The organism is Mesorhizobium sp. M0894, from assembly GCF_040319725.1.
In the GTDB taxonomy this organism is placed as follows: domain Bacteria; phylum Pseudomonadota; class Alphaproteobacteria; order Rhizobiales; family Rhizobiaceae; genus Mesorhizobium.
In genome coordinates, this window is sequence record NZ_JAMYOG010000017.1 from 1 (window position 1) to 57,073 (window position 57,073).

A 57,073-nucleotide genomic window follows, 5' to 3' on the forward strand; every position below is an offset into this window, starting at 1 on the left:
CCCCCCAGCTTTTTTTTCACCACCACCCCCCCCACACCCCACCACAGCCATTGTCGGGGGGCCGGGTTGTTGTTAATAACACACTTTTTACCCCCCTATTCACCCCCCCGCGCCTTCCCCCCCCCGGTTCTTCGTCGTTACCGTCCTTCGCCGTTTGCCGTCTTGGCGCGCGGGAGAAAATTTGCCCCATCGCAGAATTGACGTTTACGCAAACGTCAATATTTGTTATCTCGACCGCAATGTTGGTCCGTCTGCCATCCTCATATGCTGAGGCTGATTTCGGGGCCAAGACCGCATGGTGGAGGAAACGCATGCCGATCTACAGAGCGCCGATCCGGGACACGCTGTTCGTGCTGAACGAGGTGCTGGGCTATCAGCGCTATTCCAATCTTCCCGGATTTTCCGACGCGACGCCGGATGTGCTCGAGGCTATCCTTGCCGAGGGCGCGAAGCTCGCCGAAAACGTCATGCAGCCGCTCAACCGTGTCGGCGACGTGGAAGGTTGTGTGCGCCATGTCGACGGGTCGGTGACGACGCCAAAAGGCTTCAAGGAAGCCTTCGACCAGTATCGCGAAGGTGGCTGGATGGGGCTCGCCGCACCTGTCGAGTTTGGCGGGCAAGGCTTGCCCTATGCAGTGCATACTGCGGTTGCCGAATATATGGTGTCGGCCAATATGTCGCTGATGATGTATGCCGGACTGACGCAAGGTGCGATCGCTGCGATCATCACCCATGGCACCAAAGAGCAGAAGGCGACATGGTTGCCGAAGCTGGTCGAGGGCGCCTGGACCGGCACCATGAACCTGACCGAGCCGCACTGCGGAACCGATCTCGGCTTGCTGCGCACCAAGGCCGTTCCAAATGGCGACGGCACCTACAGGATCTCCGGCCAGAAGATATTCATCTCGGCCGGCGAGCATGACATGTCGGGAAACATCGTCCACCTCGTGCTGGCCCGTATCGAGGGCGCGCCGGATGGCGTGAAGGGCATCTCGCTGTTCATCGTGCCGAAGCTCAAGCTCGATGCATCACGCAATCCGGGCGAGAAGAACACCGTCTCCTGTGGCTCGATCGAGGAGAAGATGGGTATCCATGGCAATTCGACCTGCGTCATGAATTATGACGACGCTGAAGGCACACTGCTCGGCGAGGCCAATGGCGGGCTGAAAGCCATGTTCACCATGATGAATGAGGCGCGGCTTGGCGTCGGCCTGCAGGGGCTCTCACTGTCGGAGGTTGCCTATCAGAATGCGGTTTCCTACGCCAAGGATCGTCTGCAGGGCCGCTCGCTGTCAGGGCTGAAGGCGCCGGACAGAAAGGCCGATCCGATCATCGTCCATCCGGACATCCGCCGCAGCCTGATGACCATGAAGGCTTTCAACGAGGCCGGCCGCGCGCTGGCGCTGTGGACGGCGATCAAGTCCGACATCGCTCACCGCTCCGGTGACGACAAGGATCGCCAGGCAGCCGATGACTATACCGGCCTGATGACGCCGGTGGTCAAGGGCGTGCTCACCGACAAGGGTTTCGATCATGCGGTAATGGCGCAGCAGGTGTTCGGAGGCCACGGCTATATAGAAGAGCACGGCATGAGCCAGTTCGTCCGCGATGCCCGCATCGCCATGATCTATGAGGGTGCCAACGGCATCCAGGCACTCGACCTCGTCGGCCGCAAGCTGGCCTTGAATGGCGGTCGCGCGGTGCAGGCGTTCTTTAGGGAAGTCGGCGAGTTCTGCGAGGAGAACCGCACCGACGAGAAGATGGCGCCCTTCACCAAGGCGCTGAAGAAGAGCCTCAACGATCTGCAGGCGGCGACGATGTGGCTGATGCAGAACGGCATGGCCAGGCCCGACAATGCCGGTGCCGCCTCGACCGACTACATGCATCTCTTCGGCCTGGTGGCGCTGGGGTATATGTGGGCGCAGATGGCCAGGGTGGCCGCAGCGAAATTGGCGAATGGCGCCGACGGCGCTTCGTCTTTCTACGACAACAAGCTGGTGACGGCGCGCTTCTTCGTGGAGCGGATCATGCCGGAGACGGCGGCGCACCTTGCCCGCATCTCCAGCGGCGCCGACACATTGATGGCGCTGCCGGCCGAAGCGTTCTAGGCTCCCCTCTTCCTCGCGAGGAGGGTGGCCGCGAAGCGGCCGGGAGAGGGCGCCACGGCAGCGCGCCAGCCTCAATTCTGGCGGCGTGCTTGGAAGGAGGATCAGAGAATAAACATGACCAGTCCCGCCGAAATCCTTGGCCTTCCAAAACCCGCCTGGGCGGCGGACGAGGTCGGCATGCTTTATGACATGGCGCACCGCTTCATGTCGGAAGAGATCGCGCCGCGTTACGACGAGTTCGAGAAGAACGAGATGGTCGACCGCGAAAGCTGGCTGAAGGCGGGTGCGGCCGGCCTGCTCTGCGCCTCGATGCCGGAGGAATATGGCGGCTCGGGCGGCAGCTTCGCGCATGAGAGCGCCATCATCGAGGCGATCGCCCATGTCGGCGTCGACGGGTTCGGCATTGGCCTGCACAATTCGATCGTCGCCCCCTACATCCTCCATTACGGCTCGGACGAGCAGAAGAAGAAATGGCTGCCGAGGCTGGCGACCGGCGAACTGATCGGCGCCATCGCCATGACCGAGCCGGGTGCGGGCTCCGACCTGCAGGGCGTCAAGACGCGCGCCGAAAAGGACGGCAACCAGTACAAGCTCAACGGCTCGAAGACCTTTATCACCAACGGCCAGCTCGCTAACTTCATCATCGTCGTCACCAAGACCGATCCGCAGAAAGGTGCCAAGGGCATCTCGCTGATCGTCGTCGAGACCGACGAGGTGGAGGGCTTCGAGCGCGGCCGCAACCTCGACAAGATCGGCCTCAAGGCCAACGACACGTCGGAACTGTTCTTCAACGACGTGCGTGTGCCGACCTCGAACCTGCTTGGCAACGAGGAAGGCCAGGGCTTCGTCCAGCTGATGCAGCAATTGCCGCAGGAGCGGCTGCAGATCGGCACCACTGCTATCGCCATGGTCGAGCGGGCGCTGGCTCTTACCATCGACTACGTCAAGGAGCGCAAGGCCTTCGGCAAGGCCATCATCGAATTCCAGAACACCCAGTTCAAGCTGGCCGAATTGAAGACCGAGGCGACCATTGGGCGCGTCTTCTATAATGACTGCGTTGCCCGCCACATTAACGGCGGCCTCGACCCGGTGACGGCCTCGATGGCCAAATACTGGCTGTCAGACCTGCAGGGAAAAGTCGTCGACGAATGCCTTCAATTGCATGGCGGCTATGGCTACATGAATGAATATCCGATTGCGCGCATGTTCCGCGACGCCCGCGTCCAGCGCATCTACGGCGGAACCAACGAGATCATGAAATTGCTGATCGGGCGCTCTCTCTGAGCGACTTTCAGCAAACCCAAGGAGCAGGAAAATGGCCGAAGCTTACGTCTATGATGCCGTGCGCACGCCGCGCGGCAGGGGCAAGAAGGATGGCTCGCTGCACGAAGTGCCGGCGGTGCGGCTCGGCGCCAAGGTGCTCGAGGCGATGCGCGACCGCAACGGGCTGGACACCGGCACCGTCGACGACATCATCTTCGGCTGTGTCGATCCGGTTGGCGAGGCGGGTGCAGTCATTCCACGTGCCGCTGCTTTCGAGGCCGGCTACGACACCAAGGCGCCTGGCATGCAGATATCGCGCTTCTGCGCCTCGGGCCTCGACGCCATCAATTTCGGCGCCGCCAAGATCGCGCAAGGCGCCGACGAGATCGTGATTGCCGGTGGCGTCGAATCGATGTCGCGGGTCGGCATGGGCGCCTCCGGCGGCGCCTGGTTCATGGATCCTTCGGTCGGCCTGCCCGGCTGGTTCGTGCCGCAAGGCATATCGGCCGACCTGATCGCCACCAAATACGGGTTTTCGCGCGACGACGTCGATGCCTACGCGGTCGAAAGCCAGAAGCGTGCCGCCAAGGCGTGGGGCGAGGGCCGCTTCAAGAATTCGGTGATCTCGGTCAAGGACCAGAACGGCCTGACCATTCTCGATCACGACGAGCACATGCGGCCTTCGACCGACATGCAGTCGCTGGCCGCGCTCAACCCGTCCTTCGTCATGCCCGGCGAAATGGGCGGCTTCGACGCCCTCGCGGTGCAGAAGCATCCCGAGGTGGAAGAGGTCAACCACGTCCACCATGCCGGAAATTCGTCCGGCATCGTCGATGGCGCGGCGGCCGTGCTGCTCGGCTCGAAAAAGGCGGGAAAGACGCTCGACCTCAAGCCGCGCGCGCGTATCCGCGCCTTTGCCAACATCGGCTCCGAACCGGTGCTGATGCTGACCGGTCCGGTCGACGTCACCGAAAAGCTGTTGAGGCGGGCGAAGATGAAGCTGTCGGACATCGACCTGTTCGAGCTTAACGAGGCCTTCGCTTCGGTGGTGCTGCGCTACATGCAGGCTTTCGACATTCCTCATGACCGGATCAACGTCAATGGCGGCGCCATCGCCATGGGCCATCCGCTGGGCGCCACCGGTGCGATGATCTTCGGTACGGTGCTGGACGAATTGGAACGCCGCGACCTGAACACCGCGCTGGTGACGCTTTGCATCGGCGCCGGTATGGGCACCGCAACGATCATCGAACGCGTCTGACGGAGAGAGATGATGAGCTATACCAATTTCACCCTCGACACCGACGCCGACGGCATTGCTTTGGTCACCTGGGACATGCCGGACCGTTCGATGAACGTCTTCACCCAAGAGGTGATGCTCGAGCTGAACGTCATCGTCGACAAGGTGGCGACCGATGCAGCGATCAAGGCGGCGGTCATTACCTCCGGCAAGGATACGTTCTCGAGCGGCGCCGACATCACCATGCTGCAGAAGATGCTGGCGACCTTCGCCGCCGACAAGGCAAAGGACCCAGAGAAGGCGACCAAGGCGCTGTTCGACAATGCGGGCTATATGAACGGCCTGTTCCGTAAGCTGGAAACCTCGGGTAAGCCGTGGGTTTCGGCGATCAACGGCACCTGCATGGGCGGCGCGTTCGAATTGTCGCTCGCCTGCCATGGCCGTGTCGCGGCCGATTCCGACAAAGTGAGGATGGCACTTCCCGAAGTGAAGATCGGCATTTTCCCCGGCGCCGGCGGAACCCAGCGCGTGCCGCGGCTGACCGACCAGCAGCAGGCGCTGCAAATGCTGACCTCCGGCCAGACGCTGTCGCCGCAGAAGGCCAAGTCGATGGGCCTGATCCATGAGATTGCCGAGCCGGACAAGCTGGTCGAAACCGCCAAGGCGATGATCAGGAACGGCTTGAAACCGGTGGCGCCCTGGGACGAAAAAGGCTTCAAGCTGCCCGGCGCTCCGATCTATTCGGTGGCCGGTGCCAATCTGTGGCCGCCGGCCATCGCCATCCTGCGCCGCGAGACCTATGGCAACTATCCCGCCGCTGCCGCCATCCTGAAATGCGTTTACGAGGGCTTGCTGGTGCCGTTCGACACCGCCTTGCGGATCGAGCAGCGCTACTTCACCGAGATCATGCAGACCAGGGAAGCGGCAGCGATGATCCGCTCGTTGTTCGTGTCGCTCCAGGAACTGAACAAGGGCGCGCGCCGCCCGGCCGGTGTGCCGGAAACGAGGTTTAAGAAGATCGGCGTGCTCGGCGCCGGCTTCATGGGCGCCGGCATTGCCTATGTGACGGCCAAGGCGGGCATTCCGGTGGTGCTGCTCGACCGTGACATGGAGTCTGCCGCCAAGGGCAAGGCGCATTCCGACAACCTTATCTCGGATCAGGTGAAGAAGGGCCGTGCCAAGCCACAGGACAAGGACCAGTTGCTGACGCTGATCACGCCGACGGCCGATTACGCCGATCTCGCCGGCTGCGATCTTGTCGTCGAGGCGGTATTCGAGGATTCGGCCGTAAAGAAGGGCGCCACCGAACAGGCCGAGGCTGTGCTCAAGCCTTCGGCGACCTTCGCCTCGAATACGTCCACCATACCGATTACATCGCTGGCCAGGAATTCGGCGCGGCCAAAGAATTTCATCGGCATCCACTTCTTCTCGCCGGTCGACAAGATGATGCTGGTCGAGATCATCCTCGGCAAGAAGACCGGCGACAAAGCGCTGGCCACCGCGATCGACTTTGTCCGCGCCATCAAGAAAACCCCGATTGTCGTCAACGATACGCGCGGTTTCTATGTCAATCGCTGCGTACTGCGCTACATGTCGGAAGCCTACAAGATGCTGATCGAAGGTGTTCCGGCGCCGATGATCGAGAATGCGGCGAAAGCCGCCGGCATGCCGGTCGGTCCTCTGGCGTTGACCGACGAGACCGCGATCGACCTTGCCCAGAAGATCATGAAGCAGACGATGCGCGATCTCGGCGACAAGGCGGTCGACCCGAAGCAGATGGCGCTGATCAGCACGATGGTCGACACACACGGTCGCTTGGGTCGCAAGAACAGCAAGGGCTTCTACGACTATCCGGCAAAACCTGCCAAGAAGAAGCTGTGGCCAGGCCTCAGGGACCTCTACCCGCAACTGGCGCCGGAGAGGGTCGATTATGAGGAGCTGAAGCAGCGGCTGCTGGTCACCATCGCGCTTGAGGCGGCACGGGTGATGGAGGAGGGCATCGTTACCGATCCACGCGAGGCCGATGTCGGCTCGATCCTGGCCTTCGGCTTCGCGCCCTACACAGGCGGTGCACTGTCCTACATCGACGGCATCGGCGCGAAGAAATTCGTCAAGATCGCCAAGCGCCTGCAGAAGAAATACGGCGCCGAGTTCAGGGCGCCGAAGCTGCTGCTCGACATGGCCGAGAAGGGCGAGACCTTCTATGAGCGTTTCGATCCCTATGACAGGAACGAGGCCAAGGAGGCAGCGTGACGCCGTCTTCGGCGGTGGACAAGATGGCGGCCAAGAGGTAGAACAGGGAAGGTATTTTTTCCTGTTTCGAAGGAGAGCAAGGTGCTCTCGCATGACCGCGTTTGGGCCGCCATCGACGCTCTCGCCGAGCGTTATTCGCTTTCGGCCTCCGGGCTGGCCAGGCGCGCTGGCCTCGACTCGACGGCCTTCAACAAATCGAAGCGGCTGTCCTCGGATGGGCGGCCGCGCTGGCCGTCGACCGAATCGCTGGCCAAGATCATCGAGGCGACCGGCGCCTCGCTGGATGAATTTGCGGGGCTGGTCGAAGGCCGGGGTAATTCCGGCGCACTGCCCGTGCAGAAATCGTCGGTGCCGCTGCTCGGCTTCGCCCAGGCGGGCGCCGGTGGCTTCTTCGACGACGCCGGGTTTCCGGCGGGGCAGGGATGGGACCTGATCGAGCTGCCGGCACGGGCAACCGAAACCTCCTATGCGTTGAAGGTCCAGGGCGATTCCATGCTGCCGCTTTACCGCAATGGCGATGTCCTGATCGTCGAGCCGGGGGCTATCATACGAAAGGGCGATCGCGTCGTCGTCAAGACCAATGCCGGCGAGGTGATGGCCAAGGTGCTCGACCGCCAGACACCGAAGTCGATCGCGCTGGTCTCCCTCAATCCCGATCATCCGGACCGCGACATCCCCATGCGTGATGTCGAATGGGTGGCGCGGATTGTCTGGGCAAGCCAGTAGGCGCGGGGCCGGTGCGTCTGCCTCACCTTGCCTTGGCCGTTCTGGCGATTCCGGCGATGGCCACGGCAATTGTCGCTGGCGGCCGTGCCGTCCAGAACCAAAGCGGCGGCCCTGGCGAGCAAATTCAGGTCAGCGCTGAACCCCAGCCCGCCGCGCCGGCTACGTCGGCCATCTCGAAACCAGAGGCGGCCAAGCAGGCTACGCATTCAAGGGCAATCGATCCGGAAATCGTGGTGCCGCCGCAGCTCGGTTCCGACGAGCTTGAACGGATTGAGCCGCGCGCACCGTTGAGCGATCTGGCATTGGCCGGACTGCCCAGGCCGCCAAAAACGAAAATGCCTGACGACTGGAAAGGCACGAAACTGTTCCAGCCGGTCGCGCCGGCCGCCGGGGTCATCGAGGCAAAGGGCTATTCGATTGCGGTTTCCGGCATCGACATCGTCAAGCAGGACGAGACTTGCACCGACGGCGGCAAGTCTTGGAGTTGCGGCATCCGGGCGCGAACTGCCTTCCGCGCTTTTCTGCGCGGTCGTGCGGTGGTCTGTGCCGTGCCGCCCGAAGGCGGCCGTGACCTGATCGCCGCCGAGTGCCGGATCGGCAATCAGGATATCGGCCAATGGTTGGTCGAAAACGGCTGGGCGCGCGCCGCCAAGGGCGGCGCTTACATAGAAGCCGGCGAGAAGGCGCGTGCAGCGAAAAAGGGCGTCTTCGGGCCGGCGCCGAGCGTCTCAGGCCTGCCGCCGCTCCCGGCTGCGTCGCGATCCGCGCCTGTGGCGCCGGGCTCGATCCTGGAGGAGCAGGACGGCGTCCTCAAGCCGCCAGCTGACCAGCAAGCGCCCGTCGAATGAGCTCACGCGTTTCGGCAATGCCGTAGAGTGCGGCGAAGGAACCGAAGCGCGGCCCGCGTTCCTGACCTATCAGCACCTGATAAATCATCTGGAAGAAGGCGACGGAGACGCCGGGTCCACCCTCAGGGCTCTGCTTGGAACGATCCTGGTAGCGCTCGATCTTGCGCGCGACATTGAGGGCGGCGTTCTGGATCGCCTCGCCGGCGGCGTCAGCGGGCAGCGCGGCGAGCGCTTCCGAAAGTTTGGTCAGCGCCTCGCGCTCGACCGCGTCGGCGGCACGGTACACCTTAGCCGGCTTCACGAAATCGTCGAAATAGCGGATCGCATATTCGGTCAGCCGGTCGAGTTCGGGGTGAGTTGCCGGCGTCACACCCGGTGCGTGGCGCGAAATGAAGCCCCACAGCACGTCCCTGTTCTGCGCATTCGAGGCGCTGACCAGGTTGAGCAGCAGCGCGAACGACACCGGCAGGTCGATGATAGGCGGATTGCCGTCATGCATGTGCCAGACCGGATTGCCCAGCCGTTCTTTCCAATCCTGCTTCTGATAAGCAGAGAGGAACGTGTAATATTCGTCTACCGCCTTCGGGATGACGTCGAAATAAAGCTTCTTCGCGGTTCGCGGGCGCTGGAACATATAAAGGCTAAGGCTCTCGGTCGGCGCATAAGTCAGCCACTCGTCGATGGTTAGCCCATTGCCCTTCGACTTCGAGATCTTCTGGCCGTGCTCGTCGAGGAACAGCTCATAATTGAAGCCCTCCGGCGCTGGAGCATCGAGCGCACGGCAAATCTGCCCGGCGAGCTTGACGGAATCGATCAGATCCTTGCCGGACATCTCGTAATCGACGCCGAGTGCTGCCCAGCGCATCGCCCAGTCTGGCTTCCATTGCAGCTTGGCATGACCGCCGGTCACCGGCGTCTCGAAGCGCTCGCCGGTGTCCGGGTCGCGCCACACGATGGTGCCGGCGTCGAGCTTGCGCTCATCGATCGCGACTTGCATGACGATGCCGGTCTTGGGATGGATCGGCAGGAAGGGCGAATAGCTCTGCGCCCGCTCTTCACGCAGCGACGGCAGCATAATTGCCATCACCTTATCGAAGCGCTCGAGCATCTTGAGCAGCGTCGCGTCGAAGCGGCCGGAAGTATAATAGTCGGTCGAGGAAGCGAATTCGTAATCGAAGCCGAAACGGTCGAGGAAGGCGCGCAACCGTGCGTTATTGGCGGCGCCGAAGGACGGATACTCATTGGAGAAAGGGTCCGGTATCCTGGTCAGCGGCTTGCCGAGATACGCGCGCAGCATGTCCTTGTTAGGCACATTGTCCGGCACCTTGCGCAATCCGTCCATGTCATCGGAGAAGCACAGCAGCCGCGTCTTGACCTTGTCTTCGGTCAGCACGCGGAAGGCGTGGCACACCATAGATGTGCGCGCCACCTCGCCGAAAGTGCCGATATGCGGCAGCCCCGACGGGCCGTAGCCGGTCTCGAACAGCACCGTTTCCGGGTAGCCGCTGCTCGCGTAGCGGGCGACGATCTTTTTCGCTTCCTCGAACGGCCACGCCTTGCTTTCGGCGGCCGCGGTGAGGACTTCCGGGCTGAGATCGATCGGCTGTTGTCCGGCCATGATGCTATTTCCTGCAGCTTTGCCGGCATCCGTGCCGGCAGCCGCATGCTCTAGACTATGATCCCGAAAAGTGGAACCCGGTTTCCGGGCAGGACCGTGATCAGGCAAGAAGATATGAGCCCCGTCCCATTTAATCGGTATGGATCAGGCTTCAGGGCCTGACCGGAGCGTCAACGATCGCGGCTCTTTTTCCTTGCGGCGCCGGTCCCTCGTTCCTAACTTCGGGACCCGTCTCAAGGAGTTGTAAATGCCATTGTCGCCACACGAAGCCATGATCTACCTGATGGTCATCACCTCGGCGTCAGACCGCGACATGACCGATGTCGAACTGGCGCGGATCGGCGACGTCGTTCGATCCTGGCCGGTGTTTGAGGATTTCAATCAGGAGCGGCTGGTCGAGGTCGCCCAGGCCTGCCAGAAAATGCTGCAAGAAAAGGACGGGCTGGAGGGCGTCCTGGCGCGCGTCGCCGAGGCGCTGCCCGACCGCCTGCGTGACACCGCCTATGCCGCTGCCTTCGAGGTCGCGGCCGTCGATCTCGAAATGCGACTGGAGGAGGTGCGCGTGCTGCAGCTCGTCCGCCGGGAACTCGACCTCGATGCGCTGACGGTCGCCGCCATCGCGCGAGCCGCCAAGGCCCGCCTTCGCACGCTGACCTGAGCCAGCAGCCAAGCTCAGAAAAAGCTGACCGGAAAATAGCGCAGATAGAACTCGGCGAACGTGCCTTTCACCGAAATTTCCTGCAGCGCATAGTCGAAAGCGGCGGCCAGGGCCGGATCGTCGGCCCTGGTGGCGATCGCCATGCCCGAGCCGAGATATTCGGGCGCCAGATAGGGGCCGCCGGCAAAGCGGCAGCAGCCCGCCGCATCCGAACCGCCGAGCCAGAACGCAAAACGCATGCCATCGCCGAAGGCGGCGTCGATCTTGCCGGCTTTCAGCTCGCCATAAAGCTCCTCCGGCTTTGCGAAGGGGACGATTTGGACGTCGCCGAAATAATCGCGCAGCATCCGCTCATGCCCGGAGCCGGCGATCACGCCGACACGCTTGCTGCGCAGCTTGTCGAACATTGGTTCCGTCAGCGCCTGTGTCTTCGGCACGACGAAGCGTGCCGGAAATTGCAGGTAGGAGCGTGAAAACGCGTATTTCGACCGCGATTCCGGCGTGGCGGCGATTCCGGCAATGATCGCTTCGCCTTCGCCTTTCCGCAGCGCGCCTTCGAGCTCGGCCCAGGGCAGCGCCTGGATCTGGCATTTTTCGGCAATGCCGAGCTCGGCGCAGATGGCGCGCGCCAGGTCCACATGGAAGCCGGACAGTCGGCCTGCCCCGTCGAGAAAGTTGAAGGGCGGGAAATCGGTGGTGGTCAGGAATCGCAGCCGCGGCAGCATCGAAAGGTCCGGCTTTGGCAGCCGCACCTTGGCGTCCCAAAACACCGGCACCTGCGGCTCCGCAGCGCGCGCAGCACCCGCAAGCGATTGCACTCCGATCAGCATCGAGATCAATGAAATGGATATGCACCGAAACGCCACGCGACGACTCCGTCCAGTCTTGCCCCGGCTTTCGTACGAAATAACACAGGTTCTTGTACGAAAATAACTCAGGCACAACGGTTTTTGGTTTCATCATGGCAATTTAGGGATATTGTTTAGTGAGTTTGCAAGTGACTGTATGATGCCGGCTCAAGAGGAGCGGTGGGGCGTACAGAGGGAGCAGCTTTGCAGTCCGGGGTTGATGGCGTAGTGCGGGTTGATCACTGCCATTGGTCTCAAGCGCGGAAGGCAACATGGGGTAGATGTTGCGATGGGTCATTTCGATCGTACCCTGGAGTTGATAGATCAGTTGCAGCACGCCGGCACAGCGGCCGCCGTCTGCGAAAAGCTGCTGGGGGTAACAAGCGGGTTCGGGCTGACGGCGCTGATGGCCGGGACGGTTCCGCAACCTGGAACGCCGAAAAATCAGCAAAAGAACCATGTGCTGCTTTGCGACTGGCCGGCTGAATGGCTTGAGCGCTACGTCGCACGCAACTACGTCGATCACGATCCCGTCGTCAGCCACATGAAGCAGCTTCAGGCGCCGTTCCAGTGGCGGGAAGCGTCTCAGGGCATCCGCATCGGCAAGAGCGGCGGCGAGGTGATGGGCGACGCCGGTGAATTCAAGCTGCGCGACGGGTTGGCCTTCCCGCTGATCACGCTCGATGGCCAGATCGTCATGGTGTCGCTGGGCGGCGAGGCTGTCGAATTGTCGGGCGCCGAGTTCGGGTTGGTCTCGTTGGTCTCGACTTATGCGATTGGCCGCGCCATGCAGCTCCACACCATGGCGGGCAAAACCATCGACCATGTCGAATTGACGCCGCGTGAGCGCGAATGCCTGCAATGGGCCGCCGTTGGCAAGTCCGAATGGGAGATTTCCCAAATTCTCGGCATTTCGGAACACACGTCAGAGAAACACCTTCTTAACGCCAAAAGCAAACTCGGTGCCGTCAACCGGGTCCAAGCCGTCGCGGAAGCGATAAGGCGCGGCTATATTAACTAGGTCGGCCGCGCCGGCCTAGAAATTCTTGCCTACGTGATCGCGCAATTTTCTCGGGGGAGCACGGCCGTATTTTCCTATTGAACCTAGGAGACGGCAAATGCTTTTTTCCCTCACCACCCAGGAATTGATGGAACGCCCAGGCCTTTGGGAGGCAGTTCATCGGTTGCGTTACAAGATTTTCGTCGAGGAGATGGGATGGACCGATCTGCAGCGCCCCGATGGCCTCGAGATCGATCAATTCGACCACGACGAGGCAGTGCACCAGATCGTCATCCGCAATGGCGAGCTCGCCGGTTACCAGCGTATGTTGCCGACGACCCGGGCACATCTTCTAACCGATGTGCTGGCGGACCTTTATGAGGGAACCCCACCGTCGGGGCCGAATGTCTATGAACTGACCCGCTATGCGGTTGCGCCGGGATTCCGCGACGGCCGGCGCGGCGTGTCGACGGTGGGCACCGAACTGATCGCCGGCTTCGTCGAGTGGGGTCTGAAGCGCAACGTCAACCAAGTGATCATCGAATTCGAGCCGATGTGGGTGCTTCGCGCGCTGCAACTGCATTTCCTGGCAACGCCGCTCGGCTATCAGCGGACCTATGGCAACCAGCAGGTCGTTGCCACACTGCTCACCTTCAACGAGCACACGCTCGACGTGGTGCGATCGCGCCGCAATCACTTTGCGCCGGTGCTGGCCAGAGGGTACCCGGACATGCTCGGACAGAGACGCGCCTCGTAAGATTGGAGAGGGCCATGAACGTTCACTCAAAAACAGAATTCCGCAATCACACGCTGATCGTCACCGTATCGTCGGGTGACGGCCGCCCGGTGCTGGACAGGCGGGCCTACGAAAGCCTGGCCAGGACATTCCATGAAGCCGCTGTCGATGACGACGTCCGCGTCGTGGTCCTGCGCGGCCTGGCCGGGTGCTTTTGCCTCGGTGCTGATTTCTCCGAATTTCTCGATGCCACCAAACATCGGCGATTGATCGCCGCCGTCACCGATATGTTCCGCACGCTGGCGACGTTCCCGAAACCGGTGCTTGCCTGTGTCGACGGCGACGCCGTCGGCGTCGGCTGCACCATCCTGTTCCACTGCGACATGGTGATCGCCTCGAGCAAGAGCACGTTCCGGGTGCCGTTCGTCGATTTCGGCCTGGTGCCGGACGCGGCGACCAGCATCCTGGCGCCGCAGAAGCTCGGCTATGCCGGTGCGTTCCGCTTCTTCTGCCTCGGCGACACGCTCGCCGCCGAAGATGCCAGGCAGCTCGGCCTTGTCGGCGAGATCGTGACGGACGTCAGTGTCGAGGAAGCCACGTTGGCCAGAGCCAGGCAGCTCGCCAAGAAGCCAGTCGCGGCACTGCTGCAGACGCGCGACCTGCTTAGGGGGGACACCGGCGCGCTCTGCGACCGCATCGATCAGGAGATCTCGCTTTTCCAGCAGGCGCTGCAGGACGACACCACGCTGAAGCGGCTGCAGCGGATTGCCCGGATGGCGGCATGAGAGCCGTGAATCGATGAGGTGAGCTTATTTTTCGAGGAAAGTCGGCCCTTCGCCGATGATCTTCTTGTCCTCCTTGCCGATGACGTCGAGGTCACGGCCGTCATAGGGAAGTGACAGGAGAATGCGCTGCATGACCGCCAGCCGTGCGCGCCGTTTGTCGTTCGCCCGCACAATGATCCAGGGCGCGAACTCCTTGTGCGTGCGTTCGACCATCAGGTCGCGCGCCTTGGTGTAGTCGTCCCATTTGGTGATGCCGGCGATGTCGATCGGCGAAAACTTCCAGCTCTTCAGCGGGCTCCAGCGACGGTCATGGAATCGCTCAAGCTGCGTTTCCCTGCCGATGTTCAGCCAGAATTTGAAGAAATAGATGCCCTCGTTGCGGATCATCCGCTCGAAATGCGGAACCTCGTCCAGAAATTGCTCGTGCTGCGCGGGCGTGCAGAATCCCATCACCGGTTCAACGCCGGCGCGGTTGTACCAGGAGCGGTCAAAGGTGACGAATTCGCCCGACGTCGGGAAGTGGTCGACGTAGCGCTGGAAGTACCATTGTCCAAGCTCAGTGGGTGTTGGCTTGGTCAGCGCCACGTTGCGCGCCGTCCGAGGGTTCAGATACTGGCGCAAAACGAAGATCGTGCCGCCCTTGCCGGCGGCGTCGCGTCCCTCGAACAGCGACATCACCCGCTTGCCCGTCGACTGTAGCCACGCCTGCGCCTTGACCAGCTCGATCTGCAGCTGCTCGAGCCTCTCGTCATACCCCTCGCTCTTCATCTTCTTGTCGTAGGGATAGCCGCCGGCGGTCAGCTTGCGGTCCTCGACCCAGTCCGGAAGAGTGGGGGCCTCGATGTCGAACTCCCGCTCCTTGCCGTCGATCATGATCTTCAACGGCCCCGACGAACCTGTAGCGGGGCCTTCCTTGGCGTTTTTCATCGAGACGAACCTTTCCAGCTTCCGGACTCATGCTATTGGGAGCCTCCATGCCGGTCCAGCAGGAAGTTCTTGAGGTGGCCGCAGACGGAGCGCAGGCGACGGAGCGCAAATGGCCGACATCGGCACAGAGCGGAAAGGCAGGGCGCAAGCCGTCGCCATGCGGCTGTGGAACAGCCGCTGGCTGCTGGCGGCCGGCTTCGTTGCAGTTCTGATGGTATATGGTTTTGCCGGCATAGCCGGCTATGTGGTGCTGCTGGCAGGCGCCGTGCTGGTTGCCGCTGCGATGCTGCCGGCCGGCGTCGCGCATCAATCGACCGAAAATGCCGCGGCCATCGAGGCGAGCGGCCTGCAACGGCTTTCCGGCGAATATCTCGCGGCGGCGGTTGCCGATCCGCTGATCATTTTCGATCGCTCTGCCGCCATCGTCCATGCCAACGCCGCCGCCTTTGCAGCCTTTGGTGGGATTGCCCCCGGCGTATCGCTGTCGCTGAAATTCCGCGCGCCGGAAATGCAGGCCTTGCTGGATAATATCTTGTCGGGCAACGTCGCTTCGGACAGCGTCGACTACATCGAGAAGCTGCCGGTCGAACGAGCTTATCGGGTGAGCGCGTCTTCTGTCGGCCACGCCACGGATCTCTACGTGCTGGTGTTCAAGGACCAGAGCGAGGCGCGCCGGATCGACAGAATGCGCGCCGACTTCATTGCCAATGCCAGCCACGAGTTGCGCACGCCTCTCGCCTCGATCGCTGGCTTCATCGAGACGCTGCGCGGGCCGGCCCGCAACGACCCCGCGGCACGCGAGCAGTTCCTGCAGATCATGCAGAACCAGACCAGCCGCATGGCGCGCCTCATCGACGACCTTCTGTCGCTGTCACGCCTGGAGATGAAGCCCTATCTCAAGCCGGGAACCGAGGTCGATCTGCGCCAGGCCATCGACAGCGTCATCGATTCGCTTGGGCCGCTGGCCAAGGAAAGCGGCGTCGTCATCGAGCGGGATTTCGCGCAAGGGCCGCTCGACGTGCCCGGCGATCGCGACGAGCTTTTCCAGGTTTTTGAAAACCTGCTAGAAAACGCCTGCAAATACGGTCAGTCCGGTGGACGCGTCGTGGTGTCGATCACGCGCGGCGACAGCGATCCCGAGCCGGGCATCGACGTCACCATCAGGGATTTCGGCCCCGGCATCCCCGAAGAACATATCCCGCGCATCACCGAGCGCTTCTACCGCGTCGATGTCGAGAACAGCCGGACCCAAAAGGGCACCGGCCTTGGCCTGTCCATCGTCAAGCATATCCTAACCCGCCACAACGCCAGACTCTCCATCAGGTCGGAGGTCGGCAAGGGCGCGGCGTTCACGGTCCATTTGCCGGCTCGCTGACGCCGTACTATCTACCACATGATGGGCCGTTTCTTTTTTCTGTCATCCGGCTAGCGTATCAGCGGGGATTCGAGCGAACGACTCAACCAGAAGATCCGGGAAGGCATTCGTCCATGCAGTCCGTGCACATCGTCAGCGCCTATGACGAGGAGCTGAAATATCTGTCGAAGCGCATCGCGGCGATGGGCGGGCATGCCGAGCGCATGGTCGAGCAGGCAGTAGCGGCGCTGGTCAATGCGAATCCGGGGCTCGCCCAGAAAGTCATTCGAGACGACCTGGTTCTGGATGAGGGGCAGCGTGAGATCGACGACAAGGCGATCATCATCATCGCCAAGCGCCAGCCGATGGCGACGGATCTGCGCGAGATCGTCGGCGCGATCCGCATCTCGGCGGACCTCGAACGGGTGGGCGACCTCGGCAAGAACATCGCCAAGCGGGTGGTTGCCGTCGCCGACGGGCGCCAGCCGAACAGCCTGTTCCGCGGCCTCGAGGCTTTGGCCAATCTGGCACTGACCCAGCTCAAGGAAGTGCTCGACGTCTACGCGTCGCGGTCGGTGGAGAAAATCGGTTTCGTGCGCGACCGCGACGACCAGATCGATGCCATGTACACCTCGCTGTTTCGCGAGTTGTTGACCTACATGATGGAAGACCCACGCAACATCACGCCCTGCACGCATCTCCTGTTTTGCGCCAAGAACATCGAGCGCATCGGCGACCACGCCACCAACATCGCCGAGACGATCTACTATATCGTCACCGGCGATCAGATGCCGGCCGATCGCCCGAAGGGCGACAAGACGGATAAGATAATTCTTCCCGCAACGCTGCCTGCGAAGTGAGTTCTCGAAACAAAACGTGGTGGCCGCTAGAGTTGCCACTTGGTGGAGTGGCTCTCAAATCCGAAAAGCAGCTCCCCTGCTGCTCGACACTAATGCGAATTTCGGATTCGCCACCTGAGAGCAAATTGCGCTAAGCTTTCGACGCGCCGACTTCTCAGTTCCGCGATGAAAGCCTGCCTTCAGGAGGCTGGGATGGAATATGTCCGCGAGTTTGCTCCCGCGCCGCCGATGTCGGGCATAATCGCTTGCGGCGTCTATACGGCTGGGCGGCGCATCGCCGACATACCGATCGAGGAAGCCGGCGAATGGGCCGGGAAGCCGGGCCATGTCGTCTGGATCGGACTGCTGGAGCCCGACCGCAATTTATTGCTGCGCGTCCAGGCGCAATTCCATCTGCACGAGTTGGCGATCGAGGACGCCGAGCATCCGCACCAACGGCCGAAGATCGAGCAATATGGTGATGCCCTGTTCATCGTTGCCCGCACGGCGCAGCTGATCGACAGCCGTGTCACCTTCGGCGAGACGCATCTGTTCGTCGGCGCTGGCTACATTGTCAGCGTCAGGCATGGCCCGTCGACCTCCTACGCCGCCGTTCGCCAGCACTGGGAAAGCTGTCCGCATTCCCTCGCCAAGGGCGAGGATTTCGTCCTCTACGCCATTCTCGATTTCATCGTCGACAACTACATGCCGGTGCTCGAGCAGATCGAAAACGAGGTCGAGGCGATCGAGGACAAGGTTCTGCTGAAGCCGATGACCGGCTCCGACATCGAGCGGCTTTACATGCTGCGCCGCGATCTCTTGCGCCTGCGTAATGCGGCCCTGCCGCTGGTGGAGGTCTGCCGGCGGCTGACCAGCGCCGATCTGCCGCAAATCCATACAGCCATGCACCCGCTGTTTCGCGACGTCACCGACCACATCCGCACGGTCCAGGAAAAGATCGACAGCCTGCGTGAGGTTCTCGCCTTCGCCTTCGAGGCGAGCCTTCTGGTCGGCCAGAGTCAGGAGACGGCGATCTCCAAGAAGCTTGCCTCATGGGCCGCCATCTTGGCCGTGCCGACAGCATTCGCCGGCATCTACGGCATGAATTTCAGCGACATGCCGGAACTGAGGATGGAATATGGCTACCCGGCCGTACTGGCGGCAATCGCCCTGATCTGCACGTTTCTTTACTGGCGGTTTCGCAAGAATGGGTGGCTTTGAAGAGAGGTGAATAGTGAATAGGGCTAAATGGGAGCCTTGCTTCTTACGCCAGGCTCAAGCCGCCACCATTCACCTGCTCCGCCGCCGCTCCGACGCCGGCTGGAACGCCACCCGGGCGTGGTACTTGCAGTAGGGTCCGGTTTCGGCGGCGTCGTTGCCGCAGAAATGGAAGTCTTCCGAAAGCGGATCGCCATTCGGCCACTTGCAGGTGCGCTCGTTCAGCTCGACGAGTTGCAGATGCCGGGAGATCGGCACGACGACGTTTTCGACCGGGCGGATATAGTGGCGCGACACCGGTTCGGCATCGAACTGCGCCTTGAGCGCGGTCGCACCGATCGACATCGACGTGGTGGCATGGCGCGTGGCGCTTGCTGCCCGCGACACCGATTTCTGGATCGTCGATCCCTGTACCGTCTTCTTCTGGCGTGCCGGTGATGCGGTTGTGCGTCCGCGGCCGGACAGTTTCAGCCGGTGCACTTTGCCGATGACCGCATTGCGGCTGACCCCACCAAGCTGTGCGGCGATCTGGCTGGCGCTGAGACCCTCCGACCACAATTTTCTGAGAAGTTCGACTCGCTCGTCAGTCCAGTTCATGAGACCGCGCTCCTGCTGAAAAGTGCGGCAATCGGAATCCATTCCCGACCCGGCTTCTGCCGGGCAGACACCACATATATCGGGTGATTAGGTCCGCCGCACGAAATCTAGTTATTTCTCTACTACAATTACCTTATGCGCTGACTCGGTGACAAGAGTCCCAAGGCCAACACGAATCGGTTTTTTCGGTTTTCCCCAACTTGCCCGGTCGCTTATGAGCCGGCATTGTGCTGGGGGGCTTGCCGCACGTCCTTGCGCGACCTTTTCGTTGACTTCACGGCCGAAAAACACGATAAGCCACAAGGGCCGCCGCTTTGGCGGCTTTTTGATTTTCCGGTTCCGGAGACGCATATAATGAGCGGTTCGGCGCTTTTCGAGACCTTTGTTCGCGCACCCCTGGCTTTCGACCACGGTGAAGGCACCTGGCTGGTCACCGACAAGGGCGAGCGATATCTCGATTTCGCAGGCGGCATCGCCGTGAATTCATTGGGCTACAGCCATCCGCATCTGGTCGCGGCCCTCACTGAACAGGCCGCCAAGCTCTGGCACGTCTCCAATCTGTACGAGATTCCGGGACAGAGCCGGCTCGGCGAGCGGCTGGCCGACGCCAGCTTCGCCGACAAGGTGTTCTTCACCAATTCCGGCGCAGAGGCGCTTGAATGCGCCATCAAGACGGCGCGGCGCTATCACTTCGTCAAGGGCCATCCCGAGCGCTTCCGCACCATCAGCTTCGAAGGCGCCTTCCATGGCCGCACCCTGGCGACCATCGCCGCCGGCGGCCAGTACAAATATCTGGAAGGTTTCGGCCCCAAGGTCGACGGCTTCGACCAAGTCGGCTTCGACGACATCGACGCCGCCGAAAAGGCGATCACGCCTGAAACCGCGGCGATCCTGATCGAGCCGGTGCAAGGTGAGGGCGGCATCAGGCAAGTACCGTCGCAATCGCTGAAGCGGCTCAGGCAGCTCTGCGATCAGCACGGACTGCTCTTGATTTTCGACGAGGTCCAATGCGGCGTCGGCCGCACCGGAAAGCTGTTCGCGCATGAGTGGGCGGGTGTCACACCCGACCTCATGGCGGTGGCCAAGGGCATCGGCGGCGGCTTCCCGATGGGCGCCTGCCTCGCCACCGACGAGGCAGCGGCCGGCATGACCGCCGGCGTGCACGGCACCACCTTCGGCGGCAATCCGCTGGCCATGGCGGTCGGCAACGCCGTGCTCGACGTGGTGCTGGAAGACGGCTTTCTCGATGACGTCCGGCGCAAGGCGCTGCTCTTGAAACAGGGGCTGGCCGGTGTCGCCGACGAATTTCCGGACGTTATCGAAAGCATCAGGGGCACCGGCCTGATGCTCGGCCTTAAATGCGCGATGCCCAACACCAAGGTTACGGTGGCACTGCGCGACCAGCATCTCTTGACGGTTCCGGCCGGCGACAACGTTATCCGTCTGTTGCCGCCTCTCACCGTCACCGATGCCGAGATCCACGAGGGGCTCGAGCGCATTCGTGCCGGCGCCAAGAGCCTGGCTGATGCCATCGTCGCTGCCGCCGCGAAGTAATCCTGGAATTCCTGATGTCCCTTCGCCACTTCACCGATCTTTCCGCCGTTTCCGAAGGCGATCTGCGCTTCATGCTCGACGACGCAGCTGTGCGAAAGGCGAGGCTCAAGGCCGGCGAACGCACCAAGCCGCTCGAAGGCAAGGTGCTGGCGATGATCTTCGACAAGCCCTCGACGCGCACGCGCGTGTCGTTCGACGTCGGCATGCGGCAGTTGGGTGGCGAGACGATCATGCTGACTGGCACCGAGATGCAACTTGGCCGTTCCGAGACTATTGCAGACACGGCCAAGGTGCTGTCGCGCTATGTCGATGCCATCATGATCCGCACCACCTCGCATGACCGGCTGCTGGAACTGACGGAAAACGCTACGGTGCCCGTCATCAACGGGCTGACCGACGAAACCCATCCCTGCCAGTTGATGGCCGACATCATGACCTTCGAAGAGCACCGCGGTCCGGTGGCCGGCAAGACGATCGCCTGGACCGGCGACGGCAATAATGTCCTGCATTCTTTACTGGAGGCCTCTGCGCGGTTCCGCTTCAAGCTGAACGTCGCCGTGCCCGAAGGCAGCGAACCGGCTCAGAGGCATGTCGACTGGTCGAAGGCCAATGGCGGCAAGCTGAAATTCACTCGTTCGCCCGAGGAGGCCGTTCACGAGGCCGACTGCATCGTCACCGACTGCTGGGTCTCGATGGGTCAGGAGCACCGTGCGCGCGGCCACAATGTCTTCTTGCCCTATCAGGTCAACGCGGCCCTGATGGCGAAAGCCAAGCCGGACGCGCTGTTCATGCACTGTCTGCCGGCGCATCGCGGTGAGGAGGTTACCGACGAGGTCATCGATGGGCCGCATTCGGTGGTGTTCGACGAGGCCGAGAACCGGCTCCACGCCCAGAAGGCGGTTTTGGCCTGGTGCCTGGGCGCTTGATCCGGGCCGCCTTGATCCGGGAGTTCGTGGTGCCTATCTCAGGCGCATCACGCAAATCGAGCGCGTCTCGTCGCATGCGCCCCGGAGGGCGGCATCGCCGCGCCCCGGAGCTTTGTCATGTTGGAAACTCGTCAATTGGCTGAACATCAACCCAAGCTCGGCGAGTTCGGCTACGCCGGCGACGACCATGTCGTGCCGTTTGAGGTCGGCCCGCTCGACGTGCGCGGCCGTACCGTCCAGCTCGGGCCGATGCTCGACGCTATTCTCAGCCGCCACGAGTATCCCGAGCCGGTGGCACGACTACTGGCCGAAGCCTGTGTGCTGACCGTCCTGCTCGGAACTTCGTTGAAGTTCGAGGGCAAGTTCATTCTGCAGACCCGCACCGACGGGCCGGTCGATATGCTGGTCGCGGATTTCTCCACGCCGCACGCGCTGCGCGCCTATGCCCGCTTCGATGCCGACCGGCTGGAGGCTTTGACGGCTGCCGGCGAGACGTCGCCGCAGACGCTGCTCGGCAGCGGCGTCCTGGCGCTGACAATCGACCAGGGCGCCCACACGCAACGCTACCAGGGCATCGTCCAGCTCGACGGCGTCACGCTGGAAGAAGCCGCACGCACCTATTTCCGCCAATCGGAGCAGATTCCGACCGACCTACGGCTTTCGGTGGCCAAGCTTCTGACGCCCGGCGTCGGCGGTGCCCGCGAGCAATGGCGCGCCGGTGGCCTGCTGGCACAATTCCTGCCGCAGTCGCCGGAACGCATGCGCGTACCCGACCTTCCCGGGGGCGACGGCGATCCGCGTGAGGAAATCCACGACCCGACCGACAATTCCTGGCAGGAACTGCTGGCGCTGCTTGGTACTATTGAACCGACCGAGCTGATCGATCCGACTATCGGCGCCGAGCGGCTGCTTTACCGGCTGTTCCACGAGCATGGTGTCCGCGTCTTCGGCGGCGTGCCGGTCGCCGACCAGTGCTCATGCTCGAGGGAGAAGATCCGCGGCATCCTCGAGGGTTTTTCCGCCGAGGAGATCAGAGACAGCACCGAGGATGGTAGCATTCACGTCGCCTGCGAATTCTGCTCGAAGCAATATGACTTCGACCCGGCGGAATTTGCAGCGGCTCAATAACGAGCGTCAGTGCGGCTGCCTTCGCAGAACTTGGGTTCCTCGCCCCGCAAGGCGGGAAGAGGAATCAAAGTGAACGTCAATTGACGGTGCGCCGCGTGCCTGGCAAATCGAGTGAGAAGGCGGGGATGGCGACGTCGAAGGTCTCGCCCCGCTTGTTGCGCATTGTGTAGTGCCCGACCATGATGCCGGACGGGGTCGAGAGCGGGCATCCAGACGTATACTGATAGCTGTCGCCGGGGTTGAGTCCGGGTTGCTCGCCGACGACCCCGGGGCCGCGCACTTCCTCGACCTTGCCGGTGCCATCGGTAATGTGCCAGTAGCGCGACAGAAGCTGCACGAACTCGTCCGACCGATTGTCGATGGTCACCTGGTAGCCCCAGACATAGCGGTTTTGCGGCGGGTCGGAATGATCCTCCAGATAGAACGGCCTGACCTGCACTTCGATGTTGCGGGTGACGGCGCTGTACATGAACTGCTCCAAAGCAATGTAGACGGAACTTTCGACGCTCAGCGCAGTTTGATCAACGATGCGCGTCATCTCCTTGCCCGACTCAAGCGCAGGTGCCGAAAAACAATGTCATTTAAGTGACACATGACAATGATGGTGTGCAGGCTTGTGCCGGGCGACTCGGTGTTCTGTCGAATTGTTGAAAACGGCCGTCATGCGGCCAGCATTTCTGGAGTGACCAGATCTCGATGGAACCGACATTCGCAGCCGCCCTCTTTTCCATAGCTCTCCTTCTTTCAAATCTCGCCAGCATCCTGTTAGCTTCGCTGAAGCTGAAGCGAGCAGCCAGGATCGCATCGCCGGCCGCCACCGTGCCACCGGTATCGATCGTCGTCCCGGCGCGCGGCGTCGAGCCGTTTACCGAGGAGACGCTGGAGCGCGCCTTCTCACTCGACTGGCCGCGCTACGAACTCATCTTCTGCGTCGCCCATGCCGACGACCCCGTGGTCAAGTCGATCACCACTGCAATGGCGCGTTTTCCGGCTATACGCGCCCGGCTGCTCGTCGGCGACGACCGCATCAGCGGCAATCCGAAACTCAACAATTGCGTGAAGGGTTGGGAAGCGGCGCTTTATCGCTGGGTCATCCTTGCCGATTCCAACGTGCTTATGCCGAGCGATTATGTCCAGCAGCTGATGGCGGCATGGCGGCCCGACACCGGCCTCGTCTGCTCGACGCCGATCGGCTCGCGGCCTGAAGGGTTTTGGGGGGAGGTCGAATGCGCCTTTCTCAACACACTGCAGGCACGCTGGCAGTACGCTGGAGAGGCGCTCGGCCTTGGCTTCGCCCAGGGCAAGAGCATGTTGTGGAACAAGCCGATGCTTGACGCCAATGGCGGCATCCGCGCACTGGCCGCCGAGATCGCCGAGGACGCCGCCGCGACCAAGCTGGTCAACCGGCTCGGACTTCGCGTCAATCTTGTCGCTTCGCCCTTCGAACAGCCGCTCGGCCGGCGCACGCTTGGCGAGATCTGGTCTCGGCAGGCGCGTTGGGCGCGGCTGCGCCGCGTCACCTTCGCGCTGTTCTTCGCCCCCGAGATCCTGATCGGCGCGGCGCCGCCGCTGCTGCTTGCGCTGATCGCGGCGGCTGACGCCGGCGTCAGCCTGCCGGCAACCGCCATCGCCGTGCTGGTCGCGGCCTACCTGCCGGAATGTGCCTTGGCCTGGGTCAAAGGATGGCACCTGTCGCTGCGCACCATCCTGGCGATGATGGTTCGCGACTGCATGCTGCCGGCGATATGGGCGCGCGGCTGGCTGAGCGGCGCCGTCGACTGGCGCGGCAACGTTATGACCATCCAGACCAAGGCCGTCGCGGAGCTGGAAGAGACCCCGTCCGGCGCCTGATCGGCGCCCCCCGCTCACCTCTGTTCGGTCAGCCCTATCCGGCGGCTCTCAGCGCTTGCTCGATATCTTCGAGCAGATCGTCGGTATCTTCCAGGCCGACGGAAAGCCTGAGCGTGCCCGGCCCGATGCCGAGCTCGGCGCGGGCCTCATCGGTCAAGTTCTTGTGCGTGGTCGTCGCCGGATGAGTGATCAGGCTCTTGGCGTCGCCGAGATTGTTGGAAATCAGCACGATGTCGAGCGCGTTCTGGAAAGCAAAGGCCGCCTGCTTGCCGCCCTTCACATCCAGGCAGATCAGCGTTGAGCCGCCTGACATCTGTTTCTTGACCACGGCCGCTTGCGGGTGGTCGGCGCGGCCGGGATAGATGACACGGGCGATTTGAGGGCGCTCGGCGAGGAAATCCGCGATGCGGCCGGCACTTTCCGTCTGCTGGCGTACGCGTAGCGGCAGCGTCTCCAGGCCTTTCAGCAGGGTCCAGGCATTGAAGGGCGAGAGGCTGGGGCCGGTGTGGCGGAAATAGTCATGCAGGTTCTCGTCGATCCATTTTTTGTCCGACAAGATAACGCCTCCAAGGCAGCGCCCTTGGCCGTCAATATGCTTCGTGGCCGAATAGACGACGATGTGGGCGCCGAGCTGCAAGGGTTTTTGCTGCAAGGGCGTGGCGAAGACATTGTCGACGATCAGCCTGGCGCCAATCGAGTTGGCAAGTGCCGCGACGGCGGCGATGTCGACCACTTCCAGCGTTGGGTTGGTCGGGCTTTCCAGGAAGAACAGTTTGGTGTTCGGCTTGACCGCCTGTTCCCAATTGGCGATGTCAGTGCCATCGACCAGCGTTGCCTCGATGCCGTATTTCGGCGCCAGCGTCTCGACCACCCAGCGGCAGGAGCCGAACAGTGCGCGCGCCGCCACGACATGGTCGCCCGCCTTGGCGCTGCACAGCAGCGCTGCCGTCACCGCCGCCATGCCGGACGCCGTAGCGCGCGCGTCCTCGGCGCCTTCCAGCGCGCACATACGCTTTTCGAACATGTCGACCGTCGGATTGGCATAGCGCGAATAGATGAAGCCCGGCTCCTCCCCCTTGAAGCGGGCTTCCGCCGCTTGCGCCGTCTCGTAGACATAGCCTTGGGTGAGATACATCGCCTCGGAGGTCTCGCCGAAGCCGGAACGCAGCGTCCCGGCGTGCACGAGTGCGGTCTGAGGCTTCCAGTCGCGCTTCTTGGTCATCATTCTATCCAAACACCAAAATTGGTCCAAACAACAAAAAACCGGTCGCGAAAGTCGCAACCGGTCCATATGGCCTTGCGGCCCGACGGTCCTTTAGCGACTTGTTTAACGTGGCTGCAAGCCGACCGGCCAAATCACCACGGGATAACGAGCTTTAGACCCGCGCCGCGCTTGCGTCAATTGCCGGCATGATTAAGAGGGTTGTACCAAGCAGGTGCCAAAGGCGTCCACGGTCGGACCTGCGACAGAACAAGACCTCGCCCGGCGTTCGAACGGAGCCAGACCCTTGCGGCAGACAGGCATTCTTCCCGATCAGGATATTTCCGCGCTGTTCCAGACGGGCGCGCTGAAATCGCCGCGCATGTTAGATGCCGATCAGATCCAGCCGGCCAGCCTTGACCTCAGGCTCGGCGACAAGGCCTGGCGGGTGCGTGCTTCCTTCTTGCCCGGTCCGGACCACAGGGTTGTCGACAAGCTCGACCGGCTGAAGCTGCACGAGATCAACCTCGCCGAAGGTGCCGTGCTGGAAACTGGCTGCGTCTACATCGTGCCGCTGCTCGAAAGCCTGGCGCTGCCCGCTCATATTTCGGCTTCGGCCAACCCGAAAAGCTCGACCGGACGGCTCGATATCTTCACTCGGGTAATGACCGACCGCGGCCACGAGTTCGACAAGATCGCCGCCGGTTATGAAGGCCCGCTCTATCTGGAGGTCAGCCCGCGCACCTTCCCGATCGTTGTACGCACCGGCTCGCGGCTGTCGCAGATCAGGTTCCGCACCGGCAATGCGCTTTTGTCGGAAAGCGAACTGCACGACCTGCATCGCGCCGAGATGCTGGTCGCCACCGAGCCGCCCAACATCTCAGGCGGCGGCATCGCGTTGTCGATCGACCTCGACGGTGACAAGGACGGGCTGGTCGGCTATCGCGGCAAGCACCACACCGGCCTGGTCGACGTCGACAAGCGCGCCGCGCAGGATGTCGTCGATTTCTGGGAGCCGCTCTACAAGAGCGGTGCCGGCGAGCTGGTGCTCGATCCGGACGAATTCTATATCCTGGTGTCACGCGAGGCGGTGCATGTGCCGCCGCTCTACGCCGCCGAAATGACGCCCTTCGATCCGTTGGTCGGCGAGTTTCGCGTCCATTATGCCGGTTTCTTCGACCCCGGTTTCGGCCATTCGGCGTCGGGCGGCACCGGCAGCCGGGCGGTGCTCGAGGTGCGTAGCCACGAAGTGCCGTTCATTCTCGACCATGGCCAGATCGTCGGGCGGCTGGTCTACGAGCACATGCTGAAACGGCCGCAGGCACTCTACGGCACCGATCTCGGCTCCAACTATCAGGCGCAGGGCCTAAAACTGTCCAAGCATTTCCGCGCGGCGCGCTGAGCTTCCCCTTACTTGCGGCTATGCCGGCTCAAAGCGCCTTCACGGCGACCTTCACCGGCTGCTCGATTTCGAGCGGGTTGCGCAGCGGCAGGCCGAAATCCTGCGCCTCGATTTCGAACACGTCGCCAGCCTCCGTCCTGATGCCGTCGGCGAAGGACAGCGTCGCCGTGCCGAACATGTGCACATGCACGTCGCCCGGCTGGCGGAAGGCCGAGTATTTGAAGTGGTGATGCTCGAGATTGCCAATGGTGTGCGACATGTTCGCCTCGCCCGACAGGAACGGCTTTTCCCAAAGCAGCTTGCCGTGGCGCAGGATGCGTGAAGCGCCGCGGATATCGGATGGCAAATCGCCGATCAGGATCTCCGGCCCGAACGAGGCGTTGCGCAGTTTCGAATGGGCGAGGAAGAGATAATTCACGCGCTCGGTGACGTGGTCGGAAAACTCGTTCGACAGCGTGAAGCCGACGCGGAACGGGGCGCCGTCGTCGCCGATCACATAGATTCCGGCGATTTCCGGCTCCTCGCCGGCATCCTGGGCGAAGGCGGGCGACATGAGCGCCGCGCCGGGCGCCACTGCCATGGTACCGTTGCCCTTGTAGAACCATTCGGGCTGCACGCCGATCTGGCCCTTCGCCGGCTTGCCGCCCTCCAGCCCCATGCGGAACATCTTCATGGAATCGGTCAGCTGTTCCTCGCCGCCATCGCTGAGCTTCTTGTGCATGGAATCGCGGGTCGCGGCGGAGCCGAGATGCGTCAGCCCGGTGCCGGTGAGATGGAGATGCGCCGGATCGGGATGGTTGATCGGCGACAGCAGTCGTCCCTTCTTGTAGGCTGCGTCGAGATCGACGGTTTCGCCGAAGCCCTTGCGCTCGATCAGGGCGACAAGCCCGGTGCCGGTGCGCGCGGCTTCCATCGCCAGCGAATAGACGCTGCGAGCCCCGTTGATGACGCGGGTCTTGCCGCCGTTGCGGGCAACGACGCGGATCGTCTCGGCGTCGTCGAGGATCTGTGAGATCAGCATGGTAACCCTCTCTGAATTGCGGCCTGCCTTCTTGGCAAACCCTGCCCGGCGCGGCTCGGACCCTGTCCACGCCGCGGTTGAAATTCTTCGTCCGGATTGCGCTCGCGGGTCAGGTCCCTCGGGGGACTTCTTCGCGCCGCCCGGCAGCGCCGCGATGTGACCCGTATGCCTCCTGGTTGCCTCTCAAGCCTTGTTCTTGTTGTAGACGTCGAAGACGACGGCGCCGAGCAGCACCAGGCCTTTGACCACCTGCTGCCAATCGACATTGACGCCCATGATCGACATGCCGTTGTTCATGACGCCCATGATGAAACCGCCGACCACCGCGCCGATGACCTGGCCGACGCCGCCCATCGCCGAAGCGCCACCAATGAACACCGCGGCGATGACGTCGAGTTCGCTGCCGAGGCCCGCCGCCGGCACCGCCTGCCCCAGGCGCGCCGCGATAATCAGGCCGCCGAGTGCCGACAGCACGCCCATGTTGATGAACACCATCAACGTCAGCCGTTCGGTCTTGATGCCCGATAGCTGCGCTGCCTTGGCATTGCCGCCCATCGCATAGATGCGGCGGCCGATCGTCATGCGTTTGGTAACGAAGACGAACAACGCGATCAGCACGCCCATCACCATGAGAACGATGGGCAGGCCCCTATAGGTGGCGAATTGGTAGACCAGAAACAGCGCCAGCCCGCTGATCACCAGGGTCTTGACGACGAACAGCGAGAAAGGCTCGGCTTCGTAGCCATGCCGCTCGCGGGTGCGCCGCGCCCTGAGCCCGAAATAGGCATAGGCGAGCACGGCGGCGAGGCCGATCACGATAGTCGTCAGGTGCAGCGTCAGGCCGCTGCCGACAATGGTTTTGCCGGCGGCGTTCACGGTCGGTGGTATCAGCGTCAATGGGCCGATCAGGTCCGGAATGAAGCCGGAACTCAGCGCCTTGAAGCCGACTGGAAGCGGCCCCACGGAAGACCCGCCACCCAGCAGCGCCTGACAGATGCCGCGGAAGATCAGCATGCCCGCCAACGTGACGATAAAGCTCGGTATTCGGTGATAGGCAATCCAGTAGCCTTGTGCCGCGCCGATCGCGCCACCCACGATCAGGCAGATGATCGACACCACCAGCGGATTGCTCAATGGGCCAAGCGGCCAGATAACCATCATCATCGCCGCCAGTGCGCCGATGAAGCCGGCGACTGAGCCGACGCTGAGATCGATATGGCCCGAAACGATCACCAGAAGCATGCCCAGCGCCATCACGATGATGAAGCTGTTCTGCTGCACGAGATTGCTGAGGTTCACCGGCTTGAACAGCGTTCCGGACGTGGTGAACTGGAAGAACACCATGATTGCGATCAACGCCAGCACCAACCCGTATTCGCGCAGATTGGTGACCAGCGCCGAGACGGCAATGCGAGGTGCGTGTTGTATATCCTGGGCGACGCCGGTTTGCGGCCCGGGAGCGCTTTCGGTGCTCATGATGCTTTCCCTTCTCCACGGACGATGGCGCGCATGATCTTTTCCTGGCTGGCGTCGCTCGCCGCCATTTCGCCGACGATGCGTCCTTCGTTCATGACGTAGATGCGGTCGGTGATGCCGAGCAGTTCGGGCATTTCCGACGAGATGACGATGATTGCCTTACCCTCGGAGGCGAGACGCGCGATGATCGTATAGATTTCATATTTGGCGCCGACATCGATACCGCGTGTCGGCTCGTCAAGGATCAGCACTTCCGGATTGGCGAACAGCCATTTCGACAGCACCACCTTCTGCTGATTGCCGCCAGAAAGGTTGCCGGTCATCTGGTAGACGCTTGAGGCGCGGATATTGGTCCTGCCGCGATAATCGTTGGCGACGGAAAGCTCGCGCAAATCGTCGATCACGCCATGGCGCGAGACGCCGGGCAGGTTGGCCAGCGTGATGTTATGCTTAATATGGTCGATCAAGTTGAGACCGTAGGTCTTGCGGTCCTCCGTAACATAGGCGATGCCGTGTTCCACCGCCTTGCTCACCGAAGAGACATCGATCGGCTTGCCGTTAAGGAACACCTCGCCGGTGATGCGACGGCCATAGGACCGGCCGAACAGGCTCATGGCAAACTCGGTCCGGCCGGCGCCCATCAGCCCGGCAATGCCGACCACCTCGCCCTTGCGGGCGTTGAGGTTGATGCCCTTGATGACCTGCCGCTCGGCATGGATGGGATGGTAGACCGACCAGTTTTTCACTTCGAGAACGGTCTCGCCGATCTTCGGCTCTCGCGGCGGGTAGCGGTCGTCGAGCGAACGGCCGACCATCGAGGTGATGATGCGGTCCTCCGAGATATCCTTCTTGGCCAGCGTCTCGATGGTCCGCCCGTCACGGATGATGGTGACCTTGTCGGCGACCCGGTTCACCTCGTTGAGCTTGTGCGAGATCAGGATCGAAGTGATGCCCTGCCGCTTGAATTCGAGCAGCAGATCGAGCAGCGCCTGGCTGTCCTTTTCGGACAGGCTCGCCGTCGGCTCGTCCAGAATGAGCAGCTTCACTTCCTTGCTGAGCGCCTTGGCGATCTCGACCAGCTGCTGCTTGCCGACGCCGATATTGGTGATCAGCGTGTTGGGGTCTTCCTTGAGGCCGACCTTCTTGAGCAGGGCGCTGGTGCGCGTCTCGTTGGCATTCCAGTCGATGACGCCGTATCTGGCCTGCTCGTTGCCGAGAAATATGTTTTCGGCGATAGACAGCATCGGCACCAGCGCAAGCTCCTGGTGGATGATGACGATGCCCTTGCGCTCGCTGTCATGGATGCCTTTGAAATGGCACTCATCGCCGCGATAGATGATCTGGCCGTCATAGGTGCCGGACGGATACACACCCGACAGCACCTTCATCAGCGTCGACTTGCCGGCGCCGTTCTCGCCGACCACGGCATGGATCTCGCCTTCCTCGACCATGAGCTTGACGTTCGACAGCGCCTTGACGCCGGGAAACGTCTTGGTGATGTCGCGCATCTCCAAAATCGTCGATGCCATTGAGAATACCACTCCTGCGAGGTCCGCAAACAATACCGGGCTGGCTCGCCAACGAAAAGGGGCCCTGCCTGCGCAGGACCCCAGGCTTTGTAACCGCGATTACTTCAGTTCTTCGGCCTTGATGTAGCCGGAGTCGACCACCAGCGCCTGGTAGTTCGACTTGTCGACGTCATGCGGCGTCAACAGGATCGAGGGAACGACCTTGACGTCGTTGTTGTAGGTCGTGGTGTCGAGGCCTTCCGGCTTGCCGCCCGAGAGCACCTTGTCGACGAGTTCGACCGTCGCCTTGGCGAGTTCGCGGGTATCCTTGAACACGGTCGAATACTGTTCGCCGGCAATGATCGCCTTGACCGAAGCGGTCTCGGCGTCCTGTCCGGTGACGATCGGCCATGGCTGATCGGCAGTGCCGTAGCCTACGGCGCGCAGCGAAGCGATGATGCCGCGCGACAGGCCGTCATAGGGCGAGAGCACGCCATCGACGCGGCTGCCGTCCGAGTAGTTGGCGGAGAGCAGATTGTCCATGCGGGCCTGGGCGGTTGCCGCCAGCCAGCGCAGCGTGCCGACCTTGTCCATGCCCATCTGGCCGGACTTCACGACGAGGGTCTTGTCGTCGATCAGCGGCTGAAGAACCGACATGGCGCCGTTATAGAAGAAGAACGCATTGTTGTCGTCCGGCGAACCGCCGAACAGCTCGATGTTGAACGGGCCTTTCTTCTCGGGATAGCCGAGGCCCTTGAGCAGCGATTTGGCCTGGATGACGCCGACGCCGAAATTGTCGAAGGTGGTGTAGTAGTCGACATTTGGCGTCTTCTTGATCAGGCGGTCGTAAGCGACGACGACGACGCCGGCGTCATTCGCCTTCTGCAGCGCATCGCCCATCGTGGTGCCGTCGATCGAAGCGATGATCAGCGCCTTCGGGCCTTTGGTGATTTCGTTTTCCAGCTGGCTGAGCTGGTTCGGAATGTCGTCCTGCGCGTATTGCAGGTCGACAGTGTAGCCCAGAGCCTCGAGCTGGGACTTGACGGCGTCGCCGTCGTTGATCCAGCGCTGCGAGGTCTTGGTGGGCATCAGCACGCCGACCAGGCCTTCGCCCGCTTGCGCCGGCAGCGTCATAGCCGCGATGCCTAGGGCCGCGACGGCGGCCAGTGTCTTGATAATCTTCACATTAACTCTCCCTGGTTGATGGACGCGTACCCTTGGGTTTCGTGGGCCGCGCAATCGTGCAGGAGCGCCAAACGCGCCGCTGCCGTCAATCGATCTCCGGTATCCTCCCAATCGGCCCCGAAACTCTGGTTCAATCGATACGAGTTTTCCCTCGTCACCGACCGTCAAGTCTCAGGACGCGCGAAGGGTGTGTCGCTTTGCCATAACTGTCAAATGCGATCTTTGATGGTTGCTATATCGAGACTGATATGGCTAAAGCTAGTGGCGGCGCTGCCGGATGACTGGCCGTAGCATCGGGCGTGGGAGTAAGGAAAATCATGGCGGCGCTGCGAAATCCTGGTGGAATATCAGCCGGTTACGATGAGATTCCGCGCGATGGCGGAACCCTGCTGCGCAGCGGCTTGAGCCTGCGTCACATGCGTATGATCGCAGCCCTCGACGAGCACGGCCGGGTGAGTGCCGCGGCCCAGGTCATGAACATCTCGCAGCCGGCGGCTTCGCGCATGATCGCCGAGATGGAGGCGGTGCTCGACGTCAAGCTCTGCGAAAGGCTGCCGCGCGGCATCACGTTGACGCCCTATGGCAAGGCATTGGCACGGCGCGCGCGATCGATCCTGCTCGAGATGCGCGAGGTCGACCGCGAGATCTTCGAGCTCAAGGCGGGCAAGGGCGGCTCGGTGTTCCTGGGCGCGGTGACGGCACCGGCGATCGAGCTGGCGGTGCCGGCGATCCGCGAGATCCGGCGCCTCTATCCGCGCATCGAAATCACCATGCAGGTCGAGACCTCGAACGTGCTGGCGCGCGAGCTGATCGCCTCCCGACACGATTTCATCATCGCCCGCATCCCCGACGACCTCAATCCGCGGCTGTTCGAGGCCCGCGTCATCGGCGTCGAGAAGGCCTGCCTGATCGTGCGCCGCGGCCACCCGCTGACCAAGGGCAAGGCAGTGCGGTTAGAAGACACCGCCGCCTATGACTGGGTTTTCCAGTCGGGCGGCTCGCCGCTGCGCCAAGCCATGGAAAGCAACTTTTTGAACCGCAACATCGCGCTGCCGGATCGCATCCTCAACACCAGCTCGCTGTTACTGACTCTGGTCATGGTCGCGCAATCCGACGCGATCGCGCCGGTGTCGATCCAGGTCGCGAAGTTCATTCAGAACCCCGAAGGGCTCGACGGCGCCATCGACGTCGTCCAGACCGAGTTCGACATCGAGGTCAGGCCCTACAGCCTGATCACGGTAAAGAACCGCGCGCTGTCGCCGGCGGCCAAGATGCTGCACGATTTTATTTTGCGGGAGGTGGGCTGAGGATTGGAGCGGGTAGCGGGGCGCATCCCGTGGCCGGCCAGACGACCAGACAGGCCCACCAGCAGCGGCGCCGATGCACGTCGGCTACAACTGCTGCGTGATGCTCAAAAAAAGCCCGCCAGCAGAAGCCAGCGGGCCAAGGGTAGACATTCCGGTTGGGGTCATTCGAGGCCCCGCCGACCCTCAATGTGAGATATTCGACGAACTGGCACATCGGCCAAACAGATGAAGGACGGCCAGCCGAGCTGTAAAACTGCCTGTAAAGCCGCAAGTTTTCAACATCGCCAACTCAGGCGCAACCCGTGTGGCAAAAGCTGGAGCGGGTAGCGGGAATCGAACCCGCGCGTTCAGCTTGGGAAGCTGACAAGCTACCATTACATCATACCCGCGCTGGTTCCTCCGATATCATGGCCCGGCGCCGATGCGCAATCCGGTTTGAGGGCTCGGCTTGATGCCGGGCGGTCAACTGCGTATTTCTGGGCATGTGCCCGAATCGCGGCACCCGACTGTGGAGACAGGCCTTGTCCGCACTGAACCGCTTTCTCGGCGATACGCCGCTCCGGGTGATCTTGAAGCTGCTTGTGGTGTCGTTCCTCGTCGGCCTGGTCATGAACGCCTTCGGCTGGTCGCCGATGGACGTGCTCTACGGCATCCGCAAATTCTTCATCGACCTGTGGAATTTGGGCTTCCACGCCATCGACCGCTTCCTCGGCTACATCCTGCTCGGTGCCGCGATCGTCGTGCCGGCCTTCATCCTGCTCAGGATCGCCAATTTCAAGAAGTAGAGCATGATCCCAAAAAGTGGGAACCGGCTTTCGGAAAAGATCATGCTCAAACAAACAGCCTTTCACGCGTAGCCCGCAGCCACCTCGAACAGGATGGCGTGGCGTGCGGCAAGTGCTGCGACATCCGTCGAATAGCCGCCGCCGATAACGCCGCACACCGGGACGCCTAGCGTGCGGAAATGGCGGATCACCATATCGTCGCGGGCGCGCAGCCCGTCATTCGACAGCGCCAGCCTGCCGAGCCGGTCCTCGGCATGGACATCGACGCCGGCATTGTAGAAGACGAGATCCCAGCGCTTTCGCGCCGACAGCTCCGGCAGGATGGCGCCCAGCCGCTCCAGATAGGCTGCATCGCCGGTGCCGTCGGGCAGGGCGACGTCGAGGTTGGAGGCGATCTTGCGCGCGGGGTAGTTGCGGTCGCCATGCATGGAGAAGGTAAACACGCGCGGCTCGTCGTTCAGGATATCCGCCGTGCCGTCGCCCTGATGCACGTCGAGGTCGACGACCAGGATGTTTTGGGCGGCACCTTCGGCGAGCTGCACCAGCGCGGCAACGGCCACGTCGTTGAAGGTGCAGAAGCCGGCGCCTTGCGCGCGCCGCGCGTGATGACTGCCGCCGGCCGTGTTGCAAGCGATTCCGTTCAGCAAAGCCAGCCGCGCCGCCATCACCGTGCCGGCCGTTGCGAGCTGCGCCCTCAGCGAAACCCGCGGTCCCACGGGAAAGCCGATCTCGCGCTCGATCCTCACCGGCACGTCGCAGGCAAGCACCTGGTCGACATAGTCTGCCGCGTGGGCAAGCTTCAGCCATGATGGCCGCGCCACCGCTGGTGTGTTGAGCGCTTCGGGCCGCGCCAGGCCGCGTGCCCGCAAGGCGTCCATCAGCAGCGGATATTTGCTCATCGGGAAGCGGTGGTTGACGGCGAAACCGGCGTCGTAATCGGGATGATGAACGATCTGCAAGGACATGGGACGGCCGGTGCGCCAGAGGCGGGTTTCGGTTGACCATGCCGGGATGGATGGTTGCGCGAGGTCCGCAAACTGGGGCACATCGGCTAGCCGATCAAGCCGCAACAGGAAGCAACACACGTTTGGAGCAGGCTTTGCCCACCGAAGCCCACGTCACCGAAGCCAGGGCTTTCGTCGTCACCAACCGTTCGGTGCTCGCCATCGCCGTGCCGATGACGCTTGCCTATCTGACGACGCCGTTGCTCGGAATTGTCGACACGGCGGTGGTCGGACAGTTCGGCGACGCCGCCCTTCTCGGCGGCCTGGCGGCCGGCGCCCTGATCTTCGACGTCGTTTTCACCACCTTCAACTTCCTGCGCTCCGGCACCACCGGCCTCGTCGCCCAGGCCTTCGGGCGCGGCGATGCACTGGAGGAGCAGGCGGTGTTCTGGCGCGCCGTGCTGATCGCGGTCGTCGCCGGCATCGTGTTTGCCGCACTTGCGCCCCTGGTTTCGGCTGCCGGGCAATGGTTCATCGGCGCCGAGCCGCGCGTCGGCGCGGCGATGGACGTCTATATCCGCATCAGGATGCTCGCAGCACCGTTCTCGCTTATCAATTACGCCATCCTTGGTTATGTGCTGGGGCGCGGCGAGGGCGGGCTCGGGCTGATGCTGCAGCTGGTGCTGAACGGCATCAATATCGCGCTCTGCTTCCTGCTCGCCCTGGAGCTTGGCTGGGGCGTTGCCGGCGTCGCCTGGGCGACGCTCACCGGCGAGTTCGTCGCCATGCTGCTTGGTCTCGCCATCGTCGGCCGGCGCTTCTGGGCCGCACCCAGGCTGCCGCGCCATCGCGTCCTCGATTTGCCGGCATTCCTGCGCATGATGTCGCTCAATCGCGATATCATGATCCGCTCCTTCTCACTGCTCGCCGCCTTCGCGCTGTTCACGCGCCAAGGCGCGCAATTCGGCACGCTGACGCTGGCCGCCAACGCCGTGCTGATGAACCTCTTCCTGGTTGCCGGCTATTTCCTCGACGGTTTCGCCACCGCCGCCGAACAGCTGGCCGGGCGCGCCATCGGCGCCCGTTCCGCCACGGCGTTTGACCAGGCGGTGCGGCTGACGCTGCTTTGGGGGCTCGGCCTGGCAGGCGTGGCGACGCTCGTGCTCCTGCTGGAAGGCACCGGTCTGGTCGCCCTGATCACGACCTCGACAGACGTCCGCGCCGTCGCCGACATCTACTTGCCATGGGCGGCATTCACCGCACTCAGCGGCGTGCTGGCTTTCGAGATGGACGGTGTTTTCATCGGCGCGACATGGTCGCGCGACATGCGCAACATGATGCTGGTGTCGTTCCTGGCGTTCAGCGCCGCGTTGCTGATCCTGGCGCCGGCGTTCGGCAATCACGGCCTGTGGGCGGCGCTGCACGTGTTCCTGCTGGTACGCGGCTTCAGCCTGCTCACTATATTGCGGCTGCGGGTGCGCACGGCCTTTAACTGATCGCTAAAGCGGTTTCGTCGCCCAGTGATCGAGGCGGCTGTCGCGAAGCTCGCGCAGCGACTTCAGCCCTTGACTGTCCATGAAACGGACCATGCCGGAAAGAATACGCCCCGGCAGCGCAGGCCCGGCATAGATCATGCCGGTATAGAGCTGGACGAGATCGGCGCCGGCACGGATCTTTTCCAGCGCCGTCTCGGCGGAATCGACGCCGCCGACGCCGATGATGGCGGGATCCGGGCCAAGTAGTTTTCGCATCCTTGCCAGCACGATGGTCGAGCGCTCGAACAAGGGTTTTCCCGAAAGCCCGCCGGTCTCGCCGGCAAGGCCGGCGCTGCGCAGGCCGGCTCGCGCGATCGTGGTGTTGGAGATGATGACGCCGTCTATTTGCTTGTCGGTGATCTCGGCGGCGATGTCCTCCAGTTCGGCCTCGACCAGGTCCGGCGCGATCTTGAGGAAGACGGGCGGCTTTGCCGGTGCCGCCGCACGCGCGGCCATGACCCGCGACAGGAGTTCACCAAGCTGTTCGCGCGCCTGCATGTTGCGCAGGCCCGGCGTGTTTGGCGAGGAGATGTTGATCGTCAGATAGCCGGCGTATCGCGCAAACCTGATCACGCCGCGCTCATAGTCGCCGACGCGGTCGGCGCTGTCCTTGTTGGCCCCGACGTTGACGCCGACGACGCCGGCGCGAACCTTGCGGGCAGCAAGACGTTTTTCCGCGGCGGCGTGGCCTTCATTGTTGAAGCCCAGCCGGTTGATCACTGCCCCGTCCGAAGGCAGCCGGAAGATGCGCGGCTTCGGATTGCCCGTCTGCGGCAGCGGCGTGATCGTGCCGACCTCGGCGAAGCCGAAGCCGAGGCCGAGCAGTGCGTCCGGCACTTCGGCATTCTTGTCGTAGCCGGCGGCCATGCCGAGCGGGTTCGGGAAATCGAGCCCGCAAAGGCTGACCTTTAGCTTGTCGTCTCGCAAAGGGCGCCCGGCGACCGGCAGGCCGCATCTCAGCGCGGCAATCGACAGCCCATGCGCGGTTTCCGGATCGAGCGTGAACAGCAGTTTCTGGCCGATCCGGTCGAACGCGCTCATTCGGCCTCCAGCGCCGGGAATTCGTGCCGGCCGTCGGCACCGAGCGGCAATGCCTGCACCGAGACGACCGCATCGAGGCCGAGCCCGCCATAAAGATGCGGGAACAAGGCGCCGCCGCGCGAGACCTCGTATTTCAGCGCATCGCCGAGGTGCGCGCCGTCGACGGCGAGCAGCAGCAACCCGCTCTGGCCGGCGAAATGCTTGGCTGCCGTTTCCCGAACCTGCCCGGCGGTGGAAAAATGGATGAAGCCATCGGCGACGTCGATCGGCGCGCCGGTGAAGCGGCCTTCTCGTTCAGCCTCGCGCCACAGCGCCTCGGGAACTATCTTGTAGATGATCTCGGACATCGTTGCGCTATAGTCCGAACCGACGACGCGGGGAAGGGCAGGCCCGCGTTCTTCCCCATTTCAGGTTCTTCCCCAATTCCGGCGCAAACTGTGATAGATTGCGCCGACTGGCTCATGGAGGAAAACATGCGTCTGAAACACGTCTTGATCCCCGCAGCACTGGTCTCGCTTGTCGCAGCTTCGGCCTTTTCCGAGGAAGCCGATCGCTACCGGCTGGAAAAATCGGCCAATGGCTATGTGCGCATGGATACGCAGACCGGCGCCATGTCGCTCTGCGAGGAGCGTTCCGGTCAGCTCGTCTGCAAGACAGCGGCCGACGAACGTGCCGCCTTCCAGGATCAGATCGACCGGCTGCAAAATTCGGTGAAGGCGCTCGACGAACGCGTCGCCAAGCTCGAAAATTCGCTTGCCGCGCGTTTCGAATCGACTTTGCCCAGCGAGGAGGATTTCAACAAGACGATGGGCTACATGGAGCGCTTCCTGCGCAGCTTCATGGATATCGTCAAGGACATGGACAAGGACGAAGACGGCGCCAAGCCCAATTCGCAAAAGACCTAGGCAATTCGCAAAAAGACCTAGGGCGGGAATAGCAAGCCGGCCACGCCGAACAGCGGCGTAGCGTTATGATCGTTCAGATCCTGCAAGGCGGAAAATCGCCAACGGGATTCGGGGAGGGATATCACCGTTGGGCTACACATTCGTCATCGCCGACGATCATCCGCTTTTTCGCGGTGCATTGAGGGAGGCACTCGCCGGCATCGGAGATGTTGCCGCCATTCACGAGGCCGGCGATTTCGAAAGCGCCAAGGCGCTGGTCCTGGCCAATGAGGATGTCGATCTGGTCCTGCTCGACCTCTCGATGCCGGGCGCAAGCGGCCTTTCCGGCCTGATCTCGTTGCGCGGCATCCATCCGGCGGTGCCGATGATGGTGGTCTCGGCGCATGACGATCCGGTGACGATCCGGCGCGCGCTCGACCTGGGCGCCTCGGGGTTCATCTCCAAATCGGCCAGCATGGAAGAGATCCGCAATGCGGTGCAGTCGGTGCTCGCAGGTGATATCGCGGCACCCGCCGGGGTCGATCTCGGCGTCGAGCGCGATCCCGAGATTTCCGACCTGATCAAGCGGCTGCAGGCGCTGACGCCACAGCAGACGCGCGTGCTCGGCATGCTGGCGGAGGGACTGCTCAACAAGCAGATAGCCTATGAGCTCGGCGTCTCCGAAGCGACGATCAAGGCGCATGTCTCGGCCATCCTGCAGAAGCTCGGCGTCGACAGCCGCACCCAGGCGGTCATCCTTTTGTCCAAGATCGGCAGCGACCCGGTGCAGGCCGCCGGCTGATTCTTATTCGGCCGCCGGCGCCAGCGGCCTGACCCTGGCCATCATCGAGCGCAGCATCGCCGGTTTCAACGGCTTGCTGATCACAGGCACGTCGAGCCTGCCGGCGGCGGCGCGAACCTCGCTGGAGCGGTCGGCGGTGACCAGCACGGCCGGCAGGTCCTCGCCATGGATCGCACGCAACTGGGCGATCAATTCGAGGCCGGTCTTGTCGTCGAGATGATAGTCGGCAAGCACAATGTCCGGCCGATGCATGGCGGACCTGTCGAGATCCTCCGCGCCGGAAAGCGTATCGACGCTGCAGCCCCAGCCCTCGAGCAGCAGCCGCATGCCGTCGAGGATGCGGCCGTCATTGTCGATGCAGAGCACATGCAGCCCGGCAAGCGAGGTCGTAGCGCGGGCAGGCGGCTTCGCCTCGGCCTCGCGCCGCGGTGCCTGCACGGCCGCCACCGGCAGCAGCACGGAAAAGCGCGTGCCCTTGCCGGGATTGGAGAAGATCCGGATTTCAAGGCGCAGGACGCGGGCGATGCGGTCGACGATGGAGAGCCCCAAGCCGAGGCCTTCCGCCTCGCGCATGCCCTCGTCGAGCCGGGTGAATTCGCGGAACACGGTGTTGAGCTTGTCGCCGGCAATGCCGATGCCGGTGTCGATAACCTGGATCTCGGCCAGTTCGCCGCGCCGCCGCACGCCGACCAGGATGCGGCCATGGCGCGTATATTTGATGGCGTTGGAGACCAGGTTCTGGATCAGCCGGCGCAGCAGATTTCGATCCGTCATGACGCTGAGCGACGACGGCATGATCGAGAGTTCGAGCTTCTTTTCGGCGGCAAGCGGCCGGAAGTCGTTGCCGATCTGGCGCAGCAGCCCGTCGAGGCCGAAGCTCGTATCGTCCGGCTTCATCGCGCCGGCATCGAGGCGCGAAATGTCGAGCACCGCGCCGAGGATGGTCTCGACCGATTCCAGTGACGATTCGATATTCATCGCCGCCTTGCCGGCAGGCCCCTTGCCGGTCTTCTCGATCAGCGACGAGCAATAGAGGCGGGCGGCGTTCAGCGGCTGCAGGATGTCGTGGCCGGCGGCAGCGAGGAAGCGCGTCTTGCCGAGATTGGCCTCTTCGGCCAGCATCTGCGCCTGCGCCAGCTCCTCGTTGACGCGGGTGAGCTCGGCGGTGCGGCTCTTCACGCGCTGTTCCAGCGATTCATTGGCGCGCTTCAGCGCCAGATCCTGCTCGACGCGCCCTGAGATGTCGGCATAGGTGGCGACGATGCCGCCGTCCGGCATCGGATTGGAGCGCAATTCCAGGATACGCCCGCTGGTCTTCAGCTCCATCTGCCATGGGCTGACGAAGCTAGTCAGGCGGTTCAGCATGGTGACGCGCTGGTCTGGCGGTATATCGCCGCGCTCGGCAAGGTGGCGCAGGATACGATCGAGCGAGACGCCGACCTGGCCCATTTCGTCGGGCAGGTCGAACAGCGCCCGGTACTGGCGGTTCCAGCAGATCAACCGGAAATCGCGGTCGAAGACGGTGATGCCCTGTTCCATCTGGTCGAGTGCGATCTGCAGCAGGTCGCGATTGTGCTGTAGCGCCTCGGTGGCGTCGTCGAGCAGGCGGAAGGCGTCCTTGGATTCGCGGTCGTTGCGGCGCAGCAGCAGCGACAGGATCAGCCGCGCCGAGGAGGAGCCGACGGCACTGGCCAGAAGCTGCTCGGAGAAGCGGATGACATCCATGCTGGCCTGTTCGTTGCCGTGCAGTGAAGTGCCGCTGCTCTTCTCGAATGACTGGAAGGAGCGCTCGGTGCGTTCGACACCGAGATAGCGCGCGATCGTGTCCTTGAGGTCGTTGACGGTGATCGTGGTGCGGAAGCGGCGCAAGCTCGGCAGCGGCCCCGCCTCGCGCGGCACGAAGATCGACGCCTGGATGCGTTCCAGCGGCACCGACGCGCGCGACAGCGAGCCGAACACAAAAAACAACGTGTTGATCGACAGGCTCCACAGCACGCCATGGTTCAGCGGCTCGGCGACGGTGCCGAACAGGGCTTGCGGCCGCAATGCATCGAAGCCGAACAGGCCGTGGACGAGGATGCCGGTCTCGGGCGCGGCGAGCGAGGGAAGCAGTAGCGTGTAGCTCCAGACGACGATGCCGGCCACCATGCCGAGTGCCGCACCCCTTCCGTTGGCGCCGCGCCAGACCAGGCCGCCGATCATTGCCGGCGCGAACTGCGCGATCGCGGCGAACGACATCAGGCCGATCGAGGATAGCCGCGCGCTGTTTGTGCTCTCGCGGTAGTAGAGGAAGGCGATGAACAGCATGATGAAGATCGCCGCCCGCCGCACATTGAGGATGAGCGTCGACCAGTCCTCGCTCTCTGAGGTCGTGGTCCGCAGCAGCCGGCGCACGAACAGCGGAATGATCAGGTCGTTGGAGATCATGATCGACAGCGCGACGCTTTCGACGATCACCATTGCCGTCGCCGCCGACAGGCCGCCGATAAAGGCGGCCATGGCCAGAACGTCGTGGCCGCTGAACAGCGGCAGTGACAGCACATAGAGGTCGCTGCTGGTCCTGGGGCCGACCAGTTCCAGGCCGGCCAGCGCGATCGGCAGCACGAACAGGTTGATTGCCACGAGATAGAGCGGAAACACCCATGTCGCCGTGCGCAGCTCAGCCTCGCTGCGGTTCTCGACGATGGTGACGTAGAACTGGCGCGGCAGCATGAGGATGGCAAAGCCGCTCAGGCATGTCAGTACCAGCCAGGTCGCGAGCGAGGTGTTGTAGCCCATCGCCTGGCGCACCTGCGTGTTTTCGGCGAGCCGGTCGAACATATCGCCTGGCCCGCCGAAGATCAGAAACGTGACCATCAGGCCTATCGCCAGGAAGGCGGCGAGCTTGACCACGGTCTCGACCGCCACCGCCAGCACCAGACCGTCCTGGTGTTCGGTGGCGTCGGCATGGCGCGTGCCGAACAGCACGGCAAACAGCGCCAGCAGCATGGCAACGACAAGCGAGATGTCGCTGACGAACGGATCGAACGACGGCGGCGAGCCGGTATAGTGCTCGACCATCAGGCTGACCGAGCCGGAGATCGCCTTCAATTGCAGCGCCATGTAAGGCACCGCGCCTATGGTTGCGATCAGCGTGGCGATCGCCCCGACAGCGAAGCTCTTGCCGTAGCGGGCGCCGAGAAAGTCGGCGATCGAGGTGATCTTCTCGGTCTTTGCCAGCCTGACGATGCGCTGCAGCAGCGGAAAGCCGAACACGAACACCAGCACCGGCCCTATATAGATGCCGAGGAATTCGAGGCCGCGCTCGGAGGACAGCCCGACCGAGCCGAAGAAGGTCCAGGAGGTGCAGTAGATGGCAAGGCTGAGCGCATAGATAAAGGGCCGGGCGCGGCCAGGCCCGGATGAGGTCGAGCGCCGGTCGCCCAGGCTGGCGATAGCAAACAGCAACGTCACATAGGCGATCGCGATGATGACGATGAACCAGCCCTGCACGCCTCGAACTTCCTCCCTGCGCCGGCTTTTTCATCCGGCCTTGCAGACGCAATCACAGCTTGGCCACCGAGTCCATCGCGGCTTTCGGCGCATTATGGCCGCGGCTTCGCGCAATCCAGGCCGGGGAAACACGTCTTTGCTCCTGTCGCAACCGCAGGTTTTTGCTATTCTGCCCGCCGGTCGATGCCGAGGGCGTGGACGGCAGCACGGCCGGTCAGGAAAAGGAGGGTCGAATGCTGAAAGAGTTTCAGGAATTCATTTCCAGGGGCAATGTGATGGACCTGGCCGTCGCCGTCATCATCGGCGCTGCCTTCGGCAAGATCGTCACCTCGCTGGTCGACGACATCATCATGCCGGTCATCGGGGCGATTTTGGGCGGATTGGACTTCAACAACTACTTTCTGCCCTTGTCCTCGGCCGTTAACGCCACATCACTGGCGGATGCCAAGAAGCAGGGCGCGGTCTTCGCCTATGGCAGCTTCATCACCGTGGCGCTGAACTTCCTTATCCTCGCCTTCATCATCTTCCTGATGGTCAAGGCGGTAAACAATCTGCGCCAGCGGCTGGAGCGCGAGAAACCGGCTGCTCCGGCCGCTCCGCCGCCGGCGGATGTCGCGCTGCTCACCGAAATTCGCGATCTCCTCGCCAGAAAATAGCGCCTGCGGCAACTTTCTGGACCAAAACCCCGGTCGCTTGCGGCCGGGGTTTTCTGTTTTCGTCCGCCCTGAAACACGCTAGCAGTCGAGCAAACGAAAACGGACCCATCCATGACCCTGATCGATACTCTGCGCGCCGAAGCGCGGGCGGCGCCTGAAAGTGGCATTGTCGCCGTCATGAATCGTGGCCGCGGCCGCGACGGCATGATCCCGCTCTGGGCCGGCGAGGGCGACCTGCCGACGCCGGCATTCATCACCGATGCCGCCGCCAAGGCGCTGGCCGGCGGCGAGACCTTCTACACCTGGCAGCGGGGCATTCCTGAACTCAGGCAGGCGCTCGCCCGCTACTACACCAGGCATTTCGGCAAGACTTTCGCCAACGAAGAATTCATCGTCACCGGCTCCGGCATGCATGCCATCCAGATGGCCATCGACGCGGTGGCCGGCAAGGGCGACGAACTTGTCTACCTGTCGCCGGCATGGCCGAATTTCGCCGCCGCCGCCGGCGTGGCCGGCGCCGTTCCGGTTGCAGTCACCCTTGATCAGTCCGGCAATGGCTGGTCCTGCGATGTCGACAAGATCGCAGCGGCGATCACGCCACGGACCAAGGCGCTGTTCGTCAACACGCCGTCCAACCCGACCGGCTGGACCGCCGACAAGGAGACGCTGCAGGCAATCCTCGATCTCGCCCGCGAAAGGGGCCTGTGGATCATTGCCGACGAGATCTATTCGCTGTTCCACTACGGCCATGGCCGCGCGGCGTCGTTCATCGACATCATGGCCGATGAGGACCGCATCCTGTTCGTCAATTCCTTTTCCAAGAACTGGGCGATGACCGGCTGGCGCATCGGCTGGATCAAGATCCATCCCGCCTTGCAGCAGGTGTTCGAGAACCTGGTCCAGTATTCGACTTCCGGCGTTGCGCAGTTCATGCAGCGCGGCGCCGTCGTCGCCCTCGACGAGGGCGATGCCTTCATCGTCGAACAGGTGGAGCGGGCGAGGGCGGCGCGCGACCTCGTCTGCGGCATTCTCGCCGAAACCGGCAGGGCGCGGTTCACCGTGCCGCAGGGCGCGTTCTATCTGTTCTTCGCCGTCGACGGCATCACCGATTCCCGCGCTGCCGCTTTCGACATGGTCGACCGCGCCAATGTCGGCCTGGCCCCCGGCACCGCCTTCGGCCCCGGCGGCGAAGCTTTCCTCAGGCTATGCTTCCACCGCCGCCTCGACCAGGTCGAAGAAGCCGCGCACCGGCTGGCGAAATGGATGAAGACTGTGTGAGGTGTGTTGAGCTTCGCGCCAGGCATCGCAGCACTGAAAAATGAGGCGGCACCGATAGGCGGCTTCCGCAATGGTGCCCGTAGCGGCGGAGGTTACCCGCCCGACTTCGGCACCAGCAACGGAATGACGCGGTCGCTCTTGGCCACTGAAGGCCGGCCGGCCGAACCGTAGGGAATCCCCAACGCATCCCATGTCTCGACTAGCGCGTCCTGTAAGGAGGCAATCAGCGCGTCAGAATGGAACGGTGTCGGCGTGATGCGCAGCCGTTCGGTGCCGCGCGGCACTGTCGGGTAATTGATCGGCTGGATATAGATGCCGTGCACGCCGAGCAGGCGGTCGCTGGCCATCTTGCAGAGCTCGGGATCGCCGACCAGCAGCGGCACGATGTGGGTAGGTGACTCCATTACCGGCAGGCCGGCCGCGGCAAGCACTTCCTTGGTCCGCGTCGCCTGACGCAGCTGCGCGTCGCGCTCGGCCTGCGAGCGCTTGAGATGGCGGATCGAGGTGGTTGCCGCGGCAGCGATCGCCGGCGGCAGCGCCGTGGTGAAGATGAAGCCCGGCGCATAGGAGCGCACGGCGTCGATCACGGCGCTGGTGCCGGTGATGTAGCCGCCAAGCGTGCCGAACGCCTTGGCCAGTGTGCCCTCGATGATGTCGATGCGGTCGGCCAGCCCTTCGCGCTCGGTGATGCCGCCGCCGCGCGGCCCGTACATGCCGACGGCATGGACCTCGTCTATATAAGTCATCGCATTGTAACGCTCGGCGAGGTCGACGATCTGCTTGATCGGCGCGATGTCGCCATCCATCGAATAGACGCTCTCGAAGACGATCAGCTTGGCACGCTCGCGGCCGGCCGCCTGCAGCAGGCTTTCGAGATGCGCGACGTCGTTATGGCGGAAGATCTTCTTCTCGGCGCCCGAGCGCCGCACACCCTCGATCATCGAAGCGTGGTTAAGCTCGTCCGAGATGATCAGGCAATTGGGAAGCAGCTTTGCAATGGTCGAGATCGACGCTTCGTTTGAAACGAAGCCGGAGGTGAAAACCAGTGCCGCTTCCTTGTCGTGCAGGTCGGCAAGCTCCAGTTCGAGCTCGACCAGCGGGTTGCTGGTGCCCGAAATGTTGCGGGTGCCGCCAGCCCCCGATCCCATTTTGCCTGCCGCCTTCTGGAACGCGGCGATGACGTCGGGATGCTGGCCCATGCCGAGATAATCGTTGGAGCACCAGACGGTGATTTCCTCGGCGCGGCCATTGGCACGCCAGATGGCGCGCGGGAATTTTCCCACGATACGCTCAAGGTCGGCGAAGACGCGATAGCGACGCTCTGCATGGAGCTGGTCGATCGCTTCCTCGAAAAACCGCTGGTAATTCATGTCGCCTTCCCAATTTTGCGCGGGATCATAGTCATTGGCCTATTCGCCGTCCACCGCACCGTTTTGGTCAAAATGCCACGCCCCAGGCCTGTTCCTAACGACCACGGAACGTGGCCTATTCCCTTGATGTGGATCAATCTTGTTTCAGGACAATGCCACCCGCCGATGAGACTGGTTACCGCAGATTGTAATGGCCTGGCGGCAGGTTTTCCAGTACGGCGACGATTGAGACAGTTCCGATAAATCATGAATAGCGAGGATGCGGATGACGGTTTTGGTGACAGGCGGTGCCGGCTATATCGGCAGCCATATGGTCTGGGAGTTGCTGGACACGGGCGACAGCGTCGTCGTCCTCGACCGGCTTTCGACCGGCTTTGAATGGGCGGTGGCTCCGGAAGCAAAGCTCGTCGTCGGCGATGTCGCCGACAAGGAATTGGTCGCCTCGATCATCCGCGACAACAAGGTCGACGCGATCATCCATTTCGCCGGCTCGATTGTCGTGCCCGAATCGGTGGCCGACCCGCTTGCCTATTACGAGAATAACACCTGCAAGACACGCACCCTGATCGAGACCGCGGTGCGCGAAGGCGTGCCCAATTTCATCTTTTCCTCGACCGCCGCCGTCTATGGCGGCGCCGGCCTGGAGCCGGTGCGCGAGGACGCCAGGCTTGCGCCGGAATCGCCCTACGGCCTGTCCAAGCTGATGAGCGAATGGATGCTCCGCGACGCGGCTATTGCCTATGGGCTGCGCTATACGGCGCTGCGCTATTTCAACGTCGCCGGCGCCGACCCGAAGGGCCGCACCGGCCAGTCGACGCCCGGCGCCACGCATCTGATCAAGGTCGCCTGCGAGACGGCGCTCGGCAAGCGCCCCTTCATGCAGGTGTTCGGCACCGACTATCCGACGCCGGACGGCACCTGCATGCGCGACTATATCCATGTCAGCGACCTGGCGGCGGCGCATCGGCTGGCCCTGCAGCGGCTGCGTGCCGGCGGATCGAGCCTGGTCGCCAATTGCGGCTACAGCCACGGCTATTCGGTGCTCGAGGTCATCGACAGCGTACGCCGCGTCTTCGGCCATGATTTCGAGGTGCGGATGGGCGAGCGCCGCCCCGGTGACGCCGCCGCGGTTGTCGCCAATTCGGAGCTGGCCCGCGGCGAACTCGGCTGGACCCCGCAGCGTGACAACCTCGACCAGATCGTCTCCGATGCGCTTGCCTGGGAGCGCATCCTGACCAGCAAGAATTCGGCTCTGGGCTAAGCGCGGGCTCTCCGTAAGGGCTCGTCGGCAGGAGGCAGAGGCGCTATTGAAGGGCCTCACGGCTGAGCGTGCAGGCGTTCGGCTGCGTTCGAGTTGGGGGCGGCATGAAAATATCGGTGCTTGGAGCCGGCGTCGTTGGCACGGCGGCGGCCTATTGTCTGGCCAGCGACGGCCATGAAGTCACGGTGATCGAGCGCCATCCGGCGGCGGCGCGCGGCACCAGCCAGTCGAATGCCGGCCTGGTATCTCCCGGCGATGCCACCGCCTGGGCTTCGCCCGCCGCGCTTAAAACGTTCCTGCGAGCTCTCTACAACCACGATCTCGGCATCAAGGTGCGGCTGCGCTTCGATCCGTATTTTGTCGCCTGGAGCCTGCGCTTCCTGCGCCAGTGCACGCATAAGCGCATGCGCGCCAACACCGAGATCAAGCTGCGCCTGGCGCTCTATTCGCGCAACTGCATCAACGCCATCTCCGCCGACACCGGCATCCACTATGACGAGCGCAAGAAAGGCATTCTGTATTTCTTCCGCTCGCAGCAGAGCTTTGATACCGGCACCGACAATTACCGCTATCTCGCCGAACATGGCCTGCCGATCGAGATCGTCGGCCGCGACCGGCTGGTCGAGCTCGAGCCCGGCCTTGCCGGAGCCAAGGACAAAATTGCCGGCGGCGTCTATTCGCCGATCGACCAGACCGGCGATTCCAGTCAATTCACGCAGCGCCTCGCTGCCTATGCCGCCGAAAAACTCGGTGTCCAATTCCTCTACGGCACGACGGTCGAAGGCCTCGACATCGACGGCGACCGGGTGCGCGCGGTGATGACCTCGGCCGGCCCGGTGGCCGGCGACGCCGTGGTCATTTCCATGGGGCCGGAGAGCGGTCTGCTCGGCCGCCGCTACGGCATCGACCTGCCCGTCTATCCCGTGAAGGGCTATACCGTGACCGTTCCGCTGGAAGATGAAAGCAACGGGCCGATCATGGGCGGCGCCGACGAGGACCGGCTGATCGGCTATTCCAGGCTGGGAAATCGGCTGCGGATGTCCTCGACGGCGGAGTTCACCGGTTTCGACCGCACGTTCAAGCCGCGCGATTTCAACTCGATCCTGAACACCGGCAAGGACCTGTTCCCCGGCGCCTTCGACGAGAGCAAGGCCGAGCTCTGGGCTGGACTTCGCCCGATGATGCCGAACTCCGTGCCGGTCATCGGCCGGGCGCGGTATGACAATCTATATCTCGATACCGGCCACGGCCATCTCGGCTGGACCATGGCCTGCGGTTCGGGAAAATTCCTTGCCGACGTGGTCGCCGGCCGCAAGCCGGAGATCGATCCACAAGGATTGCTCTACGCGGGCTAGCAACGGCCTGACCGCAGGGCGCCATGAGCTCGGCGGTCAGGCTCGTTCGTCGACTGCCGAACGCCAGGAGCGCACGTAACTTGTCCAGAGTGGATCGGCCGACGGTTCGGTCCTTTCGCCTCTGCCTTGCGGTGTCCCCTGGTCCGACGCCAGCAAGGCGGCGCCGATGCTGGTGCCTGTCGCAGCCGCGGAGGCAATGACGGCGCGCGCCGTCGCCGCAGCCAGCATGCGGGTGAACAGCCGGTTGCGGGCGAAGGGTCCTTCGACGATGGTTGACCCCCCGCCGCCGATCAGATCGAGGCAGGTCGCGGTCATCAGCGCCAGGTAGAACGAGATGGCGACAAAGCGCTGGCCGGCCGTCATACCTTCGGCGCTGAGCCACGCCGCGGCATAGTGCGGAAACGGCCCCGAATCCTGTTGGGTCGAAGGCAACAGGGACGTCTTGCGCGCGAGCACCGCGGCGACATCGTCTTCGGTCCAGTCTTCCGATTGGCCTTCCGTCAGCACGGAGAACTCGCGGCCACCCATGAAGCGCGCCGAGGGCACGGCATCGCCGAACGCGTTGACATTGACCAGCGTGTCGCGCGCCGGATCGAGCGTGACCTTGCTGCCGCCAACCGCCATCGACACCACCCAGGTGCCGGTCGAGACGACGGAGAAAGGCGGCTTGTCGGACAGGAGATGCGGCAGCAGCGAGGCGTTGGAATCGTGCAGGCCGCAATACACCGGCGTTTGCGGATCGAGGCCGGTTTGCCGCGCCAGAGCGGGCAGGATCGGGCCCAAGCGGTCCTTGGCCTGCCGCACCGGCGCCATTAGCCGGCGCCATTCCAGCCGGTCGACCAGTGAGGAAAAATCCGCTTTCCACGGGTTCCACAGATCGGTGTGGCAGCCGAGCGAAGTCACCTCGCTGGCGGCGACGCCGGTCAGGCGCAAGGCCCAGTATTGCGGATACATCAGCATCGCGGCGGCCCTGGCGAAATCCGCTGGAAAGCGCTTCTGCTGCCAGAACAACTGCGCGCCGAGATTGAGGCCGGCCGGCAGGCGCGGCGTGCCGGTCTCGGTGAAAGGCGGGCGGATCGCGTCGTAGTCCTTGGCGAAGGCATCCGGACCGTCGAACTCGTAATCGAGCACCGGCAGCGCCAGTTCGCCTGATGCGTCGGCCAGCACCGCCGTTGCGCCATGGGTGGTGATCGATATCGCGTCGATGCGCTGCTCGCGATCGATCTCTGCCAGGCTGCCGAGGATGAACGCCCATAACCGCTCGACGTCGTGGTGCGGATACGGGCGTTGCCGAACCGGCTCGTTGACCATCCTGCGCAGCGCCACTTCGCTTGCTGCGGCGAGATCGACCAGCGCCACCTTGGCGTTGGTCTTGCCGATATCGATGACGGCGACGTGGCGGGTCATTCCATATGGAACATTGTTTCCAGCGGCACCGCCACCGGCTCGTTGTTCGGCTTGGTTTCCATGATGTCTGCCATCTCGGCCCACCAGCGCTGCATCGCCGGATGCTTAGGCAATTCGTCCATGCCATGGTCGTCACGGCGCCACAGCACGCCGAACAAGGTGTTGGTCTCCTCGTCGAGATGGATCGAGTAATCGGAGATACCAGCCTGTTTTAGCAACGCGACGAGTGACGGCCAGATGTCGTCGTGGCGCCTCTTGTATTCGGCCTTCATGCCGGGATTGAGCTTCATCTTGAACGCATATTTTTCGGGCATCAGGCAAAGCGCTCCCGCCGCACGCGCTGCCACAGGATCGGCAGCGCGATGACGATGATCAGCAGCAGGCCGATGAAGATCGACATGACGATCCCCGGCACGTTGAGCAGGCCAAGACCGAAGGTCACCAGCCCCATGATGAAGGCCGCCAGCACGACGCCCAGAATGCTGCCGGCGCCACCGAGAATGCTGACGCCGCCGAGCACCACCATGGTGATGACTTCGAGTTCGTAGCCCTGCGCGATCGACGGCCGGGTCGAGCCGAGCCGTGACGTAATCAGCACCGAGGCGATGCCCGCCATCAGGCCGGTCAGGCAAAACAGGATGAACTTGATGCGGCCGACACGCACGCCGGAAAACTGCGCCGCAACCGGGTTGTTGCCGATGGCAAAGACCCGGCGGCCGAAGCTCGTCCGGTGCAGAAGGAACCAGTAGACGACGGCCGCGACCAGGAAAAGCGTCAGTTCGAACGACACCACCCACCAGACATAACCTTGGCCGAAGAAGGCGAAGCTCGCGGGATAGCCCTTGTAGGCCTGGTCGCCGAGGATGATGAAGGCAACGCCGCGAAACAGGCTCATGGTGCCGATGGTGACGACGATCGACGGCAGCCCCAGCCTGGTGACGAGCAGCCCGTTGAAGGCGCCGCAGCCGAGCCCGACGACGATGCCGATTGCCACCAGGACAGGCGTGCCGGCGCCGGCCTGCACCGCCATGCCCATCATCGTCGAGGCGAGTGCGATGATAGCGGCGACCGACAGGTCGATTTCGCCGGAGATGATCAGCAGTGCCATGGCCAGCGCGATCAGCGCCTTTTCGGTGAAGTTGAAAGTCAGGTCCGACAGCGACCACGCGTCGAGGAAATAGGGCGAGGCAAAACTGTTGACGGCAAAGATGGCGACCGCCACGACGACCAGCAGCGCCTCCCATGAGAAGATCGCCGCAGTGAACGGCTTGTCGAGTCGGTTCGGAACATGGCGCGGGGCAGGGGTATCGGTCATGCCACTTCCGCCTTTTTGAGGATGATGCGGCCTTGCCGGCGTTCGCCGCGCGCGTTGAGCACCACGGCCAGGATGATGGCGCTGCCCGAAATCGCCATTTGCCAGAAGGGCGAGATATTGATCACCGGCAGCGCGTTGGAGATGATACCGAGGAACAGCGCGCCGAGCACCGCGCCGCCGACCGAGCCGATGCCGCCGGCGATCGAGATGCCGCCGATGACGCAGGCGGCGATGATGTTGAGCTCATAGCCGTTGGCGACCTCGACCGAGGCGATGACGTAGCGCGAGATCCAGAGATAGCCGCAGAGGCCGCCGATCATCCCCGAAATGCAGAAGACGATGAATTTCGTCCGGCCGACGTCGATGCCGGCATAGACCGATGCGGTCGGGTTGACACCGATGGCGTAGATCGAGCGGCCGAGCGCCGTGCGCGTCATCACAAGGAAGAACAAGGCGATGACCAGCAGGGCAATCCATGACAGCACCGGTATGCCGAGGAACGTCGCGCGCTGCAGGCCGATGAAATCGGGGCTCATCTGGTCGGCGTTGACCCAGGCGCCGCCTGAAATAACGAAGGTGGCGCCGCGGTAGATGGTGAGAGTGCCGAGCGTTACCACGATCGAGGGAATGTTCAGCCGCCACACCAACAGGCCATTGATGGCGCCGAGCACCAGGCCGACCAGAAGTGCGATGACGATCAGCAGCGGGATCGGGATTGCCGGATGCGCGGCGTTCAGCATCGCCACCACCATGCCGGTGAAGCAGAGATTGGCTGCCATCGACAGGTCGATCGAGCGGGTCAGGATAACCACCATCTGGCCGAGCGCCAGGATCATCAGGATCGACGTGTCGTTGAACACCTGGCGCACATTGCCGGGAGCGGCAAAGCCCGGAAAACGCATCGAGATCAGCCCGATCAGCACGGCGATTGCCGCCAGCAGCCAGACTTCGCGGTATTTGAGAAGAGCCTTCATGCCGCGATCCCCGCTGCCGTCCTGACCAGCGTTTCGGCGTCGAGCCCCTTATTGTCGTAGACCGCGGCAATGCGGCCCTCGCGCATAACGACGACACGGTCGGACATGCCGAGAATTTCCGGCAGTTCGGACGACACCATGATAACCGACAGGCCTTGCGCGACGAGCTCGGCCATGAAGCCGTGCACGGCGGCCTTCGAGCCGATGTCGATGCCCTTGGTCGGCTCGTCCAGTATGATCACCTTGGGCGCGGTCGCCAGCCATTTGGCGATGACGATCTTCTGCTGGTTGCCGCCCGACAGCGTGCCGACGTCCTGGCTGAGCGAGGAGGCGCGCAGGTCGAGCCGCTCTGTGTAGGAGCGGGCTAGCGCAAACTCTTCCGCCAGCCGCAATATGCCGGATTTGGAGGTTCGCTTGAGCGACGGCAGCGAGACATTCTGGAAGATCGGCAGGCCGATCACCACACCTTGCTTGCCGCGCTCCTCCGGCACATAGACGATACCGGCATCGATCGAATCCGCCGCCGATTTCGGCGCGATCGCCTTGCCTTCCAGCGTGATCGTGCCGCCGCTGGTGTGGGTGATGCCTGATATCGCCTGCATCACCTCGCTGCGCCCGGCGCCGACAAGACCGTAGAAGCCGAGGATCTCGCCCCTGTGCAGCTCGAAGCCGATATCATCGAACTCGGTCGGATGCGACAGGCCGGAGACGGCCAGCACCGGCGCGCCGATCTCGGCCTTGCGCTGCGGAAAGATGTGGTCGACCGCGCGGCCGACCATCATGCGCACGATCTGGCTCTGGCCGGCGTCCTTGATCAGGCCTTCGCCGACCATCTCGCCGTCGCGGAACACGGTATAGCGGTCGGCGATGCGGTAGATCTCATCGAATTTGTGGCTGATGAACAGGATCGCCTTGCCGTCGCTCTTGAGGAATTCGATCAGCAGGAAAAGCTCTTCGATCTCCTTCATCGAAAGCGCCGCCGTCGGCTCGTCCATGATGACGATCCGCGCGTCGATCGACATGGCGCGGGCAACGGCGACGAGATGCTTGTTGGCGATGCCGAGATCCTTCAGCCTGGCATCGGCGTCGATATGGCCGGCACCCATCGTGTCCAGCACTTCGCGGGCGTTCTTGCGCATCGTGCGCCAGTCGATGGTCTTGAAGCGGGTGCGCGGCGCATGGCCGAGGAAGATGTTTTCGGCCACCGTCAGGTCGTCGAACAGCACGGTTTCCTGATGGATGGCGGTGATGCCATGCCCGAAGGCGGCATGGGCGCTGGGCAAGGCGACGGGCTGGCCGTCGATGCTGATCGTGCCCGCATCCGGCTGATAGATGCCGGTCATGATCTTGACCAGCGTCGACTTGCCGGCGCCGTTCTCGCCGATCAGCGCGGTCACCTGGCCGGGATAGAGCGACAGGCTGACATCGTGCAGCGCGCGCACGCCGGGAAAGCTTTTCGAGATGCCGGACAGCGTCAGCCGCGGCCCGGGAGACAAAGGCGCTTCCTTCGCCACTTCGTGTTGGGCTGTCGTGTCCATAATCGTATCAAGCCCTGAAACTAGGTCCGGTTGAGGCCGCGGCGGGGCCAAGGTCCCGCCGCACCAGTTCGAAGGCTCCAGGATCAATAGATCTTGGAGAACTTTTCGATGTTCGACTTGTCGAACTGGAAGGGCGGAGCCATCGCAGCCGAGTTGGTGTCGTCGAGCGTGACCTTGCCGACGCGGCCGATCGACAGCGTAGCACCGGGCTTCGCCTCTTCCTTCTTCACCGCCAGGTCGTGGGCGAGGTAGACGGCCGAATAGCCGAGGTCGATCGGGTTCCACAGCGCAACCGCTTGGCTGGCGCCATTGTCGATGAACTTCTTGAACTCCGATGGCAGCGCCAGGCCGGTGACGTTGACCTTGCCGATCAGGCCTTCATCGGTCACCACCTGCGCGGCGGCAACGACGCCGACCGTGGTCGGTGCGATGATCGCCTTGAGGTTCGGGTAGGACTTCAGCAAGCCCTTGGCCTCGTCCGTGCTCTTGGCCGAGTCGTCGTCGCCATAGACGGTGGCGACGAGCTTGATCTTGGGGAACTTCTCCGGCAGCACCTTCTTGGCCGCGTCGATCCAGGCGTTCTGGTTGGTCGCGGTGGACGAAGCCGACAGGATGGCGACATCGCCGCCTTCCGGCAGGTAGTCGGCGGCAAGCTTGATGATGGTCTCGCCGATCAGGTTGGTGTCGGAAGGGTTGAGGTGAAGCTGGCGGCCTTCCGGCGCGACGCCTGAATCCCACGAGATGACGGTGATGCCGCGTTCCATCGCCTTCTTCAGCGCCGGAACCAGCGCGTCGGCGTCATTGGCCGAAATGGCGATGGCGTTGACCTTCTGGGCGATCAGCGAATTGACCACTTCGATCTGCGCTTCGGCGGTCGCCTTGGTCGGGCCGGTGTAGATGATCTCGACGTCGCCGAGTTCCTTGGCCGCCTCTTCGGCGCCCTTGTTGGCGGCGTCGAAGAAGCCGTTGCCGAGCGACTTCACCACCAGCGCGATCTTGACGTTTTCGGCATAGGCGGCATTCACGAACATGGCGGCGGAAAACGCCGCCGTAACCATCAGTTTCTTCAGAAAGCTCATCGAATATCCTCCCTTGAGCGTTGCATTCCATCGCCGCTGCGGGCGTGAGTTTTCTCAGGCCTGCAGCGAAGATTCTTCCTTGTTGCTTGCCGTTGTGCGGGCGACGATCAGCGTCACGCCGGCGGTCTCCAGCATCTTGGCTTCGCGATCCTCGATGCCGTCGTCGGTGATCACCGTGGCGATGCGCGACAGGCCGCACAGGATCAGGCTCGAGCGCTTGCGGAATTTCGAGGAGTCGACCAGCACCACCAATTCGTCCGCCTGGTCGATAAGCTTCTGCTCGGCCTGGATCAGCAGCGGGTCGCCTTCCATAAGACCCAGCGGCCCCAGTCCCTGCGCGCCCATGAACATGCGGCGCGCGTAGAAATTGCGCGTCACGTCATTGTCGAAGGGCGACAGGATGATGTTCTGCTCGCGGTAGATGGTGCCGCCCGACAGCATCACCGTGTTCTTGGAATGCCTGAGCAGGTGCTCGGCGATCGGAAAGGAATTGGTGAAGATCGGCATGCGGCGGCCGCTCAGGAAATGCACCATCTGGAACGTGGTGGTGCCGCCATTGATGATGATCGGCTCGCCGTCCTTGCAGAGTTCCACGGCCTCTCGTGCGATCGCCCGCTTCTGCGAAGCGTTGATCGTCTCGTTGACGGAAAACGGCCGGCCGGCAAGGCCGATGAACTGCGGAGGCGAGAGCGCCTCGGCGCCGCCGCGCACCCGGCGCAGGCGCTTTTGCACATGCAATGCCGCGATGTCGCGCCGGATCGTCGCCTCCGACGACTCCGTCAGGTCGACCATCTCCTGCACCGTCACCACAGGCTTTTCCTGGACGGCGGACAGAATGATCCTGTGGCGCTCTTTCTCGTGCATGGTTCCTCCCTGCTTGAGCATCTAGGCACCCCAAGCGCGCAGTGTCAATCATTTCCGATCAGATAATTTCATTGTGCAGTGCAATATGATTGATATTGATCGTTTGTGATTGACAAGACGGCCGCTTGCGTAGAAATTCGGACAAAAGGGACCCGCGCCGTTTGCGTGTCCCAAAGGGAGGATTACCTATGCTCGACAAGCGCTCCGGCACGCGCCTCGCCAATCTTTGGGATGACGCAAAAGCGCAAGCGATGAGCGAGCCCGAACGTCTGGTCTATCGCTCGAATGTTCTTGGCTCCGACAAGCGCGTCACCAATTATGGCGGCGGCAACACCTCCTCCAAGATCTGGCAAAACGATCCGCTCACTGGGCAGAGCGTGGAAGTGCTGTGGGTCAAGGGCTCGGGCGGCGACAGCGCCTCGATCAAACTCGACGGCTTCGCCACGCTCTACATGGACAAATTGCGCGCGCTGAAAGGTCTCTATCGCGGCCTCGAACATGAAGACGAGATGGTCGGCTATTTGCCCCACTGCACCTTCAACCTCAACCCGCGCGCGGCCTCGATCGACACACCGCTGCATGCCTTCGTGCCGAAGCCTTATGTCGACCACATGCACCCCGACGCCATCATCGCCATTGCCGCCGCCAAGGATTCGCAGGCGCTGACCAAGGAGATCTTCGGCGACACGATCGGCTGGCTGCCATGGAAGCGCCCGGGCTTCGAACTCGGCCTGTGGCTGGAGAAATTCTGCCTCGAGAACCCCGAGGCCAAGGGTGTCGTGCTGGCAAGCCATGGCCTGTTCAGCTGGGGCGACACGCCGAAGGAATGCTACGAGACGACGATTTCGGTGATCAACCAGGCGATCGACTGGTTCGAGCGCAAGAGCCAGGGCAAGCCGATCTTCGGCGGCGAAAT

The 57,073-nt window shown here is 62.9% G+C and carries 50 protein-coding genes, 1 tRNA gene and 1 riboswitch (1 of these 52 cut by a window edge); of the genes, 28 read left to right on the plus strand and 23 right to left on the minus strand.

Going from position 1 to position 57,073, the window contains the following annotated elements; all coding sequences use genetic code 11:
• The first annotated feature begins 311 nt into the window (after positions 1-311).
• The 6 genes from NKH91_RS25690 (at position 312) to NKH91_RS25715 (ending at position 8,438) form a co-directional block, all read left to right on the plus strand.
• Positions 312-2,108, plus strand: a complete 1,797-nt coding sequence (locus NKH91_RS25690; protein WP_352885278.1) for an acyl-CoA dehydrogenase — start codon at positions 312-314, stop codon at positions 2,106-2,108.
• 114 nt (positions 2,109-2,222) lie between these two features.
• Positions 2,223-3,392 carry an acyl-CoA dehydrogenase family protein gene (locus tag NKH91_RS25695; protein WP_023719511.1) on the plus strand — a complete coding sequence of 390 codons (1,170 nt, stop codon included), beginning with the start codon at positions 2,223-2,225 and terminating at the stop codon, positions 3,390-3,392.
• 31 nt (positions 3,393-3,423) lie between these two features.
• A complete protein-coding gene (locus NKH91_RS25700; protein ID WP_352885279.1) occupies positions 3,424-4,632 on the plus strand; it encodes an acetyl-CoA C-acetyltransferase in 1,209 nt (402 codons plus the stop codon).
• Between the two features lie 12 nt (positions 4,633-4,644).
• Complete coding sequence (locus tag NKH91_RS25705) at positions 4,645-6,864, plus strand: 3-hydroxyacyl-CoA dehydrogenase NAD-binding domain-containing protein (RefSeq protein ID WP_352885280.1); 2,220 nt, start codon at positions 4,645-4,647, stop codon at positions 6,862-6,864.
• Positions 6,865-6,945: 81 nt separating this feature from the next.
• Positions 6,946-7,590 (plus strand): S24 family peptidase, encoded by a 645-nt coding sequence (locus tag NKH91_RS25710; RefSeq protein ID WP_023719508.1) that lies wholly within the window; start codon positions 6,946-6,948, stop codon positions 7,588-7,590.
• Between the two features lie 11 nt (positions 7,591-7,601).
• The gene (locus tag NKH91_RS25715) at positions 7,602-8,438 is read left to right on the plus strand and encodes a thermonuclease family protein (RefSeq protein WP_352493783.1); all 837 of its coding nucleotides are present in this window, start codon (positions 7,602-7,604) and stop codon (positions 8,436-8,438) included.
• On the opposite strand, the gene NKH91_RS25720 is transcribed toward NKH91_RS25715, so the two are convergent.
• Complete coding sequence (locus tag NKH91_RS25720; protein WP_352482488.1) at positions 8,401-10,056, minus strand: lysine--tRNA ligase; 1,656 nt, start codon at positions 10,054-10,056, stop codon at positions 8,401-8,403. The two genes, NKH91_RS25715 and NKH91_RS25720, sit on opposite strands and share 38 nt — an antisense overlap.
• A gap of 247 nt (positions 10,057-10,303) precedes the next feature.
• On the opposite strand from NKH91_RS25720, the gene NKH91_RS25725 reads away from it, so the two are divergent.
• Complete coding sequence (locus NKH91_RS25725; RefSeq protein WP_023719505.1) at positions 10,304-10,714, plus strand: tellurite resistance TerB family protein; 411 nt, start codon at positions 10,304-10,306, stop codon at positions 10,712-10,714.
• Positions 10,715-10,728: 14 nt separating this feature from the next.
• On the opposite strand, the gene NKH91_RS25730 is transcribed toward NKH91_RS25725, so the two are convergent.
• Complete coding sequence (locus NKH91_RS25730) at positions 10,729-11,580, minus strand: ABC transporter substrate-binding protein (RefSeq protein WP_352482486.1); 852 nt, start codon at positions 11,578-11,580, stop codon at positions 10,729-10,731.
• Between the two features lie 271 nt (positions 11,581-11,851).
• On the opposite strand from NKH91_RS25730, the gene NKH91_RS25735 reads away from it, so the two are divergent.
• From NKH91_RS25735 to NKH91_RS25745, 3 genes are all read left to right on the plus strand, one after another.
• Positions 11,852-12,583 (plus strand): helix-turn-helix transcriptional regulator, encoded by a 732-nt coding sequence (locus NKH91_RS25735; protein ID WP_352482485.1) that lies wholly within the window; start codon positions 11,852-11,854, stop codon positions 12,581-12,583.
• 97 nt (positions 12,584-12,680) lie between these two features.
• Positions 12,681-13,319: an acyl-homoserine-lactone synthase gene (locus NKH91_RS25740; protein ID WP_023719502.1), complete on the plus strand. Its 639-nt coding sequence runs from the start codon at positions 12,681-12,683 to the stop codon at positions 13,317-13,319.
• 14 nt (positions 13,320-13,333) lie between these two features.
• A complete protein-coding gene (locus NKH91_RS25745; RefSeq protein ID WP_023719501.1) occupies positions 13,334-14,083 on the plus strand; it encodes an enoyl-CoA hydratase-related protein in 750 nt (249 codons plus the stop codon).
• A 24-nt stretch (positions 14,084-14,107) separates the two neighbouring features.
• Here the strand turns inward: NKH91_RS25745 and ppk2 are convergent, their stop codons facing one another.
• Entirely contained in the window at positions 14,108-15,010 is a 903-nt protein-coding gene (gene ppk2 / locus NKH91_RS25750; RefSeq protein ID WP_352482484.1) for a polyphosphate kinase 2, read from the minus strand.
• 109 nt (positions 15,011-15,119) lie between these two features.
• On the opposite strand from ppk2, the gene NKH91_RS25755 reads away from it, so the two are divergent.
• From NKH91_RS25755 to NKH91_RS25765, 3 genes are all read left to right on the plus strand, one after another.
• Positions 15,120-16,385, plus strand: a complete 1,266-nt coding sequence (locus tag NKH91_RS25755; protein ID WP_352885281.1) for an ATP-binding protein — start codon at positions 15,120-15,122, stop codon at positions 16,383-16,385.
• Between the two features lie 113 nt (positions 16,386-16,498).
• Positions 16,499-17,224 carry a phosphate signaling complex protein PhoU gene (gene phoU, locus NKH91_RS25760; protein ID WP_023719498.1) on the plus strand — a complete coding sequence of 242 codons (726 nt, stop codon included), beginning with the start codon at positions 16,499-16,501 and terminating at the stop codon, positions 17,222-17,224.
• A gap of 192 nt (positions 17,225-17,416) precedes the next feature.
• The gene (locus NKH91_RS25765; protein WP_023677347.1) at positions 17,417-18,424 is read left to right on the plus strand and encodes a magnesium and cobalt transport protein CorA; all 1,008 of its coding nucleotides are present in this window, start codon (positions 17,417-17,419) and stop codon (positions 18,422-18,424) included.
• 69 nt (positions 18,425-18,493) lie between these two features.
• Here NKH91_RS25765 and NKH91_RS25770 read toward each other — a convergent pair whose 3' ends face one another.
• On the minus strand, positions 18,494-19,018 hold the full coding sequence (locus NKH91_RS25770; RefSeq protein WP_023719497.1) for a GcrA family cell cycle regulator: 525 nt from the start codon (positions 19,016-19,018) through the stop codon (positions 18,494-18,496).
• A 354-nt stretch (positions 19,019-19,372) separates the two neighbouring features.
• Here NKH91_RS25770 and NKH91_RS25775 point away from each other — a divergent pair, with 354 nt between their 5' ends.
• The 3 genes from NKH91_RS25775 to NKH91_RS25785 all read left to right on the plus strand — a co-directional run bounded on the left by NKH91_RS25775 (position 19,373) and on the right by NKH91_RS25785 (position 22,626).
• The gene (locus NKH91_RS25775) at positions 19,373-20,572 is read left to right on the plus strand and encodes an aspartate aminotransferase family protein (RefSeq protein ID WP_023719496.1); all 1,200 of its coding nucleotides are present in this window, start codon (positions 19,373-19,375) and stop codon (positions 20,570-20,572) included.
• 14 nt (positions 20,573-20,586) lie between these two features.
• Positions 20,587-21,498, plus strand: coding sequence for an ornithine carbamoyltransferase (argF, locus tag NKH91_RS25780; RefSeq protein ID WP_031194171.1), 912 nt, complete (start codon positions 20,587-20,589; stop codon positions 21,496-21,498).
• 117 nt (positions 21,499-21,615) lie between these two features.
• On the plus strand, positions 21,616-22,626 hold the full coding sequence (locus NKH91_RS25785) for an Hsp33 family molecular chaperone (protein WP_023719494.1): 1,011 nt from the start codon (positions 21,616-21,618) through the stop codon (positions 22,624-22,626).
• A 76-nt stretch (positions 22,627-22,702) separates the two neighbouring features.
• Here the strand turns inward: NKH91_RS25785 and apaG are convergent, their stop codons facing one another.
• Positions 22,703-23,095 carry a Co2+/Mg2+ efflux facilitator ApaG/CorD gene (gene apaG / locus NKH91_RS25790; protein WP_023719493.1) on the minus strand — a complete coding sequence of 131 codons (393 nt, stop codon included), beginning with the start codon at positions 23,093-23,095 and terminating at the stop codon, positions 22,703-22,705.
• Positions 23,096-23,322: 227 nt separating this feature from the next.
• Here apaG and NKH91_RS25795 point away from each other — a divergent pair, with 227 nt between their 5' ends.
• The gene (locus tag NKH91_RS25795; RefSeq protein ID WP_352482479.1) at positions 23,323-24,477 is read left to right on the plus strand and encodes a ceramide glucosyltransferase; all 1,155 of its coding nucleotides are present in this window, start codon (positions 23,323-23,325) and stop codon (positions 24,475-24,477) included.
• Positions 24,478-24,511: 34 nt separating this feature from the next.
• Here NKH91_RS25795 and NKH91_RS25800 read toward each other — a convergent pair whose 3' ends face one another.
• Positions 24,512-25,702: an O-succinylhomoserine sulfhydrylase gene (locus NKH91_RS25800; RefSeq protein ID WP_352493786.1), complete on the minus strand. Its 1,191-nt coding sequence runs from the start codon at positions 25,700-25,702 to the stop codon at positions 24,512-24,514.
• Between the two features lie 70 nt (positions 25,703-25,772).
• Positions 25,773-25,850: riboswitch (SAM riboswitch) on the minus strand.
• 135 nt (positions 25,851-25,985) lie between these two features.
• Between NKH91_RS25800 and NKH91_RS25805 the strand changes: the two genes are divergently transcribed.
• Positions 25,986-27,080 (plus strand): 2'-deoxycytidine 5'-triphosphate deaminase, encoded by a 1,095-nt coding sequence (locus NKH91_RS25805; RefSeq protein ID WP_352493787.1) that lies wholly within the window; start codon positions 25,986-25,988, stop codon positions 27,078-27,080.
• Between the two features lie 28 nt (positions 27,081-27,108).
• Here NKH91_RS25805 and araD1 read toward each other — a convergent pair whose 3' ends face one another.
• The 4 genes from araD1 to chvE all read right to left on the minus strand — a co-directional run bounded on the left by araD1 (position 27,109) and on the right by chvE (position 32,270).
• Complete coding sequence (araD1, locus tag NKH91_RS25810) at positions 27,109-28,101, minus strand: AraD1 family protein (RefSeq protein ID WP_023719489.1); 993 nt, start codon at positions 28,099-28,101, stop codon at positions 27,109-27,111.
• 183 nt (positions 28,102-28,284) lie between these two features.
• Positions 28,285-29,577, minus strand: coding sequence for a multiple monosaccharide ABC transporter permease (mmsB, locus tag NKH91_RS25815; protein ID WP_352885282.1), 1,293 nt, complete (start codon positions 29,575-29,577; stop codon positions 28,285-28,287).
• The gene (mmsA, locus tag NKH91_RS25820; protein ID WP_352885283.1) at positions 29,574-31,106 is read right to left on the minus strand and encodes a multiple monosaccharide ABC transporter ATP-binding protein; all 1,533 of its coding nucleotides are present in this window, start codon (positions 31,104-31,106) and stop codon (positions 29,574-29,576) included. The genes mmsB and mmsA overlap by 4 nt, the downstream gene beginning before the upstream one ends.
• Positions 31,107-31,205: 99 nt before the next feature.
• On the minus strand, positions 31,206-32,270 hold the full coding sequence (chvE, locus tag NKH91_RS25825; protein WP_023719486.1) for a multiple monosaccharide ABC transporter substrate-binding protein: 1,065 nt from the start codon (positions 32,268-32,270) through the stop codon (positions 31,206-31,208).
• 317 nt (positions 32,271-32,587) lie between these two features.
• Here chvE and NKH91_RS25830 point away from each other — a divergent pair, with 317 nt between their 5' ends.
• Positions 32,588-33,577 (plus strand): LysR family transcriptional regulator, encoded by a 990-nt coding sequence (locus tag NKH91_RS25830; RefSeq protein WP_352482475.1) that lies wholly within the window; start codon positions 32,588-32,590, stop codon positions 33,575-33,577.
• 315 nt (positions 33,578-33,892) lie between these two features.
• On the opposite strand, the gene NKH91_RS25835 is transcribed toward NKH91_RS25830, so the two are convergent.
• Positions 33,893-33,966: transfer RNA gene (locus NKH91_RS25835), tRNA-Gly, on the minus strand.
• A gap of 93 nt (positions 33,967-34,059) precedes the next feature.
• Here NKH91_RS25835 and NKH91_RS25840 point away from each other — a divergent pair.
• Positions 34,060-34,362: a DUF6460 domain-containing protein gene (locus NKH91_RS25840; protein WP_352852417.1), complete on the plus strand. Its 303-nt coding sequence runs from the start codon at positions 34,060-34,062 to the stop codon at positions 34,360-34,362.
• Positions 34,363-34,424: 62 nt separating this feature from the next.
• On the opposite strand, the gene NKH91_RS25845 is transcribed toward NKH91_RS25840, so the two are convergent.
• Positions 34,425-35,327, minus strand: a complete 903-nt coding sequence (locus tag NKH91_RS25845) for a histone deacetylase family protein (RefSeq protein WP_352547904.1) — start codon at positions 35,325-35,327, stop codon at positions 34,425-34,427.
• Positions 35,328-35,377: 50 nt separating this feature from the next.
• On the opposite strand from NKH91_RS25845, the gene NKH91_RS25850 reads away from it, so the two are divergent.
• On the plus strand, positions 35,378-36,802 hold the full coding sequence (locus tag NKH91_RS25850; RefSeq protein ID WP_352885316.1) for an MATE family efflux transporter: 1,425 nt from the start codon (positions 35,378-35,380) through the stop codon (positions 36,800-36,802).
• Between the two features lie 3 nt (positions 36,803-36,805).
• Here the strand turns inward: NKH91_RS25850 and NKH91_RS25855 are convergent, their stop codons facing one another.
• Both NKH91_RS25855 and NKH91_RS25860 read right to left on the minus strand, forming a co-directional pair.
• Complete coding sequence (locus NKH91_RS25855) at positions 36,806-37,882, minus strand: quinone-dependent dihydroorotate dehydrogenase (RefSeq protein WP_352547902.1); 1,077 nt, start codon at positions 37,880-37,882, stop codon at positions 36,806-36,808.
• A complete protein-coding gene (locus NKH91_RS25860; RefSeq protein ID WP_352885284.1) occupies positions 37,879-38,229 on the minus strand; it encodes a DUF952 domain-containing protein in 351 nt (116 codons plus the stop codon). The genes NKH91_RS25855 and NKH91_RS25860 overlap by 4 nt, the downstream gene beginning before the upstream one ends.
• Positions 38,230-38,355: 126 nt before the next feature.
• Between NKH91_RS25860 and NKH91_RS25865 the strand changes: the two genes are divergently transcribed.
• Together NKH91_RS25865 and NKH91_RS25870 are read left to right on the plus strand one after the other, a co-directional pair.
• Entirely contained in the window at positions 38,356-38,787 is a 432-nt protein-coding gene (locus NKH91_RS25865; RefSeq protein WP_352493790.1) for a hypothetical protein, read from the plus strand.
• 118 nt (positions 38,788-38,905) lie between these two features.
• Entirely contained in the window at positions 38,906-39,568 is a 663-nt protein-coding gene (locus tag NKH91_RS25870; RefSeq protein WP_502893818.1) for a response regulator, read from the plus strand.
• A 3-nt stretch (positions 39,569-39,571) separates the two neighbouring features.
• Here NKH91_RS25870 and NKH91_RS25875 read toward each other — a convergent pair whose 3' ends face one another.
• A complete protein-coding gene (locus NKH91_RS25875) occupies positions 39,572-43,060 on the minus strand; it encodes a PAS domain-containing hybrid sensor histidine kinase/response regulator (protein ID WP_352547900.1) in 3,489 nt (1,162 codons plus the stop codon).
• A 233-nt stretch (positions 43,061-43,293) separates the two neighbouring features.
• Here NKH91_RS25875 and mscL point away from each other — a divergent pair, with 233 nt between their 5' ends.
• Positions 43,294-43,716 (plus strand): large conductance mechanosensitive channel protein MscL, encoded by a 423-nt coding sequence (gene mscL, locus NKH91_RS25880; RefSeq protein ID WP_352885285.1) that lies wholly within the window; start codon positions 43,294-43,296, stop codon positions 43,714-43,716.
• Positions 43,717-43,827: 111 nt separating this feature from the next.
• The gene (locus tag NKH91_RS25885; protein WP_352885286.1) at positions 43,828-44,994 is read left to right on the plus strand and encodes a pyridoxal phosphate-dependent aminotransferase; all 1,167 of its coding nucleotides are present in this window, start codon (positions 43,828-43,830) and stop codon (positions 44,992-44,994) included.
• Between the two features lie 92 nt (positions 44,995-45,086).
• On the opposite strand, the gene hemA is transcribed toward NKH91_RS25885, so the two are convergent.
• Complete coding sequence (gene hemA, locus NKH91_RS25890) at positions 45,087-46,364, minus strand: 5-aminolevulinate synthase (RefSeq protein WP_023719474.1); 1,278 nt, start codon at positions 46,362-46,364, stop codon at positions 45,087-45,089.
• A 265-nt stretch (positions 46,365-46,629) separates the two neighbouring features.
• Here hemA and galE point away from each other — a divergent pair, with 265 nt between their 5' ends.
• Complete coding sequence (gene galE, locus NKH91_RS25895; protein ID WP_023719473.1) at positions 46,630-47,625, plus strand: UDP-glucose 4-epimerase GalE; 996 nt, start codon at positions 46,630-46,632, stop codon at positions 47,623-47,625.
• 104 nt (positions 47,626-47,729) lie between these two features.
• On the plus strand, positions 47,730-48,980 hold the full coding sequence (locus NKH91_RS25900) for a D-amino acid dehydrogenase (protein ID WP_352482468.1): 1,251 nt from the start codon (positions 47,730-47,732) through the stop codon (positions 48,978-48,980).
• A gap of 36 nt (positions 48,981-49,016) precedes the next feature.
• On the opposite strand, the gene NKH91_RS25905 is transcribed toward NKH91_RS25900, so the two are convergent.
• From NKH91_RS25905 to NKH91_RS25935, 7 genes are all read right to left on the minus strand, one after another.
• Positions 49,017-50,387 carry an FGGY-family carbohydrate kinase gene (locus NKH91_RS25905; protein WP_352515896.1) on the minus strand — a complete coding sequence of 457 codons (1,371 nt, stop codon included), beginning with the start codon at positions 50,385-50,387 and terminating at the stop codon, positions 49,017-49,019.
• A complete protein-coding gene (gene rhaM / locus NKH91_RS25910; protein WP_352482465.1) occupies positions 50,384-50,701 on the minus strand; it encodes an L-rhamnose mutarotase in 318 nt (105 codons plus the stop codon). The genes NKH91_RS25905 and rhaM overlap by 4 nt, the downstream gene beginning before the upstream one ends.
• A complete protein-coding gene (locus NKH91_RS25915; RefSeq protein WP_352482463.1) occupies positions 50,701-51,702 on the minus strand; it encodes an ABC transporter permease in 1,002 nt (333 codons plus the stop codon). Before NKH91_RS25915 ends, rhaM begins: the two co-directional genes overlap by 1 nt.
• Positions 51,699-52,676 (minus strand): ABC transporter permease, encoded by a 978-nt coding sequence (locus NKH91_RS25920; RefSeq protein ID WP_352493795.1) that lies wholly within the window; start codon positions 52,674-52,676, stop codon positions 51,699-51,701. Before NKH91_RS25920 ends, NKH91_RS25915 begins: the two co-directional genes overlap by 4 nt.
• Positions 52,673-54,214 carry a sugar ABC transporter ATP-binding protein gene (locus tag NKH91_RS25925; RefSeq protein WP_352493796.1) on the minus strand — a complete coding sequence of 514 codons (1,542 nt, stop codon included), beginning with the start codon at positions 54,212-54,214 and terminating at the stop codon, positions 52,673-52,675. Before NKH91_RS25925 ends, NKH91_RS25920 begins: the two co-directional genes overlap by 4 nt.
• 83 nt (positions 54,215-54,297) lie before the next feature.
• Positions 54,298-55,293: a rhamnose ABC transporter substrate-binding protein gene (rhaS, locus tag NKH91_RS25930; protein WP_023719466.1), complete on the minus strand. Its 996-nt coding sequence runs from the start codon at positions 55,291-55,293 to the stop codon at positions 54,298-54,300.
• A gap of 54 nt (positions 55,294-55,347) precedes the next feature.
• Positions 55,348-56,157, minus strand: a complete 810-nt coding sequence (locus NKH91_RS25935) for a DeoR/GlpR family DNA-binding transcription regulator (RefSeq protein WP_352493797.1) — start codon at positions 56,155-56,157, stop codon at positions 55,348-55,350.
• Positions 56,158-56,345: 188 nt separating this feature from the next.
• Here NKH91_RS25935 and NKH91_RS25940 point away from each other — a divergent pair, with 188 nt between their 5' ends.
• Positions 56,346-57,073, plus strand: the 5' portion of a protein-coding gene (locus NKH91_RS25940) for a bifunctional rhamnulose-1-phosphate aldolase/short-chain dehydrogenase (RefSeq protein ID WP_023719464.1). Its footprint extends 1,375 nt past the window's final position; the window shows 728 of its 2,103 coding nt (coding positions 1-728); it begins with the start codon at positions 56,346-56,348; its stop codon lies off the right edge, out of view.

Coding starts and splice junctions, on each gene's coding strand:
- NKH91_RS25690 (WP_352885278.1), top strand. CDS start 312: ATGCCGATCTACAGAGCGCCGATCCGGGACACGCTGTTCGTGCTGAAC.
- NKH91_RS25695 (WP_023719511.1), top strand. CDS start 2,223: ATGACCAGTCCCGCCGAAATCCTTGGCCTTCCAAAACCCGCCTGGGCG.
- NKH91_RS25700 (WP_352885279.1), top strand. CDS start 3,424: ATGGCCGAAGCTTACGTCTATGATGCCGTGCGCACGCCGCGCGGCAGG.
- NKH91_RS25705 (WP_352885280.1), top strand. CDS start 4,645: ATGAGCTATACCAATTTCACCCTCGACACCGACGCCGACGGCATTGCT.
- NKH91_RS25720 (WP_352482488.1), bottom strand. CDS start 10,056: ATGGCCGGACAACAGCCGATCGATCTCAGCCCGGAAGTCCTCACCGCG.
- NKH91_RS25725 (WP_023719505.1), top strand. CDS start 10,304: ATGCCATTGTCGCCACACGAAGCCATGATCTACCTGATGGTCATCACC.
- NKH91_RS25735 (WP_352482485.1), top strand. CDS start 11,852: ATGGGTCATTTCGATCGTACCCTGGAGTTGATAGATCAGTTGCAGCAC.
- NKH91_RS25740 (WP_023719502.1), top strand. CDS start 12,681: ATGCTTTTTTCCCTCACCACCCAGGAATTGATGGAACGCCCAGGCCTT.
- NKH91_RS25745 (WP_023719501.1), top strand. CDS start 13,334: ATGAACGTTCACTCAAAAACAGAATTCCGCAATCACACGCTGATCGTC.
- ppk2 (WP_352482484.1), bottom strand. CDS start 15,010: ATGAAAAACGCCAAGGAAGGCCCCGCTACAGGTTCGTCGGGGCCGTTG.
- NKH91_RS25755 (WP_352885281.1), top strand. CDS start 15,120: ATGGCCGACATCGGCACAGAGCGGAAAGGCAGGGCGCAAGCCGTCGCC.
- phoU (WP_023719498.1), top strand. CDS start 16,499: ATGCAGTCCGTGCACATCGTCAGCGCCTATGACGAGGAGCTGAAATAT.
- NKH91_RS25765 (WP_023677347.1), top strand. CDS start 17,417: ATGGAATATGTCCGCGAGTTTGCTCCCGCGCCGCCGATGTCGGGCATA.
- NKH91_RS25770 (WP_023719497.1), bottom strand. CDS start 19,018: ATGAACTGGACTGACGAGCGAGTCGAACTTCTCAGAAAATTGTGGTCG.
- NKH91_RS25775 (WP_023719496.1), top strand. CDS start 19,373: ATGAGCGGTTCGGCGCTTTTCGAGACCTTTGTTCGCGCACCCCTGGCT.
- argF (WP_031194171.1), top strand. CDS start 20,587: ATGTCCCTTCGCCACTTCACCGATCTTTCCGCCGTTTCCGAAGGCGAT.
- NKH91_RS25785 (WP_023719494.1), top strand. CDS start 21,616: ATGTTGGAAACTCGTCAATTGGCTGAACATCAACCCAAGCTCGGCGAG.
- apaG (WP_023719493.1), bottom strand. CDS start 23,095: ATGTACAGCGCCGTCACCCGCAACATCGAAGTGCAGGTCAGGCCGTTC.
- NKH91_RS25795 (WP_352482479.1), top strand. CDS start 23,323: ATGGAACCGACATTCGCAGCCGCCCTCTTTTCCATAGCTCTCCTTCTT.
- NKH91_RS25800 (WP_352493786.1), bottom strand. CDS start 25,702: ATGATGACCAAGAAGCGCGACTGGAAGCCTCAGACCGCACTCGTGCAC.
- araD1 (WP_023719489.1), bottom strand. CDS start 28,101: ATGCTGATCTCACAGATCCTCGACGACGCCGAGACGATCCGCGTCGTT.
- mmsB (WP_352885282.1), bottom strand. CDS start 29,577: ATGAGCACCGAAAGCGCTCCCGGGCCGCAAACCGGCGTCGCCCAGGAT.
- mmsA (WP_352885283.1), bottom strand. CDS start 31,106: ATGGCATCGACGATTTTGGAGATGCGCGACATCACCAAGACGTTTCCC.
- NKH91_RS25830 (WP_352482475.1), top strand. CDS start 32,588: ATGGCGGCGCTGCGAAATCCTGGTGGAATATCAGCCGGTTACGATGAG.
- NKH91_RS25840 (WP_352852417.1), top strand. CDS start 34,060: ATGTGCCCGAATCGCGGCACCCGACTGTGGAGACAGGCCTTGTCCGCA.
- NKH91_RS25845 (WP_352547904.1), bottom strand. CDS start 35,327: ATGTCCTTGCAGATCGTTCATCATCCCGATTACGACGCCGGTTTCGCC.
- NKH91_RS25850 (WP_352885316.1), top strand. CDS start 35,378: ATGGTTGCGCGAGGTCCGCAAACTGGGGCACATCGGCTAGCCGATCAA.
- NKH91_RS25855 (WP_352547902.1), bottom strand. CDS start 37,882: ATGAGCGCGTTCGACCGGATCGGCCAGAAACTGCTGTTCACGCTCGAT.
- NKH91_RS25860 (WP_352885284.1), bottom strand. CDS start 38,229: ATGTCCGAGATCATCTACAAGATAGTTCCCGAGGCGCTGTGGCGCGAG.
- NKH91_RS25865 (WP_352493790.1), top strand. CDS start 38,356: ATGCGTCTGAAACACGTCTTGATCCCCGCAGCACTGGTCTCGCTTGTC.
- mscL (WP_352885285.1), top strand. CDS start 43,294: ATGCTGAAAGAGTTTCAGGAATTCATTTCCAGGGGCAATGTGATGGAC.
- NKH91_RS25885 (WP_352885286.1), top strand. CDS start 43,828: ATGACCCTGATCGATACTCTGCGCGCCGAAGCGCGGGCGGCGCCTGAA.
- hemA (WP_023719474.1), bottom strand. CDS start 46,364: ATGAATTACCAGCGGTTTTTCGAGGAAGCGATCGACCAGCTCCATGCA.
- galE (WP_023719473.1), top strand. CDS start 46,630: ATGACGGTTTTGGTGACAGGCGGTGCCGGCTATATCGGCAGCCATATG.
- NKH91_RS25900 (WP_352482468.1), top strand. CDS start 47,730: ATGAAAATATCGGTGCTTGGAGCCGGCGTCGTTGGCACGGCGGCGGCC.
- NKH91_RS25905 (WP_352515896.1), bottom strand. CDS start 50,387: ATGACCCGCCACGTCGCCGTCATCGATATCGGCAAGACCAACGCCAAG.
- rhaM (WP_352482465.1), bottom strand. CDS start 50,701: ATGCCCGAAAAATATGCGTTCAAGATGAAGCTCAATCCCGGCATGAAG.
- NKH91_RS25915 (WP_352482463.1), bottom strand. CDS start 51,702: ATGACCGATACCCCTGCCCCGCGCCATGTTCCGAACCGACTCGACAAG.
- NKH91_RS25920 (WP_352493795.1), bottom strand. CDS start 52,676: ATGAAGGCTCTTCTCAAATACCGCGAAGTCTGGCTGCTGGCGGCAATC.
- NKH91_RS25925 (WP_352493796.1), bottom strand. CDS start 54,214: ATGGACACGACAGCCCAACACGAAGTGGCGAAGGAAGCGCCTTTGTCT.
- rhaS (WP_023719466.1), bottom strand. CDS start 55,293: ATGAGCTTTCTGAAGAAACTGATGGTTACGGCGGCGTTTTCCGCCGCC.
- NKH91_RS25935 (WP_352493797.1), bottom strand. CDS start 56,157: ATGCACGAGAAAGAGCGCCACAGGATCATTCTGTCCGCCGTCCAGGAA.